Source organism: Micromonospora sp. GCM10011542 (genome assembly GCF_042650685.1).
In the GTDB taxonomy this organism is placed as follows: Bacteria; Actinomycetota; Actinomycetes; order Mycobacteriales; family Micromonosporaceae; genus Micromonospora.
Genome location: NZ_JBHSBO010000049.1, coordinates 1 through 55,662 on the forward strand (window position 1 = coordinate 1; position 55,662 = coordinate 55,662).

52 protein-coding genes and 1 pseudogene (1 of these 53 only partly in view) are annotated in these 55,662 nt (G+C 73.0%); 34 read left to right on the forward strand and 19 right to left on the reverse strand.

The features are described from left to right. Positions 1 to 218: 218 nt before the first annotated feature. Entirely contained in the window at positions 219 to 902 is a 684-nt protein-coding gene (locus ACFOW4_RS18040) for a hypothetical protein (RefSeq protein ID WP_377529160.1), read from the reverse strand. Between the two features lie 70 nt (positions 903 to 972). Here ACFOW4_RS18040 and ACFOW4_RS18045 point away from each other — a divergent pair, with 70 nt between their 5' ends. The 3 genes from ACFOW4_RS18045 to ACFOW4_RS18055 all read left to right on the forward strand — a co-directional run bounded on the left by ACFOW4_RS18045 (position 973) and on the right by ACFOW4_RS18055 (position 5,479). Next, entirely contained in the window at positions 973 to 3,591 is a 2,619-nt protein-coding gene (locus tag ACFOW4_RS18045; RefSeq protein ID WP_377529161.1) for a valine--tRNA ligase, read from the forward strand. Then, complete coding sequence (locus ACFOW4_RS18050) at positions 3,588 to 4,922, forward strand: bifunctional folylpolyglutamate synthase/dihydrofolate synthase (RefSeq protein ID WP_377529163.1); 1,335 nt, start codon at positions 3,588 to 3,590, stop codon at positions 4,920 to 4,922. Before ACFOW4_RS18045 ends, ACFOW4_RS18050 begins: the two co-directional genes overlap by 4 nt. A 95-nt stretch (positions 4,923 to 5,017) precedes the next feature. After that, the gene (locus ACFOW4_RS18055) at positions 5,018 to 5,479 is read left to right on the forward strand and encodes a DUF4233 domain-containing protein (RefSeq protein WP_377529262.1); all 462 of its coding nucleotides are present in this window, start codon (positions 5,018 to 5,020) and stop codon (positions 5,477 to 5,479) included. Positions 5,480 to 5,510: 31 nt separating this feature from the next. Here the strand turns inward: ACFOW4_RS18055 and ACFOW4_RS18060 are convergent, their stop codons facing one another. After that, a complete protein-coding gene (locus ACFOW4_RS18060) occupies positions 5,511 to 6,893 on the reverse strand; it encodes a VOC family protein (RefSeq protein WP_377529164.1) in 1,383 nt (460 codons plus the stop codon). Positions 6,894 to 7,034: 141 nt separating this feature from the next. Between ACFOW4_RS18060 and ndk the strand changes: the two genes are divergently transcribed. Further along, positions 7,035 to 7,460 (forward strand): nucleoside-diphosphate kinase, encoded by a 426-nt coding sequence (gene ndk / locus ACFOW4_RS18065; protein WP_377529167.1) that lies wholly within the window; start codon positions 7,035 to 7,037, stop codon positions 7,458 to 7,460. Positions 7,461 to 7,476: 16 nt separating this feature from the next. Here ndk and sigJ read toward each other — a convergent pair whose 3' ends face one another. From sigJ to ACFOW4_RS18095, 6 genes are all read right to left on the reverse strand, one after another. Further along, positions 7,477 to 8,352 (reverse strand): RNA polymerase sigma factor SigJ, encoded by an 876-nt coding sequence (gene sigJ, locus ACFOW4_RS18070; protein ID WP_377529168.1) that lies wholly within the window; start codon positions 8,350 to 8,352, stop codon positions 7,477 to 7,479. Continuing rightward, positions 8,349 to 8,792, reverse strand: a complete 444-nt coding sequence (locus ACFOW4_RS18075) for a carboxymuconolactone decarboxylase family protein (RefSeq protein ID WP_377529170.1) — start codon at positions 8,790 to 8,792, stop codon at positions 8,349 to 8,351. The genes sigJ and ACFOW4_RS18075 overlap by 4 nt, the downstream gene beginning before the upstream one ends. A 101-nt stretch (positions 8,793 to 8,893) precedes the next feature. Further along, on the reverse strand, positions 8,894 to 9,682 hold the full coding sequence (locus tag ACFOW4_RS18080; protein ID WP_377529171.1) for an ABC transporter permease: 789 nt from the start codon (positions 9,680 to 9,682) through the stop codon (positions 8,894 to 8,896). 10 nt (positions 9,683 to 9,692) lie between these two features. Beyond that, a complete protein-coding gene (locus tag ACFOW4_RS18085; RefSeq protein ID WP_377529173.1) occupies positions 9,693 to 10,463 on the reverse strand; it encodes an ABC transporter permease in 771 nt (256 codons plus the stop codon). After that, on the reverse strand, positions 10,460 to 11,470 hold the full coding sequence (locus ACFOW4_RS18090) for an ATP-binding cassette domain-containing protein (RefSeq protein WP_377529175.1): 1,011 nt from the start codon (positions 11,468 to 11,470) through the stop codon (positions 10,460 to 10,462). The genes ACFOW4_RS18085 and ACFOW4_RS18090 overlap by 4 nt, the downstream gene beginning before the upstream one ends. 59 nt (positions 11,471 to 11,529) lie before the next feature. Continuing rightward, positions 11,530 to 12,552, reverse strand: a complete 1,023-nt coding sequence (locus ACFOW4_RS18095; RefSeq protein ID WP_377529176.1) for an ArsR/SmtB family transcription factor — start codon at positions 12,550 to 12,552, stop codon at positions 11,530 to 11,532. A 379-nt stretch (positions 12,553 to 12,931) separates the two neighbouring features. On the opposite strand from ACFOW4_RS18095, the gene ileS reads away from it, so the two are divergent. After that, entirely contained in the window at positions 12,932 to 16,078 is a 3,147-nt protein-coding gene (gene ileS / locus ACFOW4_RS18100; RefSeq protein WP_377529179.1) for an isoleucine--tRNA ligase, read from the forward strand. A 159-nt stretch (positions 16,079 to 16,237) separates the two neighbouring features. Beyond that, positions 16,238 to 16,927: a lysophospholipid acyltransferase family protein gene (locus ACFOW4_RS18105; RefSeq protein WP_377529181.1), complete on the forward strand. Its 690-nt coding sequence runs from the start codon at positions 16,238 to 16,240 to the stop codon at positions 16,925 to 16,927. Positions 16,928 to 17,116: 189 nt separating this feature from the next. Here the strand turns inward: ACFOW4_RS18105 and ACFOW4_RS18110 are convergent, their stop codons facing one another. Continuing rightward, positions 17,117 to 18,385, reverse strand: a complete 1,269-nt coding sequence (locus ACFOW4_RS18110) for a hypothetical protein (protein WP_377529183.1) — start codon at positions 18,383 to 18,385, stop codon at positions 17,117 to 17,119. 114 nt (positions 18,386 to 18,499) lie between these two features. Between ACFOW4_RS18110 and ACFOW4_RS18115 the strand changes: the two genes are divergently transcribed. The 11 genes from ACFOW4_RS18115 to ACFOW4_RS18165 all read left to right on the forward strand — a co-directional run bounded on the left by ACFOW4_RS18115 (position 18,500) and on the right by ACFOW4_RS18165 (position 31,711). Beyond that, complete coding sequence (locus ACFOW4_RS18115) at positions 18,500 to 20,494, forward strand: TIGR03960 family B12-binding radical SAM protein (RefSeq protein WP_377529185.1); 1,995 nt, start codon at positions 18,500 to 18,502, stop codon at positions 20,492 to 20,494. Between the two features lie 188 nt (positions 20,495 to 20,682). After that, the gene (locus ACFOW4_RS18120) at positions 20,683 to 21,123 is read left to right on the forward strand and encodes a hypothetical protein (RefSeq protein ID WP_377529187.1); all 441 of its coding nucleotides are present in this window, start codon (positions 20,683 to 20,685) and stop codon (positions 21,121 to 21,123) included. Between the two features lie 10 nt (positions 21,124 to 21,133). Then, entirely contained in the window at positions 21,134 to 22,645 is a 1,512-nt protein-coding gene (locus ACFOW4_RS18125) for a hypothetical protein (RefSeq protein WP_377529190.1), read from the forward strand. Between the two features lie 10 nt (positions 22,646 to 22,655). Next, positions 22,656 to 24,002: a type VII secretion-associated serine protease mycosin gene (gene mycP, locus ACFOW4_RS18130; RefSeq protein ID WP_377529193.1), complete on the forward strand. Its 1,347-nt coding sequence runs from the start codon at positions 22,656 to 22,658 to the stop codon at positions 24,000 to 24,002. Positions 24,003 to 24,245: 243 nt separating this feature from the next. Continuing rightward, positions 24,246 to 24,965, forward strand: coding sequence for a TIGR03936 family radical SAM-associated protein (locus ACFOW4_RS18135; protein ID WP_377529264.1), 720 nt, complete (start codon positions 24,246 to 24,248; stop codon positions 24,963 to 24,965). A 131-nt stretch (positions 24,966 to 25,096) separates the two neighbouring features. After that, on the forward strand, positions 25,097 to 28,267 hold the full coding sequence (locus tag ACFOW4_RS18140) for an Rne/Rng family ribonuclease (protein ID WP_377529196.1): 3,171 nt from the start codon (positions 25,097 to 25,099) through the stop codon (positions 28,265 to 28,267). A 114-nt stretch (positions 28,268 to 28,381) separates the two neighbouring features. Continuing rightward, positions 28,382 to 28,873 (forward strand): hypothetical protein, encoded by a 492-nt coding sequence (locus ACFOW4_RS18145; RefSeq protein ID WP_377529198.1) that lies wholly within the window; start codon positions 28,382 to 28,384, stop codon positions 28,871 to 28,873. Positions 28,874 to 29,038: 165 nt separating this feature from the next. Then, entirely contained in the window at positions 29,039 to 29,353 is a 315-nt protein-coding gene (gene rplU, locus ACFOW4_RS18150; RefSeq protein ID WP_377529200.1) for a 50S ribosomal protein L21, read from the forward strand. An 11-nt stretch (positions 29,354 to 29,364) separates the two neighbouring features. After that, the gene (gene rpmA, locus ACFOW4_RS18155) at positions 29,365 to 29,619 is read left to right on the forward strand and encodes a 50S ribosomal protein L27 (RefSeq protein WP_074313740.1); all 255 of its coding nucleotides are present in this window, start codon (positions 29,365 to 29,367) and stop codon (positions 29,617 to 29,619) included. A gap of 92 nt (positions 29,620 to 29,711) precedes the next feature. Next, the gene (gene obgE / locus ACFOW4_RS18160; RefSeq protein WP_377529203.1) at positions 29,712 to 31,190 is read left to right on the forward strand and encodes a GTPase ObgE; all 1,479 of its coding nucleotides are present in this window, start codon (positions 29,712 to 29,714) and stop codon (positions 31,188 to 31,190) included. A 71-nt stretch (positions 31,191 to 31,261) separates the two neighbouring features. After that, positions 31,262 to 31,711 (forward strand): GNAT family N-acetyltransferase, encoded by a 450-nt coding sequence (locus ACFOW4_RS18165; protein ID WP_377529204.1) that lies wholly within the window; start codon positions 31,262 to 31,264, stop codon positions 31,709 to 31,711. Between the two features lie 24 nt (positions 31,712 to 31,735). Here ACFOW4_RS18165 and ACFOW4_RS18170 read toward each other — a convergent pair whose 3' ends face one another. Next, positions 31,736 to 32,395, reverse strand: coding sequence for a DUF6766 family protein (locus ACFOW4_RS18170; RefSeq protein WP_377529207.1), 660 nt, complete (start codon positions 32,393 to 32,395; stop codon positions 31,736 to 31,738). 70 nt (positions 32,396 to 32,465) lie between these two features. Continuing rightward, positions 32,466 to 32,957: a DUF4383 domain-containing protein gene (locus ACFOW4_RS18175; RefSeq protein ID WP_377529209.1), complete on the reverse strand. Its 492-nt coding sequence runs from the start codon at positions 32,955 to 32,957 to the stop codon at positions 32,466 to 32,468. A gap of 231 nt (positions 32,958 to 33,188) precedes the next feature. On the opposite strand from ACFOW4_RS18175, the gene ACFOW4_RS18180 reads away from it, so the two are divergent. Genes ACFOW4_RS18180 through ACFOW4_RS18190 form a run of 3 tightly spaced genes read left to right on the forward strand, consistent with a single transcriptional unit; the run spans position 33,189 to position 35,114 of the window. Then, on the forward strand, positions 33,189 to 33,968 hold the full coding sequence (locus ACFOW4_RS18180; protein WP_377529211.1) for a hypothetical protein: 780 nt from the start codon (positions 33,189 to 33,191) through the stop codon (positions 33,966 to 33,968). Positions 33,969 to 33,999: 31 nt separating this feature from the next. Next, complete coding sequence (locus tag ACFOW4_RS18185) at positions 34,000 to 34,467, forward strand: phage holin family protein (RefSeq protein ID WP_377529213.1); 468 nt, start codon at positions 34,000 to 34,002, stop codon at positions 34,465 to 34,467. Continuing rightward, positions 34,464 to 35,114: a DUF3618 domain-containing protein gene (locus ACFOW4_RS18190; RefSeq protein ID WP_377529216.1), complete on the forward strand. Its 651-nt coding sequence runs from the start codon at positions 34,464 to 34,466 to the stop codon at positions 35,112 to 35,114. Before ACFOW4_RS18185 ends, ACFOW4_RS18190 begins: the two co-directional genes overlap by 4 nt. A gap of 116 nt (positions 35,115 to 35,230) precedes the next feature. Here ACFOW4_RS18190 and ACFOW4_RS18195 read toward each other — a convergent pair whose 3' ends face one another. Further along, a complete protein-coding gene (locus ACFOW4_RS18195) occupies positions 35,231 to 36,355 on the reverse strand; it encodes a glycosyltransferase (protein ID WP_377529218.1) in 1,125 nt (374 codons plus the stop codon). Further along, complete coding sequence (locus tag ACFOW4_RS18200; RefSeq protein WP_377529220.1) at positions 36,352 to 37,092, reverse strand: class I SAM-dependent DNA methyltransferase; 741 nt, start codon at positions 37,090 to 37,092, stop codon at positions 36,352 to 36,354. The genes ACFOW4_RS18195 and ACFOW4_RS18200 overlap by 4 nt, the downstream gene beginning before the upstream one ends. A gap of 190 nt (positions 37,093 to 37,282) precedes the next feature. Here ACFOW4_RS18200 and ACFOW4_RS18205 point away from each other — a divergent pair, with 190 nt between their 5' ends. Then, positions 37,283 to 37,921 (forward strand): cyclase, encoded by a 639-nt coding sequence (locus ACFOW4_RS18205; protein ID WP_377529222.1) that lies wholly within the window; start codon positions 37,283 to 37,285, stop codon positions 37,919 to 37,921. Further along, positions 37,918 to 39,087: a zinc-dependent alcohol dehydrogenase gene (locus ACFOW4_RS18210; protein WP_377529223.1), complete on the forward strand. Its 1,170-nt coding sequence runs from the start codon at positions 37,918 to 37,920 to the stop codon at positions 39,085 to 39,087. Before ACFOW4_RS18205 ends, ACFOW4_RS18210 begins: the two co-directional genes overlap by 4 nt. A gap of 61 nt (positions 39,088 to 39,148) precedes the next feature. On the opposite strand, the gene ACFOW4_RS18215 is transcribed toward ACFOW4_RS18210, so the two are convergent. Continuing rightward, positions 39,149 to 40,399 (reverse strand): cytochrome P450, encoded by a 1,251-nt coding sequence (locus tag ACFOW4_RS18215; RefSeq protein WP_377529226.1) that lies wholly within the window; start codon positions 40,397 to 40,399, stop codon positions 39,149 to 39,151. Between the two features lie 293 nt (positions 40,400 to 40,692). On the opposite strand from ACFOW4_RS18215, the gene ACFOW4_RS18220 reads away from it, so the two are divergent. Next, positions 40,693 to 41,088, forward strand: a complete 396-nt coding sequence (locus ACFOW4_RS18220; protein ID WP_377529229.1) for a hypothetical protein — start codon at positions 40,693 to 40,695, stop codon at positions 41,086 to 41,088. Between the two features lie 124 nt (positions 41,089 to 41,212). Here ACFOW4_RS18220 and ACFOW4_RS18225 read toward each other — a convergent pair whose 3' ends face one another. After that, complete coding sequence (locus ACFOW4_RS18225) at positions 41,213 to 41,431, reverse strand: DUF397 domain-containing protein (RefSeq protein ID WP_030336536.1); 219 nt, start codon at positions 41,429 to 41,431, stop codon at positions 41,213 to 41,215. A 67-nt stretch (positions 41,432 to 41,498) separates the two neighbouring features. Between ACFOW4_RS18225 and pepN the strand changes: the two genes are divergently transcribed. Continuing rightward, positions 41,499 to 44,015 (forward strand): aminopeptidase N, encoded by a 2,517-nt coding sequence (pepN, locus tag ACFOW4_RS18230; protein ID WP_377529232.1) that lies wholly within the window; start codon positions 41,499 to 41,501, stop codon positions 44,013 to 44,015. 48 nt (positions 44,016 to 44,063) lie between these two features. Here pepN and ACFOW4_RS18235 read toward each other — a convergent pair whose 3' ends face one another. Both ACFOW4_RS18235 and ACFOW4_RS18240 read right to left on the reverse strand, forming a co-directional pair. Then, positions 44,064 to 45,269, reverse strand: a complete 1,206-nt coding sequence (locus ACFOW4_RS18235) for an FAD-dependent monooxygenase (protein WP_377529234.1) — start codon at positions 45,267 to 45,269, stop codon at positions 44,064 to 44,066. Positions 45,270 to 45,433: 164 nt separating this feature from the next. Continuing rightward, positions 45,434 to 46,081: a PadR family transcriptional regulator gene (locus ACFOW4_RS18240; RefSeq protein ID WP_377529236.1), complete on the reverse strand. Its 648-nt coding sequence runs from the start codon at positions 46,079 to 46,081 to the stop codon at positions 45,434 to 45,436. A gap of 147 nt (positions 46,082 to 46,228) precedes the next feature. On the opposite strand from ACFOW4_RS18240, the gene nadD reads away from it, so the two are divergent. The 5 genes from nadD (at position 46,229) to ACFOW4_RS18265 (ending at position 49,708) form a co-directional block, all read left to right on the forward strand. After that, positions 46,229 to 46,825, forward strand: coding sequence for a nicotinate-nucleotide adenylyltransferase (gene nadD / locus ACFOW4_RS18245; RefSeq protein WP_377529238.1), 597 nt, complete (start codon positions 46,229 to 46,231; stop codon positions 46,823 to 46,825). 110 nt (positions 46,826 to 46,935) lie between these two features. Continuing rightward, positions 46,936 to 47,346 carry a ribosome silencing factor gene (gene rsfS, locus ACFOW4_RS18250; protein WP_377529240.1) on the forward strand — a complete coding sequence of 137 codons (411 nt, stop codon included), beginning with the start codon at positions 46,936 to 46,938 and terminating at the stop codon, positions 47,344 to 47,346. Continuing rightward, positions 47,343 to 47,972: a histidine phosphatase family protein gene (locus ACFOW4_RS18255; RefSeq protein WP_377529242.1), complete on the forward strand. Its 630-nt coding sequence runs from the start codon at positions 47,343 to 47,345 to the stop codon at positions 47,970 to 47,972. Before rsfS ends, ACFOW4_RS18255 begins: the two co-directional genes overlap by 4 nt. A gap of 111 nt (positions 47,973 to 48,083) precedes the next feature. Further along, positions 48,084 to 48,938, forward strand: a complete 855-nt coding sequence (locus tag ACFOW4_RS18260; protein WP_377529243.1) for a DegV family protein — start codon at positions 48,084 to 48,086, stop codon at positions 48,936 to 48,938. Between the two features lie 2 nt (positions 48,939 to 48,940). Continuing rightward, complete coding sequence (locus ACFOW4_RS18265; protein WP_377529245.1) at positions 48,941 to 49,708, forward strand: SDR family NAD(P)-dependent oxidoreductase; 768 nt, start codon at positions 48,941 to 48,943, stop codon at positions 49,706 to 49,708. Positions 49,709 to 49,718: 10 nt separating this feature from the next. Here the strand turns inward: ACFOW4_RS18265 and ACFOW4_RS18270 are convergent, their stop codons facing one another. Continuing rightward, complete coding sequence (locus tag ACFOW4_RS18270; RefSeq protein ID WP_377529268.1) at positions 49,719 to 50,018, reverse strand: hypothetical protein; 300 nt, start codon at positions 50,016 to 50,018, stop codon at positions 49,719 to 49,721. Between ACFOW4_RS18270 and ACFOW4_RS18275 the strand changes: the two genes are divergently transcribed. The 3 genes and pseudogenes from ACFOW4_RS18275 (at position 49,974) to ACFOW4_RS18285 (ending at position 53,814) form a co-directional block, all read left to right on the forward strand. Continuing rightward, positions 49,974 to 50,432: a hypothetical protein gene (locus ACFOW4_RS18275; protein ID WP_377529265.1), complete on the forward strand. Its 459-nt coding sequence runs from the start codon at positions 49,974 to 49,976 to the stop codon at positions 50,430 to 50,432. The genes ACFOW4_RS18270 and ACFOW4_RS18275 overlap by 45 nt on opposite strands. A gap of 1,135 nt (positions 50,433 to 51,567) precedes the next feature. Beyond that, positions 51,568 to 52,699 (forward strand): annotated as a pseudogene (locus tag ACFOW4_RS18280) (ComEC/Rec2 family competence protein); the annotation flags it as partial. A 182-nt stretch (positions 52,700 to 52,881) separates the two neighbouring features. Further along, positions 52,882 to 53,814 (forward strand): NAD-dependent epimerase/dehydratase family protein, encoded by a 933-nt coding sequence (locus ACFOW4_RS18285; protein ID WP_377529246.1) that lies wholly within the window; start codon positions 52,882 to 52,884, stop codon positions 53,812 to 53,814. 3 nt (positions 53,815 to 53,817) lie between these two features. Here ACFOW4_RS18285 and ACFOW4_RS18290 read toward each other — a convergent pair whose 3' ends face one another. Then, positions 53,818 to 54,210, reverse strand: a complete 393-nt coding sequence (locus ACFOW4_RS18290; RefSeq protein ID WP_377529248.1) for a hypothetical protein — start codon at positions 54,208 to 54,210, stop codon at positions 53,818 to 53,820. 189 nt (positions 54,211 to 54,399) lie between these two features. Between ACFOW4_RS18290 and holA the strand changes: the two genes are divergently transcribed. Both holA and ACFOW4_RS18300 read left to right on the forward strand, forming a co-directional pair. Further along, positions 54,400 to 55,380 (forward strand): DNA polymerase III subunit delta, encoded by a 981-nt coding sequence (gene holA / locus ACFOW4_RS18295; RefSeq protein ID WP_377529267.1) that lies wholly within the window; start codon positions 54,400 to 54,402, stop codon positions 55,378 to 55,380. Then, positions 55,377 to 55,662: the 5' portion of a hypothetical protein gene (locus ACFOW4_RS18300; protein ID WP_377529250.1), read on the forward strand. It continues 137 nt past the right edge of the window; 286 of the gene's 423 nt are visible here — the first part of the coding sequence; its start codon is at positions 55,377 to 55,379; the stop codon falls past the right edge of the window. Before holA ends, ACFOW4_RS18300 begins: the two co-directional genes overlap by 4 nt.

Here is a 55,662-nt window from a genome sequence, read left to right on the forward strand (position 1 = left end):
CCCTGGCACGACCCCTCATCTCATGAGAGCCCACCCCGTTGCAACAACCACTTGAGGCCAAGGGGCTCGGATACCCCGATATCACTGATGTCGAGTCGATCAAGCCCGATCCGGGCCGGAGTGCGCCCGGCAGAGCCGCCCCGGCGGTGGCCGGTGGCGCAGCCGGCGGGAGACCTGCGAGCCATGGGTCTGCACGGTCGGCGCGGAGCTGGTGGATGTCAGTCGCGGGTCTGCATGTCGGCGCGGAGACCGCGCAGCAGGTCGCCGGCCGCGGTGATCGAGCGGCCCGGGAACATGGCCATCACCACGCTGCCGTGGTCGGCCCAGCCGCACACCGCGAAGTCGCCGCCCTCGCCGCTGGTGCTGCCGCACTTCATCACGCCGCCCAGGTCGCCCGCGGGCACCTCACGCAGGCCGGTCACCGCGCCGGTCTCGTCGGACATCAGGCCGAAGAGGGTGTCCAGGTCCCGCTCCGGCTGCCAGAGCAGGGTGGTGCCGCCGAAGATCAGCACTGAACGCTTGTCGTCGGCGGGATCCCGGTAGACGGTGCCGAAGCTGCGGTCCAATTCGATGTCGGCGGCCAGGCCGCTGCGCAGGTAGTCGGCGGTGCTTTTGGCCCGCTCGCTGTCGTCGCGGGTCAATCCGGCGGCCTGGGCGGGCGCGGTCACCCGGGTGTCCTTCTGCTGCGCCACCCGCCACCCGACGACGCCCAACACACCCGCCCCGACGAGGCCGACCACCAGCGCCGTGGTCCAGGCGATCCGACTGCGCCGGGACCGGGGCGCCCGCCCCTCGGAGTCGCTCTCGGGGTCCCGGTTGCTCAACTGGATCGGCTCGTCGGTCAGTTCGACCGGCTCGCGACCGCCGTCGAGCGATCGCTCGGTGAGATGTGCGTCGGACATAGCCGACACCGTACGCGAATGGCAGGTGGCGCACGTCGGGTCCGGTGAAGCCCTCCGTAGACTTTCTCGGGTGACCGACAGACTCGACGCCCGACGCCCCGACGCCCCCACCCTGGCCGGCCAGTACCAGCCCGGCGAGGTAGAGCAGCGACGGTACGAGCAGTGGGTAGCCGCCGGGCACTTCCGGGCCTCCGCCGAGAGCGACAAGCCCCCGTTCACCATCGTCATCCCGCCGCCGAACGTCACCGGTTCCCTGCACATGGGCCACGCGTTCGAGCACACGCTCATGGACGCGTTGACCCGCCGCAAGCGGATGCAGGGCTTCGAGGCGCTCTGGCTGCCCGGCATGGACCACGCCGGCATCGCCACCCAGAACCTGGTCGAGCGCCAGCTCGCCAGCCAGGGGCTGTCCCGGCACGATCTGGGCCGCGAGAAGTTCGTCGAGCGGGTCTGGCAGTGGAAGGCCGAGTCCGGTGGCGCCATCCTCGGCCAGATGCGGCGCCTCGGCGACTCGGTCGACTGGGACCGTGAGCGCTTCACCATGGACGAGGGCCTGTCCCGCGCGGTGCAGACCATCTTCAAGAAGCTCTTCGACGACGGCCTCATCTACCGCGCCAACCGGATCATCAACTGGTGCCCGCGCTGCCTGACCGCGCTCTCCGACATCGAGGTCGAGCACACCGACGACGACGGTGAGCTGATCTCCATCCGGTACAGCGACGAGGTCGTGGTGGCCACCACCCGGGCCGAGACGATGCTCGGTGACACCGCGGTCGCGGTGCACCCGGACGACGAGCGGTACCAGCACCTGATCGGCACCGAGGTGGAGCTGCCGCTGACCGGCCGCCGTATCCCGATCGTCGCGGACGCGCACGTCGACCCGTCCTTCGGCACCGGCATGGTCAAGGTGACGCCGGCCCACGACCCGAACGACTTTGAGATCGGCCAGCGGCACGGCCTGCCCGCGCTGACCGTGATGGACGAGCGCGGCGTGATCACCGTGCCCGGCCCGTTCGAGGGGCTGGACCGGTTCGAGGCACGGCCGGCGATCGTGGCGGCGCTGCGGGAGCAGGGCCGGATCGTCGCCGAGAAGCGGCCGTACGTGCACGCGGTCGGGCACTGCTCGCGGTGCAAGACGACCGTGGAGCCGCGGCTGTCGCTGCAGTGGTTCGTCAATACCGCCCCGCTCGCGCAGGCCGCCGGCGACGCCGTGCGTGACGGCCGGGTGCGCATCGAGCCGGCCGAGCTGGCCAAGCGCTACTTCGCGTGGGTCGACAACATGCACGACTGGTGCATCTCCCGGCAGCTGTGGTGGGGTCACCGGATCCCGGTCTGGTACGGCCCGCAGGGCGAGATCGTCTGCGTCGGCCCGGACGAGCAGCCGCCGACCGGGGACGGCTGGCACCAGGACGAGGACGTGCTCGACACCTGGTTCTCCAGCGGCCTGTGGCCGTTCTCCACGCTGGGCTGGCCGGAGCAGACCCCGGAACTGGCGAAGTTCTACCCGACCAGCGTGCTCGTCACCGGGTACGACATCCTGTTCTTCTGGGTCGCCCGGATGATGATGTTCGGCCTGTACGCGATGGACGGCGAGCCACCGTTCGACGTGGTGGCCCTGCACGGCATGGTCCGCGACGAGCACGGCAAGAAGATGTCGAAGTCGTTCGGCAACGTGGTCGACCCGCTGGACTGGATCGACCGGTTCGGCGCCGACGCCACCCGGTTCACCCTGGCTCGCGGCGCCAACCCGGGGCAGGACGTGCCGGTCAGCGAGGAGTGGTGCCAGGGCTCGCGCAACTTCTGCAACAAGCTCTGGAACGCCACCCGGTTCGCCCTGCTGAACGGGGCGCACACCAACGGCGACCTGCCCGCCGCCGAGCAGCTCTCGACCGTCGACCGGTGGATCCTGTCCCGGCTGGCGCACGTCACCGCAGAGGTGGACGAGCAGTTCGAGGCGTACGAGTTCGCCAAGGTGTGTGACCTGCTCTACCACTTCGCCTGGGACGACGTCTGCGACTGGTACGTCGAGCTGAGCAAGCCGGTGCTCGCCGAGGGCGGCGAGCGGGCCGAGGCCACCCGGCGGGTGCTCGGGCACGTGCTGGACCAGCTGCTGCGGCTGCTGCACCCGGTCATCCCGTTCGTCACCGAGGAGCTGTGGCTGGCGCTGACCGGCGGCGAGACGGTGATGACCGCGGCCTGGCCGGTGGCCGACCGGGCGCTGGTCGACGACGCCGCCGAGGCCGAGTTGGCCACCGTGCAGCGGGTCGTCACCGAGATCCGCCGCTTCCGCTCCGACCAGGGGCTGCGCCCGACGCAGCGGGTGGCCGCCCGCCTCGACGGGCTGAGCGGCGCCGGCATCGCGGCCCACGAGCCGCTGATCCGTTCGCTGGTCCGGCTGGACCCGGCCGCGGGCGACTTCCAGGCCAGCGCCACGCTGGCCATGCCCGGTGCGGTGGGTGTCGCGTTGGACACCCGGGGGTCGATCGACGTGGCCGCCGAGCGGGCCCGGCTGACCAAGGACCGCGCCGCCGCCGAGAAGGAGGTCGTGCAGGCCCGCGCCAAGCTGGACAACCCAGCCTTCGTCGGTAAGGCCCCGGAGCCGGTGGTTGCCAAGATCCGCGACCGGCTGGCCGTGGCCGAGGCCGACCTGGTTCGCATCGACGCCGCTCTGGAGGCGCTGCCCTCGTGACCGACCGCACCGATTTCGCCGCCGTCGAGGCGGAGCTCGCCGCCCGCGGCTTCACCCGCATGGCCTTCGAGCTGGACCGCATCGAGTCCCTGCTCGACCTGCTCGGCAGCCCGCAGCGGGCCTATCCGTCGATCCACCTGACCGGCACCAACGGCAAGACCTCCACGGCGCGGATGATCGACTCGCTGCTGCGGGCCTTCGGGCTGCACACCGGCCGGTACACGAGCCCGCACCTGGAGACCGTCCGGGAGCGGATCAGCCTGGATGGCGAGCCGGTCAGCGAGGAGCGGTTCGCCGCGGTGTACCGGGAGGTCAAACCGCTGGCCGAGCTGGTCGACGCGCGGTCCGACGAGCCGCTGACGTACTTCGACATGACCACCGCGCTGGCGTTCGCCACGTTCGCCGACGCACCGGTCGACATCGCCGTGGTGGAGGTGGGCCTCGGCGGCGCCGAGGACGCCACCAACGTCATCCAGGCCGGGGTCTGCGTGATCACCCCGATCGGTCTGGACCACACCGAGTGGCTCGGCGACACGATCCAGGACATCGCGCTGGCCAAGGCCGGCATCATCCATCCGGGCGCCACCGTGATCTCGGCCGCGCAGGAGGAGGAGGCGGCCCGTCCGCTGCTGGAACGCTGCGCCGAGGTGGGCGCGACCATCGCCCGCGAGGGCGCCGAGTTCGGCGTCCTGAGTCGGGCCATCGCGGTCGGCGGCCAGGTGCTCACCCTGCAGGGGCTGGGCGGCGTCTACGACGAGGTGTTCATCCCGCTGCACGGCGCGCACCAGGCGCAGAACGCGGCCGTGGCGCTCGCCGCCGTCGAGGCGTTCCTCGGTGCCGGGACGCACCGGCAGCTCGACATCGAGGCGGTGCGGGAGGGCTTCGCGGCGACCAGTTCCCCGGGCCGGTTGGAGCGGGTACGCAACGCCCCGACCGTGCTGCTCGACGGCGCGCACAACCCGCACGGCATGGCCGCGACCGTCACCGCGCTTCAGGAGGAGTTCGCGTTCAGCAAGCTGGTGGCGGTGCTGGGCGTGCTCGCCGACAAGGACGCGGCCAGCCTGCTGGAGCTGCTGGAGCCGGTGGTCGACCAGGTGGTCGTGACCACCAACTCGTCGCCGCGGGCGATGCCTGCGACGGAACTCGCCGCGCTGGCCGCCGAGGTCTTCGGGGAGGACCGCGTCGAGGTGGCCGAGGAGATGCCGGACGCGATCGAGCTGGCGGTGGCGCTGGCCGAGGAGGACGTCCCGGGTGAGCTGAGCGGGGTCGGGGTGTTGATCACTGGTTCGGTGGTGACGGTGGCCGACGCGCGTCGGTTGCTGAAGCGATGACCGACCCGGAGCGCGACCCCCGAACCACCGACATCCCGACCGGTCCGGCGGTCGGCGAACCGGCAGCCGGGTCACCGGTAGGGCAACCGGCGGCCGTGTCGCCGGCGGACGGTAGCGGGTCACCGGCCGACCAGCCGGGTGGCGGGTCGCCGGCCGAGCAGCCCGGTGGCGGGTCGCCGGCCGAGCAGCCCGGTGGCGGGTCGCCGGTGGGGCAGCGGCGACGGTCCGGGCTGCGCGACCCCGAGCGGGCGGTACGCGGCCTGGGCGCGGGGACGCTCAGCCTGGAGGCGCTGGTGCTGCTGCTGGCGATCCAGCCGATCCGGGTGGTCGGGGGCGATCTGAGCGGCGCCGCGATCGGGGCGGTGGTGGCACTCGCCGTGGCCGCCGTGGTGGTGGCCGGAATGATGCGCCGGTCCTGGGCCTGGCACGTCGGCACGGTGCTGCAGGGCCTGCTGATGCTGGCCGGGCTGCTGCACTGGTCACTGCTCGCGCTGGGGATCATCTTTGCCCTGGTTTGGGCGTACGCGCTGCACGTCCGCCGGGTCATCCTCGGCTGACGCGCGGGCACGTCGGGGAGGGCGGGGACGGTCAGGCGTCAGCGCGTTCGCGCCACTGGGTGAGGGCGATGCCGTGCCCGTCCGGGTCGCGGAATGCCGCGGCCCACCCCTCCAGCCGGGTGCCCCGGTTGACGACCCGGGGGGCGTAGGTGAACCGCACCCCCGACCCGCGCAGCCGCTCGTACGCCGCCTCGATGTCGGCGACCTCCAGGTTGACGTGCACCAGCCGGCGGCTGATCGGCGCGGCCTCGGTCACCTCGCGCAGCACGAGCCGGGTCGTGCCGGAGGCGAGCACGGCGTTGCCCCTGCCCCGGTCGACCTCGGTGAAGCCCAGCATGTCCCGGTAGAAGTGCAGCGACCGGGACAGGTCGGTGACCAGCACGGTGAGACCGATGCCGCTGATCGGCGCCGCCGGATCGGGTGCGGCCTCCGGGTCGTACCCGAAGAACGCCTGGTCCAGTTCCTCGGCGCTGACCGCCTCCCGCTCCGCCCGGGCCGGGGACGGGTCGTCCAGCGGCAGGTCGAGTGGGTCCAGCGGATCCATCACCGGCCGGTCGAACGGGTCGCCGGGCCGGTCGAAGCGCTCCCCGAAGGGCGGCTCGAAGCGCTCGGCGGCGGGGGCGTCGAAGTACTCCTCGGCGGGTGGCCGGGGCGCCGGGGTGGCCCGCTGCGGCAGTTGGCCACCGTCGACCGGCTGCTCGACGACGACGCCCTCCAGCACCATCCGGCCGCTCGCGCTCTGGTGCATCACGATCGGCTCGCGCTCCTCGACCGGGGCGCCCGGGTCGTCGCGCAGCGGGTCGGGACGCAACGGATCGGAGCGCAGCGGGTCGGAGCGCAGTGGGTCGGTGTCGAGCGGGTCGCGGAAGTCGTCGTCGGGCGCGCGGTCGGCCCACGGCGGGGCGTCCTGCTGGATCAGCACCTCGTCCAGCGGCTCGGCGCCGGCGTACTCGGGGGGGAGGTCGGCCACCGCGGCGGCGGTCTCGGCGTGGGTGGGCACCTCGTCCCAGAGCACCTTGACGTGCCGCTGGTCGTCGATCGCGACCCGGATCGGCAGGGTCTGCCCCAGCGACGGCCACTTGGACACCGGCACCCGGGGCTCGATGATCTTCTTCGACCGGGGCGGAAGCCCCGGCGCGTCGATCACCAGTTGCAGCTCGCAGCGGCCGAAGGCGTACTGCGTCGGTGGTTCGGAGGCGCTGTGCACGTGGCCCACGCCGACGACCCAGGTGCGCCCGCCGCCGCGCACGGTGGCCAGCGCGATCGCCAGCACCAGCAGGGCCACCCCCAGCGCCACGATGGCCCAGCTGGTCATGCCCAGCCCGAAGAGGACGACGAAGGTGGCCACGGTGCCCAGCACCGCGCCGATCAGCTTGCGTACCGGCGCGATGGGCCGGTTCCCGCCATTCGCCACTGTGGACCTCCCGGGGTCAGGGCCAGGCTAGGCCGGATGGGCCACCGGGGGAAAGACCGGCCGCCGCGCCGGCGCCGGGACCGGGTCGCTACGCTGACGGTACCGAGCCCGACCGCTTCCCGCGCACAGGAGGAACCCAGCGTGTCCAGCAACAGCCCGGATGAGCGCACCCTCGTCCTGATCAAGCCCGACGCGGTCCGCCGCGGCCTGGTCGGCGAGGTCCTCTCCCGCTTCGAGCGCAAGGGGCTGCGGATCGACGCGATGGTGTGCCGGACGATGGACGCGGCGCTCGCCGACGAGCACTACGCCGAGCACGTGGACAAGGCGTTCTACCCGCCGCTGAAGGACTTCATGACCGGCGGCCCGCTGGTCGCCCTGGTGCTCTCCGGCGACCAGGTCATCGACGTGGTCCGTGGGCTGGTCGGCGCGACCGACGGGCGCAGGGCCGCCGCCGGCACCATCCGCGGCGACCTCTCGCTGTCCAACCGGGAGAACCTGGTGCACGCCTCCGACTCACCGGACAGCGCCAAGCGCGAGATCGCGCTCTGGTTCCCCGAGCTGGGCTGAGCCGCACCGCCGACGCTCACCCGGTCGGCGGCATCTTCTCCGGGTTGCCGACGACGTAGATTCCGGTGATCCGACCGTCGGCCACCGCGAGGGTCAGCGTGTACCGGTCGCCGTCCGCGCGGGTGAGCAAAGCTGCGGGTTCCGCGTTCAACTCCACCCGGCGCACCGTCCACTGGCGGTCCGGGCCGTAGATACCGGCGAAGAACCGGGCGACGCGGTCCGCGCCCGTGACCGGGTTGCGGGCGGCCCGTACCCGCCCACCGCCGTCGTTCCAGGCGGTGACGTCCGTGGCCACCAGGCGCTTCAAGGTCGCCAGGTCCCCGTCGCGGGCGGCGGCCAGGAAGGCGTCCAGCAGGCGCTCCTGCTCCGGCCGGCTGGCGGTGAACCGGCGCTGGTCCTGGTGCACCCGGGCCGCGGCCCGGTGGTGCAACTGGCGGCAGTCCTCCGGGGTCCGGTCGAGGATCTCGGCGATCTCGGAGTACGGCAGGTCGAACGCGGTGTGCAGGACGTACACCGCGCGCTCCGGCGGGGTGAGTCGCTCCAGCACGTGCAGCAGCGCGGTGGACAGCGAGTCGCGCAGCTCCGCGCGGTCCAACGGCCCGAACGGCGATGGCGCGGTCTGCACCGGCTCCGGCAGCCACGTCCCCACGTACGTCTCGCGGGCCGCCTGCCGGGCCCGCAGCCGGTCCAGGGCCAGGCGGGTGACCACCCGGGACAGGTACTTCCGCGGCTCCTGCACCGTCGACCGGTCCACGCCGAGCCAGCGCAGGTAGGCCTCCTGGAGCACGTCCTCCGCGTCGTGTCGGCTGCCGAGCAGGCGGTACGCGAGCCCGAGCAGCATCGGCCGGTGCGCCTCGAGCGCACCGGCCGCCTCTGCCGCCTCGGTCGTCACACCTGTGCCGGGGGCTCCGTGTGCGTCGTCACGGCGATTCGGTTCCACACGTTGATTGTGGCGATCGCGATGACCAGATCGGCCAGTTCCTTCTCCGACCAGACCTTCGCGGCGGCGTCCCACACCTCGTCCGGCACTCCGTGCTCGCCGAGCCGGGTCACCGCGTCGGTGAGCGCCAGCGCGGTCCGCTCCCGCTCGTCGAAGAACGACGGCGCCTCCCGCCAGGCGGCCACCGCGAACAGCCGCCGGCTCGACTCGCCGGCCGCGAGGGCGTCCCGGCTGTGCATGTCCACGCAGAACGCGCAGCCGTTGATCATCGACGCCCGCAGCTTGATCAGCTCCAGGACGGTCTGGTCCACGTTCGCCTGGACGTACTTCTCCAGACCCAGCACGGCCTTGTACCCCTGCGGCGCCACCTCGGCCGCGTTCATGCGCTGCATGACTACCTCCTTGATTGGTCCGACACCGACACGACGAACCGACCGGGGTGCGGCGTGACAACGGCGGCTGTGACTCCGGTCATGCCGACCCGCGGGACCGGTCAGAGGGTGTCCAGGGACGCTCGGCGGCGGGATTCGGCCTCGAAGACCCTGAGCAGGAGGGCCGCCAGGACCGCGTAGGCCGCGCCGATGGCGAGTTCGGCGGCGAGTTGCGGGGCGACGGCGCGGAAGCCGTCGCCCGCGGCGAGCCGGCGGGCGGCCTCGGCGGCGTGGGTGATCGGTAGCAGCTCCCCGGTGACCCGCATCCAGGCCGGCAGCTCGGCGGGGGGCACGTTGACCCCGGTGAGCAGGAGCAGCAGCGCCACCGAGACGTTGGAGACCACCCAGACGTCGCGGAACCGCAGCCCGAGCGCGCCCAGGGTGAGACCGAAGAAGCCGCAGGCCAGCGACGCCACCGCCAGGGTCAGCAGGAGTGCGGGCAGGTCCTCGACGGGCACCCGCAGGCCGAGCAGGAGCGAGCCGACGGTGAGCGTGCTCACCGCGATGAGCAGGCCGTTGCCGGCGTACGGGAGGGCGCGGCCGAGGAACACCGCGGTCCGGCTGCGCGGCGACATCAGCACGTGGCCGAGGGTGCCGTAGCGCCGTTCGTTGGCGACTGCCATGGTGCCGCCGAAGACGCAGGAGAGCGAGGCGGCGAGCACCGCGTTGCCGACGATGTAGAACCGGTCGTCGGCTACGCCGAGCTGCCGGCCCAGGTAGGCGAAGAAGAGCAGTTGGAAGATCGGGCCGACCAGCAGCGAACCGACGAACATCGCCGGGGTGGTCCAGTTGAACAGGGCCCGGTAGGCGATCACGCCGCCCACGCCGATCAGCCGGAAGAGTGCCGTCATCGTCGTCTCCTCAGGCCAGGGCGAGGGTCGCCGCGGCGCGGGCCCGTCGCTCGACGTGGGTCATCATCAACGCGCCCGCGGCCAGGCAGCCGAGGCTGATCGCCAGGCAGATGCCGAGCGAGGGCCAGACCGGCCCGCCGGTGGCCGCCTCGCGGACCGCGCGGGCGCCCCAGGTGGTGGGCAGGACGGCGGCGATCGGGCCGGTCCAGCCGGGCAGCGCGGTGATCGGCACGAGCATCCCGGAGACCAGCCAGATCGGGTACTCCAGCGTGTTGGTCAGCGCGTTGGCGTTGCGCAGCAGCACGAAGGTGGAGGCGAGCAGCAGACCGAACATGCCCAGGCCGATGACGCAGCCGGGCACGGCCACCAGGAAGAGCAGCGGGTGGGCGAAGTGCAGCGGGATGCCGTACAGCACCCGCCCCCAGAGCAGCGTGGTGAGCATGGCGTACGTGCCGGTGAGCGCGGTGGCCAGCGTGATCGGCAGGACCACCAGGGCCGGCGGCCGGGGCGCCAACATGATCATCTCCAGGGTGCCCTGCCAGCGCTGGTTCTGGATGGCGCCGCCGGAGCCGAAGAGCACCGACGTCCAGACCCCCATCAGGCCGGCACCCACCGCGGCCTCCAGCAGCCGGCCCGGCTCGCCGCCGGCCCGGAACAGGTAGACCGCCAGGGTCGCCTGCACCACCGGAACGACCAGCGCGGTGGCGATCTCGAACGGCGACCGGCTGAGCTGCTTGGCGTGCAGCAGCGCGCCGAGCGCGATCATTCGCAGCGTCCTCACCCGGCCACCGCCTCGACCGGGCGGGCCTGCGCGTCGACCCGGTTCACGATCGCCACGTACGCGTCCTCCAGGGTGGGCTGGCGGGCGGTGACCCGACCCAGCCGGACCCCGTCCAGCGCCCGCAGCACGTCCGCCTGCACGTCCACCCCCGCGTCGGACTGCACGGTCAGCACCTGCGCCGCCCCGATGACGGTCACGCTCGCCTCCCGTACGCCGGGCAGGGCGTGGATCACGGCGAGCTGGGCGTCACCCACCCCGTACGCCTCCACCTCCAGCACCTGCCGGCCGTCGGCGTGGTGCCGCAGCTCGGCGGGGGTGCCGAGGGCCTGGATCGTGCCGTTCGCGATGACCGCGATCCGGCCACACAGCTCGTCCGCCTCGGCCATGTAGTGCGTGGTGAGCAGCACGGTGGTGCCGGTGGCGGCCAGCTCGGCGACGGTCTGCCGCAGCTCCCGGGCGGCCACCGGGTCCACCCCGATCGAGGGTTCGTCGAGGAAGAGCACCTGCGGGCGGTGCAGCAAGCCGCGGGCGATGTGCAGCCGCTGCCGCATACCCCGGGAGTAGCCCTCCACCCGCTCGTTCTCCCGGCCGGTCAGCCGGACCAGCTCCAGCAGCTCGGCGATCCGCGCCTTCTGCTCCCGCCCCGGCACCCCGTACAGCTCGGCGAAGTAGCGCAGGTTGTCCCGGGCGGAGAGCCGGTCGTACAGGCCGCGGTCACCGCCGAAGACGTACCCGATCCGCCGGCGTACCTCCCGGGTCTGCCGGACCACGTCGAAGCCGCAGATCCGGGCCTCGCCGGCGGTCGGGATGAGCAGCGTGTTCAGCATCTTGATGGTCGTCGTCTTGCCAGCGCCGTTCGGTCCGAGCAGGCCGAACAGCTCCCCGTTGCCGACCGTCAGGTCGACGCCGCGGACCGCTTCCACCTCCCGGCGCTGGGGTCGTAACCAACCCGTACGGCTGCGGTAGGCGCGGCGCAGCCCCGCCGCCTCGATCGCGTACTCGCTCATGGCGGGGAGGCTAGGAGCAGCGGGGCGGGGAGGAAACGAATTCGGATCGGGCCGAATGCTCAGGCCGAGGCGGTCACCGGCTCGTCTCCGACGAGCTGGACCAGGGCGACACCGGCGGGTTCCAGGCCGTAGAGCACCCGCCGGCCGATCCGGCGGCGGTGCACCACCCCGGCCGTGAGCAGCGCGGCGAGCTGCTCGGAGACGGTGCTCGGGGCCAGCCCGAGGGTGGCGGCGAGGCCGGCGGTGGTCGCCGGGCGGGTCAGCGCCCGCAGGACCGCTGCCCGTCCGCGCCCGACCAGGACCGCCAGGCGGTCGGTCGCCGGGTTTGCCGGCGGGGCACCGGCGGCCGGCCGATCCGCCAGCAGGACCGCGCCCCGGGCCTGGTACGAGACCGCGATGACCTCGGGATGGTCGGTGGAGTAGGTCAGCGCGCCCCGGGAGAAGATCAGCGGGATCAGCAGCAGCCGCTGGTCGACCACGGCGAAGCGGTCGTCGAAGGGCTTGACCAGGGTCAGCACCGGCTTCTCCCAGCGCACCCGCTCGTGCAGGTCGGCCAGCAGCGCGTCCGGGCCGTCGGCGGCGAGCGCTCGGGCCCGGTGCAGCACCTCCTCGTCCAACGCCGCGCGCATCGCCGGCCACCACGGGGCGATCGCCGCGTCCCAGTACGCCTGCAGGCCGTCGGCGAGCCGGTCCAGGGCGGCCTGCCGGTCGGTGAGGAATGGGCGCAGCCACGCGGGCACGTCGTCGGGCCGGTGGTAGCGGGGGATCTGCTCGGCGATCACCTCGGCGGGCGTCGCGCGGAGCACGGCCAGTTCCTCGGCGATGGTCGGACTCGCCGTGGGCGGCACCGGGCCGAGGAAGTCGGGGTACCAGGGGCCGGTCTGGGCGTAGAGCCGCGCCGGAGCCGCCTCGGGCAACTCGGCGAGCACCCTACGGGCGTGCCGGGCCCAGCTCGTGTACGGCCAGGGTGCCTCGTCCGGGTACCGGTCGAGCAGATAGAGGCTGCACTTGGTCTCCCAGAGCGGGCTGGTCGCGATCCGGGTGCGGGCCAGCGTCGGCTCGTCCAACTCGATCCGGATCACCCGGTGAGCCTAGTCCGGTGGCGGGGCGCCCCCGAATGTTAGGAAGGGACCCTTGTACAACGCGAGGCGTTAAGAAGGGGCCCTTCCTTGCGCGCCCGTTACTCGGCGGCGGGCCGCTGGGCGGATCGAGTATCGTTGAGCACCGTAAGGCGATGACCCGGCCATCACCGGTGAGCCTCCGGAAGAACAGCCGGGCAACCGGCCCAGTAGAACCGGACGGGTCCGGCCCGTCACAGCCGGCCAATGAGCGGGCGGTCGCACCTTGACCGCCAAGCGGGGTGGTACCGCGGGCCTGACCCGGAACGCCGGACGGCGTACCGGAAAGGGTTCGTCCTCGCAGACCACAGATGAGTGAGCTGCGCGAGGAGAGCGACCCCCGATGGCCTATCCGTTGCACGACCCGACCGCCGCCGGTGTCCCGGCGAGCCCGGACCTGCCCGCGGTCGAGCGCCGGGTGCTGGAGCACTGGACGGCCGACAAGACCTTCGAGGCGTCGGTGGAGGCCCGTCCGGCCGGCGACGACGGCAAGAACGAGTACGTCTTCTACGACGGCCCGCCCTTCGCCAACGGCCTGCCGCACTACGGGCACCTCTTCACCGGGTACGTCAAGGACGTGGTGCCGCGCTACCAGACGATGCGCGGGCGGCACGTCGAGCGGCGCTTCGGCTGGGACTGCCACGGCCTGCCCGCCGAGGTGGTGGCCGAGAAGCAGCTCGGCATCACCAGCAAGGCGGAGATCATCGACCTGGGCGTGGCCCGGTTCAACGAGGCGTGCCGCACCTCGGTGCTGGAGTTCACCCAGGACTGGGAGCGGTACATCAACCGGCAGGCCCGGTGGGTCGACTTCGCCAACGACTACAAGACCCTCGACCTGGACTACATGGAAAGCGTCATGTGGGCCTTCAAGACCCTGCACGACAAGGGTCTGATCTACGAGGGCTTCCGGGTGCTGGCGTACTGCTGGCGCTGCGAGACGCCGCTGTCGAACACCGAGACCCGGATGGACGACGTCTACCGGGACCGGCACGACCCGACGCTGTCGGTGTGGTTCGGCCTGACCGCCGACGAGTCCGCCCCGGAGCTGGTGCGCGGCGAGGTGAAGCTCGGCGTCTGGACCACCACGCCGTGGACCCTGCCGTCGAACCTGGCGCTCGCCGTCGGCCCCGACATCGAGTACGCCGTGCTGGAACGCGACGGCGAGCGGTACGTGGTGGGCGCGGCGCGGCTGGCCGCGTACGCCAAGGAGCTGGAGGGCTACGAGCAGGTCGGCACGGTGTACGGCCGCGACCTGGTCGGACGCCGCTACACCCCGCTGTTCGACTTCCTCGTCGAGCAGGCCGGCGAGAACGCGTACCAGGTGCTCGGCGCGGAGTTCGTCACCACCGAGGACGGCACCGGGATCGTGCACCTCGCCCCGGCCTTCGGCGAGGACGACCAGAACGTCTGCAACGCCGCCGGCATCCCCACCATCGTCACGGTGGACGACCACACCCGGTTCACCGCGTTGGTCCCGCCGTACCAGGGCGAGCAGGTCTTCGACGTCAACAAGCCGGTGATCCGGGAGCTCAAGGAGCGGGGGGTGGTGCTCCGGCAGGACACCTACACCCACTCGTACCCGCACTGCTGGCGCTGCGACACCCCGCTGGTCTACAAGGCGGTGTCGTCGTGGTTCGTCGCCGTGACGCAGTTCCGGGACCGGATGGTCGAGCTGAACCAGCAGATCAACTGGACCCCGGGGCACATCAAGGACGGCTCGTTCGGCAAGTGGCTGGCCAACGCCCGGGACTGGTCGATCAGCCGCAACCGGTTCTGGGGCTCGCCGATCCCGGTGTGGAAGTCCGACGACCCGAACTACCCGCGTCTGGACGTGTACGGCTCACTGGCCGACATCGAGCGGGACTTCGGCGTACGCCTGACCGACCTGCACCGGCCGGCGGTGGACGACCTGGTCCGACCCAACCCGGACGACCCGACCGGTCAGTCGATGATGCGCCGGGTGCCGGAGGTGCTGGACTGCTGGTTCGAGTCCGGGTCGATGCCGTTCGCCCAGGTGCACTACCCGTTCGAGAACGCCGACTGGTTCGAGCACCACTACCCGGGCGACTTCATCGTCGAGTACATCGGGCAGACCCGCGGCTGGTTCTACACCATGCACGTGCTGGCCACCGCGCTGTTCGACCGGCCGGCGTTCCGCAACTGCCTGAGCCACGGCATCCTGCTCGGCTCGGACGGGCGCAAGATGTCCAAGAGCCTGCGCAACTACCCGGACGTCTACCACGTCTTCGACGCGTACGGCTCGGACGCCATGCGCTGGATGCTGATGTCCTCGCCGGTGCTGCGCGGCGGCGACATGGCGGTCACCGAGACGCTCATCCGCGATGCCGTCCGGCAGGTGCTGCTGCCACTGTGGAACGTCTGGTACTTCTTCTCGCTCTACGCCAACGCCGACGGGTACTCCGCGCGACGCCGCGCGGACTCCACGCACCTGCTGGACCGGTACGTGCTGGCCAAGACGAACGAGCTGGTGTCGACCGTCGGCGCGCAGATGGAGACGTACGACATCTCCGGCGCCTGCGCCACCGTCCGGTCCTACCTGGACGCGCTGACCAACTGGTACGTGCGCCGCTCCCGGGACCGGTTCTGGTCGGGTGACCAGGACGCGTTCGACACGCTGTGGACGGTGCTGGAGACGCTCTGCCGGGTGGTGGCGCCGCTGGCGCCGCTGACGGCGGAGGAGATCTGGCGCGGGCTCACCGGTGAGCGGTCGGTGCACCTGACCGACTGGCCGTCGGCGGAGGAGTTCCCGGCCGACCACGAGCTGGTGGCGGCGATGGACAACGTGCGGGCGGTCGCCTCGGCGGCGCTGTCGCTGCGCAAGGCCAAGGGGCTGCGGGTACGACTGCCGCTGTCCAAGCTGACCGTCGCCTCACCGGTGGCCGAGCAGCTGCGCCCGTTCGCCGACCTGGTCGCCGACGAGGTCAACGTGAAAACGGTGGAGTTCAGCGCGGAGCTGTCCGAGTACTGCCAGCAGGTGCTGACCGTGGTGCCCCGCGCGCTGGGCCCGCGCGTCGGCAAGCAGGTGCAGCAGGTGATCAAGGCGGTCAAGGCGGGGGAGTGGGAGCTGGTCGACGGCGCCCCGGTCGCCGCCGGCGTCACCCTGGCCGAGGGCGAGTACGAGCTGCGCCTGGTCGCCGCCGACGCCGAGCACTCCGCGCCGCTGCCCGGCGGCGAGGGCGTCGTCGTGCTGGACACCGAGGTCACCCCGGAGCTGGCCGCCGAGGGGCTGGCCCGCGACGTGGTCCGGGTGGTGCAGCAGGCCCGCCGCGACGCCGACCTGGACGTCTCGGACCGGATCGTGGTGTCGGTGTCGGCCTCCGAGGAGGTGCGGGCGGCGGTGTCGGCGTTCACCGACTTCGTGGCCCGCGAGGTGCTGGCCGACTCCGTCGACTTCGCCGAGGGTGTGGACGGCTTCGTCGGCGAGGTCGGCGAGGGCGACCGGGTGACGGTCGTCGTCCGCCGGGTATGAGGTGAGTGCCGGGGACGGGCGGGCGTTGGCCCGTCCGTCCCCGGGACGTCCACCCCTCGGCCGATCGGCTGCCCGGGACGCCCGGCCACCCGGTCCGGGCCCCGGGCGGGCGTCGGCTAACGTGACACCGCCTGTTCACGTACGACCGCCGGAGGACCAGTGCCCCTGCTCTACACCATCGGCAAGCTCACCGTGGCGCCCACGCTGCGGTTGGCGTTCCGCCCGACCGTGGAGGGGCTGGAGCACGTGCCGGAGACCGGTGGCGCTATCTTCGCCGGCAACCATCTGTCGGTGGCCGATGAGCTGTTCCTCGGCACCGTGGTGCCCCGGCACCTGGCGTTCTGGGCGAAGTCCGAGTACTTCAACGGCACCGGCGTGAAGGGCGCGATCTCCAAGTTCGTCCTCACCGGTCTGGGTGCCATCCCGGTGGAGCGGGCCGGCGGGCGGGCGGCGCTGTCCGCGTTCGACGCCGCCATCCCGGCGCTCAAGGGCGGCGACCTGGTGGTCGTCTACCCGGAGGGCACCCGCTCCCCGGACGGCCGGCTCTACCGAGGACGGACCGGCGCGGCCCGGCTGGCGCTGGCCGCCGGCGTGCCGATCATTCCGGTCGGCATGATCGGCACCGAGAAGGTGCAGCCGATCGGCGCCCGGGTGCCGCGCCCCGGCGCCGGCAAGATCACCGTCCGGTTCGGCAAACCGCTGGACTTCACCGGCCGGCCGGACGACCGCACCTCGCTGCGGCAGATGACCGACGAGATGATGAGCGAGATCCAGAAGCTCACCGGCCAGGAGTACGTGCCCCGCTACGCCCCGCCGCGCGCGCACCCCGACCCGACCCGCGACGCCTGACAGCGCCGCCGCCGGGACATCTCGCCGGGGCCACCGGTTGCCCAACTCGATATGACGCAGAGGCATAGATATGACTCGGTGTCATATCGCTGTTCTCCGCACGCGCCCCCGCGCGGCCGGCCTGGCCGCCCTCGGCGGGCCGGGCGTGCCGACCGCCGGCGCCGGCACCTGACGGACCGCCGGTGCGGGTCAGCTGCGCTCGGGCTGGACGATCTGACCGCGCAGGGTTGCCAGCAGGGCGGCGCTGTCGGCGACGGAGAGTCGGGTGAACACGCCGGTGGCGATGCTGCCGTGGTCGACCGACGTGCAGACCACCACGTCCGTACCGCTCGTCCCGCCCACCGCGCAGCGCTCGTGCCGCCCCCGTACGCCGGTGTCCACCGTCTCGGACGCGTCCAGCCCGTAGCGCTCGGTGAGCCGGGTGATCTCCGCCTCCGCGTCCGCCTCCGGGTTGAGCCGGAAACCGGTGCCGCCGAACACCGTCACCGGCTTGCCGTCCGAGGTGGTGTAGACGCCGGCGAAGGTGTCCTCGGCCAGCCAGTGCGCCTGGCGTACCTCGTTCTCCAGCTCCCGGGCGGCCTCGGTGCTTCCGCCGTCCTGGCGTAGCCGCAGATCCTGCACCTGCTCGGGCAGCGCCGCGCGGGCCGGGTACTGCGCCGAGATCGGCATCCCGTAGTAGGCGGGGCAGCCGCAGCAGCAGGCCAGGGTGAGCAGCAGCAGCCACGGCCAGCGGCGCCGCCGGCGTACCGGGACCGGGACGTACCCCCGGGGGGCCTCCCAGCCCGGCGGCGGCGCCACCGGTGATGGTGCGGCGGACCGCCGGCCCCGGCGCTGCTTGGGCGGCTTGGGTGGCTTGGGCGGTGCCGTCGGCCGCACCTGTGTGGTGGGCCGGGCGGCTGGCGCGGTGGACCGCGCCGCCGGCGGCGGTGACACCGGGTACGGCCCGACCGGCGGCGCGGGCTGCGCGCCGACCGCGGGCGGCCCGGACCAGGGCCGGGTCTGCGGCGGCGCCGGGTAGGGCAGCGTGGGAGGAAGCGGAGGCAGCTCCGCGCTCGGCAGGTCCCAGCCGCCGGTGTCCGCCCCGGCCCACGGGTCGACCGGGGTACGGTGCTCCGGAGGCTCCTCCGGTCGGGGCGGCGGCAGCGGGGTCGGCTCGGCCGACTCGCCCCAGCCCCGCTTGCGCGGCGGCGGAGGCGGTACCGGCGCCGAACCACTCCACCGGGGTGCGGGAACCGGCCCGGTCGCGTCCACCGGTTGCGGCTCGTCGGCTCCCGGGCCGTCCACGGCGGGAACGGGTTCGACGGCTGTCGGCTCGACGGTCCGCGCCGGTCGGGTGTCGGCGTCCGGGGGTACGGGCGGGGGGATCGACTCGTCGGCGACCGCCGGATCCCGGTCCGGTTCCGTGCCCGGGGTGCTTCCGTCGGCCGGCCGGTCAGTGCCCGGCTGCGGCTCCGGCATCGCGGCAATCTCCTCTCGCGCCGGTCCGAGGTTAGTACCGCGTCGCCAGCGCCGCCGATCCGGTGTTGCGGCGTGCGCGCGGTCACCGCCGGGCGGCGCGTACCCTTGGGCATCATGAGCGTCCCGTCCACGACGCCGCGCGCTGCCGCGGCCAACTCCGTGTGGCCCCTGCTGGAGCCGCTGCTGCCCCAGGTGACCAAGCCCATCCAGTACGTCGGTGGCGAGCTGGGCGCGGTGGTCAAGGACTGGGACGCGGCCACCGTGCGCTGGGCACTGATGTACCCGGACGCGTACGAGGTGGGCCTGCCCAACCAGGGCGTCCAGATCCTCTACGAGGTGCTCAACGAGCTCCCGGACACCCTCGCCGAGCGGACGTACGCGGTCTGGCCGGACCTGGAGAGCCTAATGCGCACGCACGGCGTGCCGCAGTTCACCGTCGACGCCCACCGGCCGGTGCGCGACTTCGACGTGTTCGGCATCTCGTTCTCCACCGAGCTGGGCTACACCAACCTGCTCACCGCGATCGACCTGGCCGGCATCCCGATGCTCGCGGCCGACCGCACCGACGCCGACCCGGTGATCGTGGCCGGCGGGCACGCCGCGTTCAACCCGGAGCCGATCGCCGACTTCATCGACGCCGCCGTGCTCGGCGACGGTGAGGAGGCCGTCCTGGAGATCACCGCGATCGTCCGGGAGTGGAAGGCCGAGGGCTCCCCGGGTGGCCGCGACGAGCTGCTGCTGCGGCTGGCCCGCACCGAGAGCGTCTACGTGCCGCGCTTCTACGACGTGGACTACCTGCCCGACGGCCGGATCCAGCGGGTCGTGCCGAACCGCGCGGACGTGCCGTTCCGGGTGCACAAGCGCACGACGATGGACCTGGACGCCTGGCCGTACCCGAAGAAGCCCCTCGTCCCGCTGGCCGAGACGGTGCACGAGCGGTACGCGGTGGAGATCTTCCGGGGCTGCACCCGGGGCTGCCGGTTCTGCCAGGCTGGCATGATCACCCGCCCGGTGCGGGAGCGGTCGATCACCACCGTCGGGCAGATGGTGCGCGAGGGGCTGGAGTTCTCCGGCTTCCACGAGGTCGGTCTGCTCTCGCTCTCCTCGGCCGACCACTCCGAGATCGGTGACATGTGCTCGGGCCTGGCCCAGCAGTACGAGGGCACCAACGTCTCGCTGTCGCTCCCGTCGACCCGGGTGGACGCCTTCAACATCGACCTCGCGCAGGAGCTGTCCCGCAACGGGCGGCGTACCGGTCTGACCTTCGCCCCCGAGGGCGGGTCGGAGCGGATCCGCAAGGTCATCAACAAGATGGTGTCGAAGGAAGACCTCATCCGCACGGTCGTCACCGCGTACACCAACGGCTGGCGGCAGGTGAAGCTCTACTTCATGTGCGGCCTGCCCACCGAGACCGACGACGACGTCCTCGAGATCGCCGACATGGCGCACGAGGTGATCAAGGCCGGTCGGGCCGCCACCGGCTCCAAGGACATCCGCTGCACCGTCTCCATCGGCGGGTTCGTGCCCAAGCCGCACACCCCGTTCCAGTGGGCTCCGATGGAGCGCCCGGAGGTCATCGACCACCGCCTCAAGATCCTCAAGCAGGCGATCAACTCGGATCGCTCGCTGGGCCGGGCGATCGGCTACCGCTACCACGACGGCGAGCCGTCGCTGATCGAGGGCCTGCTCAGCCGCGGTGACCGCCGGGTCGGCGCCGTCATCCGCCGGGTCTGGGAGAACGGCGGGCGGTTCGACGGCTGGAGCGAGCACTTCTCCTACCAGCGCTGGGTGCAGGCGGCGGCGGAGACGCTGCCCGCGTTCGGGGTGGACCTCGACTGGTACACCACCCGGCAGCGCGACGAGCTGGAGGTCCTGCCCTGGGACCACCTGGACTCGGGCCTGGACAAGGACTGGCTCTGGCAGGACTGGCAGGACTCGCTGTCCGAGTACGAGCAGGACGACTGCCGCTGGACCCCGTGCTTCGACTGCGGCGTCTGCCCGTCGATGGACACCGAGATCCAGATCGGCCCCACCGGCAAGAAGCTGCTTCCCCTCACCCCGCTGGGCGGCAACGGCATGAAGGTGCCGGCGCACGGCCACCCCGCCTGACCGCCCCTCGCGGGGCAGCGCCGGGCGGCGGTGAACCGCGATCCTCCACATCCGACACGTCACCCACCGGTCCACGACCGGTGGGTGACGTCTGTCGGTGCCGGTCGGGGCTGCCCCGAGTCGGCCGCACTCGATACGCTGCGTCTGACATGGACCGACCCGGCGGGTCGGCAACGGGGAGGAAGCGCATGGGTAGCATCCCGCCGCCGAACACCGGCGATCTGCACGTCAGCGTTGAGGATCTGGACGCGGCGGCGGCCTACGTCGAGCGTCTGAAGCAGTACGTCGACGACACCATCAGCTACGAGATGGAGCGCATCAAGGAACGCATGAAGGGCGACAGCAACAACGCCCAGACCGTTCCGAACGGCACCCCCTTCGGCGCGTACGAGGACGCCCGCATGCAGTGGCAGGCGCTGACCGAGTCGACGGCCAACATGGAGATGCACCTCAAGTCGCTCTCGGCGAAGCTCGCCGCGTTTAAGCAGGGCACCGAGGACATCGCCAAGGCGTTCCGCGACACGGAGGAGCGCAACGCGGCGAACGGCAAGGAGATCGAGCGGCTGCTGGAGTCCGCCGCTCCGCCTCCCACCGCTGGCGGCACGCCCACCTACCCGTACACGGCCTGAGGGGGACGGCATGGCTGGAGGAACCTGGGAGCGGTGCGTCCGCGAGGTGACGCTCTCCGCGGACCCGGAGACGGTCGGCTCGGTCGGTGTGGGATGGGGCAACCTCTCGGCCGGCCTGGGCTACCTGCGCGACGCGCTCGTCGGCCGCTCGTTCGTCGGCCCGGTCGCGACGGGTCAGGAGCGCCCGCACGTCGGCGGCCTGCCCGGCCTGCTCGCCGGCTGGAAGGGCAGCGGTGGTGACGCCTACCGCGAGCACCTGAGCGGCATCGGCAGGCAGATCGAGCAGCTCATCACCGACGCGAGCAACGTCAGCGGCGCCTTGTCGCGGATCGAGGGTGACATCCGCAAGGCGGTCGCCACGATCCCCATCCCGCTGATGGACGACTTCGGCTTCAACGAGTGGAGCCTGCCCAACGGCACCGAGCTCGACGACGCCCGCGACGGTGAGAGCAGCTCGGGCTTCCTCGCCGCCCTGCGCCAGGACTACCAGAACAATCCCGGGTCGTACGCCGACGGCGCGTTCCGCGACAAGGCCGACGACCTGGAGGCGACCATGAAGGTCGACGGCCAGGCGGGTGACCAGAAGCGGGGCGGCTTCTGGGACACCAAGTCCCACCTGGACAACTGGTACCGGGACAACCAGCAGGCGGCCAACTCGGCGATGTCGCCGCTGCCCCAGGCGGTGTACACCGAGCGTCCCAAGCTGAAGGTGATCCCACCGGGAACCGAGCAGGACAGCTACCGGCCCGACGACCGGACTCTGCCGAAGGGGCGGCCCGACGTCGGCGACCTCGGTGGCGGTGGCGGCGGTGGTGGCGGCGGCGGTGGCAACATCGGCAACCCCCCGCTGATCGGCAGCAGGCCGCCCGGCGTCGGCGACGTGGGCGGCGGCCCGACGACCAGCGCCGGCCCGTTCTCTCCGCCCACCTCCGGCGGGCTCGGCGACGGCTCCTCGACCGGCGGCTCGGGTTCGTACACGCCGCCCACCGGCTCCGGTTATCCCGGTGCCGACGATGGCTACGGCAGCGGTCTGGCCGGTGCCACGCCGAGCGGCGTCGGCGGCGGGTACGGCGGCCTGGGTGGCGGCCTCGGCGGCACCGGGGTCGGCAGCGCCGGTCTGGGCGGTGCCGGCGGTGGTTTCGGCGGCGGTGCTCTGGGTGCCGCCGGCGGGATCGGATCCGGCGGTGGCGTGGGCGCGGCCGGCGGCATCGGTGTGGGCGGTATCCCCGGCATGGTGGGCGGCGGCAACGGCAAGACGCCGCCGCTGACCAGCGCGGCGAACGCGCTGCGCAGCGCCGCCTCCGCGCGGGGCGCCGGGATGGCCGGTGGCGCCGGGATGGCCGGCGGCGCGCGGGGCGGCGCCGGCATGGGGGGCGCCGGCATGATGGGCGGCGCCATGATGGGCGGCGCGGGCGGCGCCGGGCACGGCGGTGGCACCGGCTCGGAGCACTCGTCGTGGTTGACTGAGGACGACGATCCGTGGGGCTCCGACGACGGGGCGTCCCCGGGTGTCCTTCGATGAGGACGGACGGATGAGGGTGAACGTCGCTGCGCGCCGGCCGGTCACGGCCTGCCTGCTGGCGGTGCTCCTGGTGCTCGGGGTCGCCCAGCCGGCGACCGCCGCGCCTCGGCGGACCGAGCAGTGGTATCTCGACGAGCTGCGGATCGACCGGGCGCACAAGCTCTCCACCGGGCGGGACGTGGTCGTGGCCGTGATCGACACCGGCGTCGACGCGACCCACCCGGACCTGCGGGGTCAGGTGCTACCCGGTGGCCGCAGCTACGGCGCCTCCGGGGACGGCCGGGCCGACGAGCAGGGCCACGGCACACACATGGCGGGCATCATCGCGGCGAACGCCAGCCGCGACGGCGTGGCGGGCATCGCGCCCGGCGCGAAGATCCTGCCCATCAAGCTGCGCGCGGGCAGGGAGAGTTCCTGGGACGAGGTGGCGGTGAGCCGCGGCATCCGGATGGCCGTCGACGGCGGAGCCAAGGTGATCAACCTGTCCCAGGGCAAGCCGTCGGCCGTCACCCCCGAGGAGGAGAGCGCCATCCGGTACGCGCTGGACCGCGACGTCGTCGTGGTGGTCAGCGCCGGCAACACCGCCCAGGGCGCCGTGAAGGTTCTCGCGCCGGCCAACGTTCCCGGCGTGCTCGCGGTGACCGGAACGACCCGGGGTGGCGCCTTCTGGTCCGGCTCCGCCCAGGGGCCGGAAGCGGTGGTCGCCGCACCGGGGGACGGCATCTACAACATCGGTCCCGACGGGGGCTACGGCTGGGGTGACGGCACCTCGGACTCGGCCGCGATCGTCTCCGGTCTCGCCGCGTTGATCCGGGCGAAGTACCCCGACCTCGACGCCGCGAACGTGATCAACCGGATCGTCCGGACCGCTCGTGACGCCGGACCGTCCGGGCGGGATCCGCAGTACGGCTTCGGCCTGATCGACCCGGTGACCGCGCTGACCGCGAACGTGCCGCGGGTCGCCGCCAACCCGCTGCTCGACCGGGCCGCCGCACCCGCACCGGAGCCGGTCCGCACGGCGGACGCGGCCGAGGAGTTCGACGTCACCCAGCACGGTGACCGTGGTGGCCCCACCGACCAGCAGGTGATGGTTATCGTCATCGGCATCGCCGTGGTGCTGGCGTTGCTGCTGGGGCTGGCGGTCTTCCTGATCTGGAACCGGCGTCGGTACCGCCGCGAGGCGACCCTGCCGGCCGGCGTACCGGACGGGCTGCTCGACCAGGCTTCCCCCGGCGGCTGGGCCCCGCCCGACGCGTACGGAACCTCCGTCCCGCCGTCGGGTTACGCCCCGCCGTCGGGTTACGCCCCGCCTCCGGGTGCGCCGCCCGCCCCGCCGGGGAGCGGCAACCGGTCCTGATCGTCCGTGGCCGGCCGGGTGACCCTGTGCGTCTCCGGCCGGCCGTCGGGGTTCTGCGGCGGGTCGGCACGGCCGCGCTGACCGTTTCCCACCGGCTCGGCGCCGCCACCCGACCGCCCCGGTTGCGTACCGTCACGGGCCCTGCGCCAGGATGGGCGGACACGCAGGTAACCCGAGGAGCCCACGATCGCCAGAAAGCCTCAACCCGAGGGCGGCCAGGCGCCGGTCGTCCAGCGCGTCCGCATCCGGTACGCCAAGCGGGGGCCGCTGCGCTTCACCTCGCACCGTGACTTCGCCCGGGCCTTCGAGCGGGCCTTGCGCCGGGCCGGCGTGCCGATCGCCTTCTCCCAGGGCTTCACCCCGCACCCGAAGATCTCCTACGCCAGCGCAGCGCCCACCGGCGTGGCCAGCGAGGCGGAGTACCTGGAGATCGGCCTCCAGGCGGAGGTCGACCCGGCCGCGCTGCGGGCCGCGCTGGACGCCGCGCTCTCGCCCGGGCTGGACGTGCTGGACGCCGTGGTCGCTGTCGGGGGCAGCCTGGCCGACCGGATCGAGGCGTCGCACTGGTACATCGAGCTGCCCCAGGTCGAGCCGGCCGTGCTGCGCGCCGCCGTGGACGCCTTCACCGCCGCCGACGAGGTGCTGGTAGAGCGGATGACCAAGCAGGGCAGGCGCACCTTCGACGCCCGTGCCGCCGTCATCTCCATCGATGTCCCTGCGCCGACCGAGACGCCTTCCGGGGCGCCGGCCGTACCGTGTGCGATACTCGAACTGGTCGTGCGGCAGGTCACCCCGTCCGTACGGCCCGATGACGTCCTTTCCGGCCTCCGCGTGGTGGCCGACCTGGAGCCGCCGGTCTCGCCGAGGGTGACCCGGCTGGCTCAGGGCACGCTGACCGCGCAGGGTGCGATCGCGGATCCGTTGGATGCGGACCGCGACGGGGCAGCCATCGTTGGGCACTGACCGACGGTCAGTGCTCTGGCAGGCAGACTTCGGCGGTCGCGCACCACGCGCGCCCGGCGGAAACACTTTTGCGGCGACCCTGCGTGGCAGCGCTCACCCGCGCCCGGGGCAGCCAGAACTGGAGAACGTCCATGCTCGAGAACGAGCCCGAGGGCGGCGAACGGACCGGTTCACAGCCGGCCGACGACACCGCTGACCAGAGCACCACCGTCGACGGCGCCGCCGTCACGGACCCCACCGGCGCCCCCGACCCGGCCGACGCCGAGTTGGCTGACACCGAGTTGGCTGACACCGAGAGCGCGCAGGGCGCCACCGCGGTCCCCAGCGCGGCAAGCGGCGACGAGCCGGCCGCTACCGAGCCGGCCGCCAGCGAGCCGGCCGGTGCGGGCGCCGCCGAACTCGCCCCGCCGGCACGCCGGACCCGGGCGACCCGCCGCCGGGCCACCCCTCTGAACCAGCCTGAGCAGACCGACGCGCCGATCGAGGCACCGACCGGCGGTGCCGGCAGTGCCGAGGCGCCGCAGGCCGAGGTCTTCGCGCCGGTCTCCGGCGACCTGGACGCCGCTCCGAAGACGCCGCGGCGGCGCCGCAAGGCCACCCCCGCGGCGGCCACCGAGGAGCCGCTGGCCGCAGCCGCCGTCGAGGAGGCCTCCGCGGAGGTCGTCCCGCCGGTCAAGGTCACCCGTACCCGCCGGAAGAAGGCCGCGCCGGCCGCCGCCGAGACGCCGCCGGCGACCACCGAGCCGGGTGCCGAGGCACCGTCGGCGATCACCCAGCCGGGCGCTGAGGCACCGTCGGCCGCCGAGGAGCCGCGGAAGGCCGAGGCGCCGGAGACCGTTCCGGCGGAACCTGCCGCCGAGCCCCGGACCAGTGGCGCCGAGGACCGCTCGGGCGAGGTGCCGATGGGCGTCTCCGTTCCCGGCGGCACGAACGAGCCGATCGAGCCGGCCGCCGAGGCCGAGCCGGAGCAGCCGCGGACCCGCCGCCGGCGGGCGGCGCTCTCCGCGCCGACCGTGTTGTTCATGGCGCCGCAGCCGGACGCCGTGCCGGTCACCCGGGCCGCGGAGCCCACTCCGGTGGCCGAGGAGCCGGCCGCCGAGGAGGCGGTCGAGCCGTCCCGCAGGCGCCGGCGCGGTCGTCGCGACATCGAGCCGGTGGAGCCGGTCGAGGCCGTCGAGGCCGAGGAGGAGCCGATCGAGGAGGCCGAGGAGGCCGCCGAGTCGGACGAGGAAGACGAGGACAGCGCCGCTGCCCGTCGCCGCCGGCGGCGCGGTCGCCGGGGCCGGGGCCGCGGCAAGGGCGGCGCCGACGAGGCCGAGGACGAGGAGTCCGAGGAGGCGGCGCAGGCCGAGGAGGAGACCGCCGAGGTCGAGGCCGAGGGCGATGAGGACGAGGAGACCGAGGGCGGGGACGGGCTGACCCGTCGTCGCCGGCGGCGTCGTCGCCGGGGCGCCGGGGACACGGAGGGTGCCGCCGACGACGGCGTACCGACCGTGGTCAAGATCCGCGAGCCGCGCCGGACCGTCGACGAGGTGCAGGGCGTCTCCGGCTCGACCCGGTTGGAGGCCAAGCGCCAGCGCCGCCGGGACGGTCGCGAGCAGCGCCGTACCCGTCCGCCGATCCTGAGCGAGTCGGAGTTCCTGGCCCGCCGGGAGGCGGTCGACCGGGTGATGGCGGTCCGCCAGCGCGGTGACCGTACCCAGATCGCGGTGCTGGAGGACGGGGTGCTGGTGGAGCACTACGTCACCCGCAACTCCTCCGGCACCATGGCCGGCAACGTCTACCTGGGCAAGGTGCAGAACGTGCTGCCCAGCATGGAGGCGGCGTTCGTCGACGTCGGCCGGGGCCGCAACGCGGTGCTCTACGCCGGCGAGGTCAACTGGGACACCTCCGGCCTGGAGGGGCGGGCCCGCTCGATCGAGCACGCGCTGCGCTCCGGTGACTCGGTGCTGGTGCAGGTCACCAAGGACCCGATCGGGCACAAGGGCGCCCGGCTGACCAGCCACATCGCGCTCTCCGGCCGGCACCTGGTCTACGTGCCCAACGGCAACGCGTCCGGGATCAGCCGGAAGCTGCCGGACACCGAGCGCAAGCGGCTGCGGGACGTGCTCAAGAAGCTCGTGCCCGACGGTGCGGGCGTGATCGTCCGGACCGCCGCCGAGGGCGCCAGCGAGGACGAGCTGGCCCGCGACGTCAAGCGGTTGCAGGCGCAGTGGGAGGACATCCAGGCCAAGGCCGCCGAGGGTGGCGCCCCCGTGCTGCTCTACGAGGAGCCGGACCTGGTCATCCGGGTCGTCCGGGACCTCTTCAACGAGGACTTCCGCGAGCTGATCATCGAGGGCGAGCAGTCGTACGACATGGTCGAGTCGTACCTGTCGCACGTCTCGCCGGACCTGGTCGACCGGGTACGCCGGCACGTCGGCACCAGCGACGTGTTCGCCGAGTACCGGATCGACGAGCAGATCATCAAGGGGCTGGACCGCAAGGTCTTCCTCCCCTCCGGCGGCTCACTGGTGATCGACCGTACCGAGGCCATGACGGTCATCGACGTCAACACCGGCAAGTACACCGGCTCCGGGGGCAACCTGGAGGAGACGGTCACCCGTAACAACCTGGAGGCGGCGGAGGAGATCGTCCGCCAGCTCCGGCTGCGTGACATCGGCGGCATCGTGGTGATCGACTTCATCGACATGGTGCTGGAGTCCAACCGCGAGCTGGTGCTGCGCCGGCTGACCGAGTGCCTCGGGCGGGACCGCACCAAGCACCAGGTCACCGAGATCACCTCGCTCGGCCTGGTGCAGATGACCCGTAAGCGGATCGGCGCGGGCCTGCTGGAGGCGTTCAGCGAGACCTGCGAGTGCTGCAAGGGCCGGGGCGTCATCATCCACACCGAGCCGGTGCCGGAGAAGCCGCGTGCCGCCGGTGCGGGGGAGAAGGTCAAGGCGGTGGCCTCGTCGGTCGCCGCCCCGGCCGCCGAGGCGAGCGGCGGCTCCTCGCGCCGCCGGGCACGCAAGAGCGCCCCGGCCGAGCGCGCGGTGGTCGAGGTCGTCGAGACCGACAGCGGTACCGACGTCGAGGCCGACTACCAGGACACGATGGGCTACGACCTGTCCCGCTACGAGTCGGAGACCGCCGCAGCGCCGGCGGTCGCCGACAGCCAGCAGGGCGAGTCGGCCCGGTTGGCGGCGGCGGACGACCCGGACGCGGTGACCGACGGCGACGCCGACGAGGAGGGCACCGAGGGCGGTACGGGTCGACGCCGGTCCCGCCGCGGCGGTGCCCGTCGGCGGACCCGTCCGTGACCGCCTGACCGGCCCGGTGTTTGACGGCGTCCCTTCCCCGGAAAGTGCAGGGGGAGGGACGCTGTCCGTGCGGCCGCCTCCGGCCCGATCGGCCGTCCCGGTCAGGAGGAGGACATGCGTCGTCTGCTCGCCGTCACCGTGCTGACCGCCGCCCTCTGGGGCGGGGCCGGCTGTGCCAGCGACCGGCCGGCCGGTGAGGGGCGGGCCACCACCGGCGCGAGCGGCGCCACGGCGTCGGGCCCGGCGGTCTCGACCGGCACGCCCACGGCGCCGGGCGGCGACACCGCGCGGGTGTGCGCCGCGGCACAGCGGGCCGGCAGCACCGCGCTGCGCACGTACGTGGCGGAACTGGGCCAGATGGTGGCGGCGGTCGGCGCGGGCGATCGGGCCGCGGCCGAGGCCGGCCGGCAGCGGGCCGAGGCGGCGCTGGCCGGCTGGCGGGTCGCGCTGCGCCAGCAGTCCGCCCAGGCCACCGACCCGCAGCTGAAGACGTTGCTCACCGACATCGGCACCGAGGTCGCCGCGCTCGGCGCGGACGTCGGCTCGATCGACGAGACCGAGCTGGACCGGCTCCAGCAGCGCCTGGACCAGCTCTGCACCCGCTGACCAGGCCGGGCCGGTTTGGGATCCGGCCCGGCGATGGCGTACGCTAACCTGCGGCGCACCTTGGTGTGCCGAGTTCCCGTGTGCCCGCGCCGCCGTGCACTGCTACCCGGCGAGCCGCCGCGGGGACGACCGCCAGCAGCCTCAACGACAGGGAGTCCGCCTCCGATGTACGCGATCGTCAAGACCGGCGGCAAGCAGTACAAGGTCGCCGAGGGCGACGTGATCGAGGTCGAGAAGCTCGCCGGTGCCCCCGGCGACGCGGTGAAGCTCACCGCGGTGCTCCTCGTCGACGGTGACGACCTGGTGACCGACGCGGCGAAGCTTGCCTCGGTCGCGGTGTCCGGCGAGATCGCCGCGCACACCAAGGGCCCGAAGATCAAGATCCACAAGTTCAAGAACAAGACCGGCTACCACAAGCGCCAGGGTCACCGCCAGCCGTTGACCCAGGTCAAGGTGACCGGCATCTCCAGCGGGAAGTAGGTCGTCCTCCAATGGCTCACAAAAAGGGTGCGTCCAGCTCGCGTAACGGTCGCGATTCCGCGGCCCAGCGACTCGGCGTGAAGCGCTTCGGTGGTCAGGTCGTCAGCGCGGGTGAGATCCTCATCCGTCAGCGTGGCACCAAGTTCCACCCCGGTGACCTGGTCGGCCGTGGCGGCGACGACACGCTGTTCGCGCTGTCGGCCGGTGCGGTCCTGTTCGGCACCAAGCGCGGTCGCAAGACCGTCAGCATCGTTCCGCAGCAGTAGTTTTCTGGCTGAGCGGGCCGCGGACCTCCGGGTCCCGGCCCGCTCAGTTTTTTTCACGCGCGGGGTCGGACCTCGCTGGAAGGATTGACACCGTGGCTACGTTCGTTGACCGGGTCGTGCTGCATCTGCAGGCCGGCGATGGCGGGCACGGTTGTGCCTCCATCCTCCGGGAGAAGTTCAAGCCGTTCGGTGGTCCGGACGGCGGCAACGGCGGGCACGGCGGCAGCGTGTCCCTGGTCGTCGACCCGCAGGTGACCACCCTGCTCGACTTCCACTTCCGCCCGCACGTGAAGGCGGACAACGGCAGGGGCGGCGCGGGGTCGAACCGGGACGGGGCCAACGGCCACGACCTGGTGCTCAAGGTCCCCAACGGCACCGTCGTGCAGACCCTGGACGGCACGGTCCTGGCCGACATGGTCGGCGCCGGCACCACCTTCGAGGTGGCCCGTGGTGGTCGCGGTGGCCGGGGCAACGCGTCGCTGGCCAACGCCAAGCGCAAGGCCCCCGGCTTCGCCGAGCTGGGCGAGCCCGGCGACCACCTCGACGTGGTGCTGGAGCTCAAGAGCGTCGCCGACGTCGGCCTGGTGGGCTTCCCCTCGGCCGGCAAGTCGTCGCTGATCTCGGTCATCTCCGCCGCGAAGCCGAAGATCGCCGACTACCCGTTCACCACCCTCGTGCCCAACCTCGGCGTGGTCCGGGTGGACGACCACACCTTCACCGTGGCCGACGTGCCGGGTCTCATCCCGGGCGCGGCCACCGGCAAGGGCCTGGGTCTGGAGTTCCTGCGGCACATCGAGCGCTGCTCGGTGCTGGTGCACGTGATCGACACGGCGACCCTGGAGCCCGGCCGGGACCCGGTCGCCGACATCGACACCATCGAGGCCGAGCTGAACCAGTACGGTGGACTGGCCGACCGGCCGCGGTTGGTCGCGCTGAACAAGATCGACGTGCCGGACGGCCGGGATCTCGCCGAGATCGTCCGTCCGGATCTGGAGGAGCGGGGCTTCCGGGTGTTCGAGGTCTCCGCGGCCACCCGCGAGGGGCTCAAGGAGCTCACCTACGCGATGGCCGAGCTGGTCGACGCCGGCCGTAAGGCCGCCCCGCCGGCCGAGCCGACCCGGATCGTCATCCGGCCGGCGGCCGTGGACGACGCCGGGTTCACCATCGAGGCCCGGGCGGACGGCTCGTTCACCGTCCGCGGCGTCCGGCCCGAGCGCTGGGTCAAGCAGACCAACTTCGACAACGACGAGGCCATCGGCTACCTGGCGGACCGGCTGGCCCGCCTCGGGGTGGAGGAGAAGCTGGCCAAGGCCGGCGCCCAGCCCGGTGACCTGGTCCGGATCGGCGAGCGCGAGTTCGACTGGCAGCCGACCCTCTACGCGGGGGTGGACTTCGTGCCGGGTAACCGGGGCACCGACATCCGCCTCGAGGAGAAGACGAACCGGGCGTCGGCGGCCGAGCGGCTGGCCGCGCGCAAGGCACGCCGGGTGCGTTCGGCGGACGGCCTGGACGCGGACACGACGGACGACGTCGACGCCGACATCGACGACGACGAGGACGACGCCGAATAGCCCGTTGCGCTCCGTGATCGGGTTGACTGCCGGAAACCTCCGCGAAATGCCGACCGCCTAGCGTGGGCTGGATGCTGATCGAGTCGCGTCCGGTCACGAATCCGGAGATCGCCGCCCTGGTCACCGCCCAGCAGCGGGAGCTGCGCCAGGCCGATGGCGGGCTGGACGGGCAGGTCACCCGGACCCACGACGACATCCGCTACCTCGCGGTGGTGGTGGACGGGCGGGCGGTCGCCTGCGGCGGACTCCAGTCGGTCGACGCCGCCACCGGCGAGGTGAAGCGGATGTACGTCCGGCCGGCGTACCGGGGCCGGGGCATCGCCCGGCAGTTGCTGGCGGCCCTGGAGGAGTTGGCCTTCCGGGAGGGGCACTCGGTGGTCTGCCTGGAGACCGGCACCTACCTGCCGGCGGCGATCGGGCTCTACACGTCGGCCGGGTACGACCGGATCCCGGTCTACGGGGAGTACGTCGACAACCCGTACAGCGTCTGTTTCGCCAAGCGGCTGCCGGTCGCGGCCTGACCGCCGGGGCCGCGACCGCGCGGCTCAGTCGCCGGTCTTGGCGTGCGCGACGGTGACCGGCTTCGACTCCGGCGACGCGTGCTGGCGCAGGAAGATGCTCAGCACGATCAGGGCGCCCACCGCGAGGAACTCGCTCTGCCAGTTCTGCATCGACTGGAACCAGAAGTCGCTGGTGCCGAGGAATTCCCACACCCCGATCGGCTGCGCCCCGCTCTGCAACGCCTGCTGCTCGTTGTACTGTGCCGTGCCGCCCAGCAGGTGACCGACGAACGAGCCGACGAAGATCAGCAGCAGGGCGATGGAGAGGCTGTTGCGGTACACGACCAGCGGCAGGCCGCCGACACGCACCGGCCAGGGAGATTCCGGGGTGGCCCGACGCTCGTCGTCGGCCGGCCGGTCGGTCTGGTCCTCCGGCTTCGACTCGGCCGATCCCTTCTGCACCAGGTACGCGGTCAGCAGCACGTACCCGCCCATCTGGAGGAACTCCGACTCCCAGTTCTCGAAGACCGCTTCGATGAAGTGCCCGGTGGTCAGGTAGGCCGGCCAGCTCAGTGGGGCGGCGCCGAACTCGGTCAGCTCCTCGTTGTGGGTCTGCCAGCCGAAGACGCTCTGCAGCACCAGGAAGACCAGGAACGCGCCCAGCATGGCGACGGTCAGTGCGTTGTTGCGGAGCCAGCGTGGCATTCCGACCTCCCTCGCGGATCGCCCTCGCATACCCGGGTCGACATGGCCGCGAAACCGGCGCGCGGCCCGGTCAGGGCCGGTCGAATGGGGTGTCCAGCCGCCCGCCGGTGCCCACCTGGTTGGAGAGCAGCAGCCCCAGCGCGATCATGCCGAAGCCGAGCGCGAGGTGCAGCCAGTTGTCGGCGTTGTTGATCGGCAGGAGGTTCACCACACTGTCCTCGTCGACCGCCTCCACCGCCAGGCCGTACAGCCAGAGGCCGAGGTAGAGCGCGCCGCCGCCGGCCAGGTAGAGCCGGGACCCGGCGAGGCTGCGCGCCATCACCAGCCCCGCCAGTCCGAAGAGCAGGTGCAGCGCGTTGTGCAGGATCGACACCTGGAACAGACCGAGCAGGTCGGCCTCGGAGTGGTGCCCGGCGAAGGACAGCTGGTCGTAGTCGGTGGTGATGCCGGGGATGAAGCCGAGGATGCCGATCAGGAGGAAGACCCCGGCCACGGCCAGCGTGGCCAGCTGCACCCGGGGCTTAGGCCCGGCCGACCGGCCACCCCGCGCGTTCCGTGCCATCGCTGCCACCCCTCCGTGGATCTGTCGGCCCCGGGAATCCCACTGTCCGCGGCGGCGACGTGACGCAGCCCGGCGATCCTCCATTTTGTAGTCGTTCCGCCCGGTCGCGCAGAGATATCCGCGAAGAGGTATGGAAGCCGAAACGGAGGGTAGGTGAATTGTCAGCGGCCGCGGCAGCGCTGCCGCACCCCCCAGCACAACCGCGACGACTTTCCGAGCGGAAGGGAAATCATGACTTACGATCTGTCACCCACGTCTTCCACGTACGGGCAGGAGTCGACCAACGGCGGCGGCGTCCGCGACCAGGCCCGCCAGGTGGGATCCGAGGCCGCGAACGCCGGCGGCGCGGTCGCCCAGACCGCCAAGGAGCAGGGCGCCGAGGTCGGCCGCGAGGCCGCCCGCCAGGCCCGCAACCTCTACGGCGAGGCCCGCAGCCACATCACCAACCAGACCGGTGAGCAGCAGCGCCGGGCCGCCGGCGGGCTCCGTTCGCTGGCCGACGAGATGCGCTCGATGGCCGAGCAGGGTGGCCAGGCCGGCCCGGTGAGTGAGCTGGCCCGCCAGGCCGCCGACCGGGTGCACGGCGTGGCCGGCTGGCTCGAGGAGCGCGAGCCCGGCGACCTCATCGCCGAGGTGCGCGACTACGCGCGGCGCAGCCCGGGCACCTTCCTGGTCGGCGCGGCCGTGCTGGGCGTGCTCGCCGGTCGGTTGACCCGCGGCATTTCCTCCGCGGGCGACTCCGACACCGGCTCGACCGCCTACCGGGGCTCCGGCGCGTACGACCCGGAGCGCACCGCGGTCATCCCGACCCCTCCCGTGCAGCGCACGGAGCCGGTCGGCGGCTACCTCGACCCGACCCCGGGCACCTACGCCGACCCGACCCCTGGCACCTACGCCGACCCGACCCCCGGCGGGTACGTCGAGCCGACCGGCACCGGCCAGCCCCTGCCGCCGGTGAGCCAGACCGACCCGCTGCCCGGCGTTCCGTCCAGCGGCACCACCCGCCCGTGATCCACCGCATGATTCGAAGGGAGGCGACGGCATGAGCATGCCGACGCAGGGGTCCGGGCTGGACTCCGGTTACGCCTCCGACGCGGGTGCCCCGCACTCCGCGGCGGAGGTGAAGGGCAGTTCTCTCGGTGACCTGATGCGCCAGGTCACGACCGACCTGTCGACGCTGATGCGCCAGGAGGTCGAGCTGGCCAAGGCCGAGATCCGGCAGGAGGGCAAGAAGGCGGGCAAGGCCGCCGGGCTCTTCGGTGGCGCCGGGTTCGGCGGTTACATGGTGGCGCTCTTCGTCTCCATCGCCGTGTGGCAGTTCCTGGATAACGTCATGGACTCCGGCCTGGCCGCGCTGATCGTGGCCGTGCTCTGGGCCGTGGTCGCCGCCGTCCTCTACTCCATGGCCAAGAAGAACGCGGAGCGGATCCGCGGCCTCCAGCAGACCAACGACAGCGTGCAGCGGATCCCCGACGCGCTCAAGCCCCACCCGGAGGGAGTCACCCGATGAGCACCGACCCCGACCAGATCCGCCGGGAGATCGAAGCCACCCGCAACAGCCTGAGCTCCGATGTGGACGCGCTGGCGTACAAGGTCAGCCCCAGCCGCATCGTCGACGACCGTAAGCAGCGGGCGCGTTCCGCGCTGCAGAATGTGAGGGACAAGGTCATGGGAACCGCGTCTGACCTCGGCCACGGCACCGGCCACGCCGCCTCCTCGGTGGGTGACCGCGCCTCGTCGGCGGCCTCCAGCGTCAGCGACGCCGCGCACTCGGCGGCCTCGACGGTGAGCGACGCGGCGCACCGCGCGCCGCACGTGATCCGGCAGAGGTCCGAGGGCAACCCGCTGGCCGCCGGGCTCATCGCGTTCGGCGTCGGCTGGCTGGTCTCCTCGCTGATCCCGGCCTCCCGCCGGGAGCAGGAGGCCGCTCTCCAGGTCAAGGAGAAGGTCAGCGAGCACAGCGGGGCGGTCAAGGAGAAGCTGAGCGAGGCGGCCAGCGACCTCAAGGAGGAGCTGCGCGAGCCGGCCCAGCATGCCGCCGAGTCGGTGAAGTCCACCGCCCAGGACGCCGTGCAGACGGTCAAGGACGACAGCAAATCCGCCGCGCAGGACGTCAAGGACCAGGCCCAGCAGTCCCGCCAGCAGGTGAACTACTGACCCGGCCCGACCGCACCGCGACAGCTCGCGGCCACCCCTCGGGGTGCCCGCGAGCTGTCGCGTTTCCGGGCCTTCCCGCGTCGCTTCATCGGCGAGCAGGTGGAGACGCAGGTGGGTCAGCGGGAGTGGAGGCGCCGGCGCAGGGTGCGTTCGGAGTGGGCGGCGCGGCGGACCCGGCCGCCGGCGTAGCGGACGCCGCCGAACAGCACCCGCCTCCCGAGCGCCAGCCAGCCACACACGCCGCGCTCCAGCAGCCAGAGGGGCGCGGCCAGCGCGGTGCTCGGCGGGAAGACCGCCGTGCCGCCGGCCCGCCGTCGACCCAGCTCGGCCAGGCCGATCGTGGTGGCCACCGCGCCGAGCAGCAGCCCGTGCCGGCGGGACGCGAGGGCCGCCGCCAGCGCCGGCACGACCGCGAGCGAGGTCAGCAGGCGGGCCGGCTGGGCCAGATCGTCGTACGCCTGGCGTACCCGCTGGCCGCGGAAGTGCGCGGCGTCCGGTGGCAGCCGGCGGACGTACAGCCCGGCCGGCGTCGCCTCGGTGCCCCCGTACGCGCGCACGGTGCGGATCAGCTCCAGGTTCTCGAAGAGCACGTCCGGGTCGTAGCCGCCCATGGCGAGGAAGGTGCTCCGGCGCACCGCCAGGGTGCCCGGGTAGTCCGCGCCGAGCGCCCGGTTGAGCAGCGTCCGGCCGGTGTCCCACCAGGCGTGCCAGGGCAGCGGGTCGAAGTAGTTCTGCGGGCGGACCAGGTCGGCCCGGCTCAGCAGCCGGTGCACCTCGCGCAGTGCGGCCTCGTCGTACCGGACGTCGTCGTCGGCGATCACCACGTGCTCGTGACGGGCGGCGCGGAGCCCGGTGCGTACCCCGGTCACCTTGCCGTTCACCCCGTGCAGGGCCGGGTCCGGCGGGAGGTGGCGGACCAGCCCCCGCCAGGCGGCGGCGTGCCGGGCGAACAGTTCGGGTGGCGAGCCGTCGACCACGGTCACCTCCGCCAGGCCGCGCAGCCAGCGCAGGTAGCCGGTCAGCTCGGCCAGGTCGGCGTCGTCGGACCAGCGCAGCGGCAGGACGTACGCCAGCGGCAGCCGGCGCGACCGGACGCCGGGCCGGCGGCGCCCGGCGGACCGGTCACCCGGCGTGGGCGGCGCGCCCGCGGCCCCGACGGGCGCCCGGCCGGAACGGGCAGGGCGGCGGCGGGAGTCGTCGGGGCCTCCGGGCGGCCCTCCCGGGCGGGTCGGGGCGCTCATGGCGACACCGGCCGGCGGTAGACCGACACGTGGTCGCGACTGTCGTCTCCGAAGGGCCGGCCGGTCCAGTCGGCCCACCGGTGCTCCCGGGCGAGCCCGGCCAGTTGCGCCATCAGGTCCAGCTCGGCGGGCCAGGCGTAGCGGTGGTTCGCGGGCAGCAGGTCCACCCCGGTGCCGGTGAGCCTGATCTTGGTGGTGGTCATCCGCTGCTCGGCGGGGTGCAGCAGCGCCGCCTCCAGCAACACCTCCTCCTGCGCCACCCGCACCGGCCGCAGCGCCGCGCCGGCCCGGAACGCGCCCGGATCGGGCACCCACGCCTCGATGACGAAGCGGCCGCCGGGACGCAGGTGGGCGGCGGCGTTGCGGAAGCACGCCACCTGCGCGGCCTGGTCGGGCAGCGCGAAGATCGTGTTGAACGCCAGCAGCACCAGGTTGAACTCACCCGGCACCCGGGTCGTGGTGAAGTCGCCGATGGCCACCTCGATCCGATCGCCGTCCGTCTTCTTCCGCAGCCGGCCGGCCATCTCCGACGACCCCTCGATGCCGGCCACGGTCAGCCCGCGTTCCTGCAGCGGCAGCGCCAGCCGGCCGGTGCCGATCCCGAACTCGCAGACCGGTCCGCCCTCGGCGAGCGCCACCAGCCGCTCGACCGCGTCGGTCGGGTCGAGATGCGCGAACGCCTCGTCGTAGACGTCGGCCGGTATGTGCCGGCCGTACTCGCTGGCATCGAAGGGCAATGTGCCTCCCGGACGGCGGTGGGGCGGCCCGCCGGTGGGCGGGCGGTCGGGGCCCGCGGACGGGCGGGCGCCCGCAGCAGGTGCCCGCATTCCGGCAGATCAAACCGACATGTCGTTTCGGTCGGCCCACCCCGGGTAGCGCTGCCGGTACGGGCGGTCCATCCCCGGACCCCCGGGTGGAGGAGACGGAATGGCCAGCAACGGAACGAGGTGGGCGCTGCTCGGCGTCACCGCGGTGACCGCGGTCGGCGTCGGGCGGACGGTGGCGCGGCGGCGGCACCGCCGCCAGCCCGAGCGACAGGACGGCTGGTACGTGGTGCGCCGTGGGGTGACCGTGGACCGGCCGAGGGATGCGGTGATCGGCTTCTGGACCGACCGGGAACGGCTGGACCGGGCGTTGGCCGAGTGGGCCACGCTGGAGCAGCTGGACGAGCAGCGGTGGTGGTGCGTTTCCCGCGACCCGTCCGGCGGCGACACCCAGTGGCAGGCAGAACTCACCGTCGACGGGCCGGGCACCCTGAGCTGGCGGGTCGAGAAGGGCCCGGTGGCGCAGATGGGGCGGATCGCGCTGGTGGACGCGCCGCAGGGTCGGGGCACCGAGATCCGCGCGGAGCTGCGGTACCGCTCCGGCCCGCTGCGCCGGCTGATCGGCCTGGCCAGCAGCCAGGAGCCGGACCTGGCGCTGCGCGACACCCTGCGCCGGGTGAAGTCGCTGATCGAGTGCGGCCAGGTGGTCGACACCCGCCGCGACCCGTCCGGCCGCAGCCCGGCACAGGAGAAGGCGACCGACAAGGCCCGGGAGAAGTTGACGACGGGAGGACGGGCGTGAAGGCGCTCTGCTGGGAAGGCGTCGGCAAGCTGGCGGTACGCGACGTGCCGGAGCCTCGGATCCGCGCCGAGGGGGACATCATCGTCCGGGTCCGGGCCAGCAGCGTCTGCGGCTCCGACCTGCACCTGATCAACGGGTACCTGCCGGCGATGCGCGAGGGTGACATCCTCGGCCACGAGTTCATGGGCGAGGTGGTGGAGACCGGTCCCGGCGTCCGGCGGCACTCGGTCGGCGACCGGGTGGTGGTCGGGTCGGTGGTGGCCTGCGGTGGGTGCTGGTACTGCCGGACCGAGCAGTACTCGCTCTGCGACAACTCCAACCCGCAGCCGGTCTTCACCGAGAAGCTGTGGGGGCACTCGCCCGCCGGCATCCTCGGCTACTCGCACGCGGCGGGCGGCTACGCCGGCTCACACGCCGAGTACATCCGCGTGCCGTTCGGCGACGTCGGCGCGTTCGGCGTACCGGACGGGGTGCCCGACGACTCGGTGGTGTTCGCCTCGGACGCGATGCCCACCGGCTGGATGGCCGCCGACTTCTGCGGGCTCACCGGCGGCGAGGTCGTCGCGGTGTGGGGCGCCGGCGGGGTCGGGCAGATGGCGGCCCGGTCGGCGCAACTCCTCGGCGCCGAGCGGGTCATCGTCATCGACCGGTTCCCGGACCGGCTGGCCACGGCGGCCGACCGGGTCGGCGTCGAGACGATCAACTACGCCGAGACCGACGTGCTGGAGGCGCTGCGCGAGATGACCGCCGGGCGCGGGCCGGACGCCTGCATCGAGGCGGTCGGCATGGAGTCGCACGACGTCGGGCCGACCTACGCGTACGACAAGGCGAAGCAGACGGCCCGGTTGCAGACCGACCGGCCCACGTCGGTCCGGCAAGCGATCATGGCCTGCCGCAAGGGCGGCACGGTGAGCATCGTCGGGGTCTACGCCGGCCTGGTCGACAAGTTCCCGCTCGGAGCGGCCATGAACAAGGCCCTGGTGCTGCGGATGGGCCAGATGCACGCCCAGCGCTACATCCCGATGCTGCTGGACCGGATCGCCGCCGGCGAGATGGATCCGGGCTACCTGGCCACCCACCCGCTGCCCCTGGCCGAGGGCGCCCGCGGCTACGAGCTGTTCGAGAAGAAGCAGGACGGCTGCCTGCGCAGCGTCCTGCACCCCTGAACCTCCCGCCGGCCCCGCATCCGCTGCTCCCGCCGGGCGGCGGGTGCGGGATCGGCGGGGGTCAGGCGGTGCGGCGGACGTTGGCGATCCGGAAGCCGCTGGGCGGAAGCGCCGGCATCCGGTGCAGGGTCAGCGCCAGGTCCTGCGGCGGTACCTCGTAGCGCATGGTGGCGGTCAGGTTGGTCACCGCCCGCTTCATCAGGTCGATGGTGATCCACTCGCCGGCGCAGCGGTGCCCGGTGGCGTGGTTCCCGCCGCCCTGCGGGATCAGGGCGAACGGATCACCCGGCCAGTCGGCGAAGCGTTCCGGCCGGAACAGCTCGGGCTGCGGCCAGAGCGTCGGGTGGTGGTTGGTGCCGTACAGGTCGAGCAGGACCCGCCGGCCGCGCGGGAAGTGGTGGCCCTGCCAGTCGAAGGCGCGCCGGACCCTGGCCGCGGCCGCCGGGAAGAACGGGTAGTACCGGCGCACCTCCTGGACGAACTGCTCGGTGGCCGCGTCGTCGTCGCGGACCCGCCACCGCCACGCGGGGTGGTCGTGCAGGGCGAGCGCGGCGAAGACGATGTACCGGTCCACGGCGACGGCCGGCCGCAGCACGTTGAGCAGTTCCACCGCGGCGATCCGGCGGGGCAGCAGCCGGTCGTTCGCGTCCCGGTGTTCGGCGATCACCTTGAGCGCGCTGCCGGCGAGGGCCGGGTGGGTGCCGATCCGGGTCCGCTCGATGACGTCGGCGATCCAGCGTTCCCCACGGCGGCGGGCCAGCAGCCCGCGCCAGTGCCGGGGGCCGACCACCGCCGGGCCCTCGATCATGGCGTGCAGGTCCACGGTGCGGCGGTCGACCTGCGACAGGGCCAGCGGAACTCCGGCCCACGCGCAGACCACCCGGGTGAGCATCCGACCCAGCTCGTCGTAGAGCACCACCCCCGGCGGCGAGCCCTCCCAGGCGGGGATCCGGGCCCGCCACTCGGCGTCGAAGAGCTGCCCGAGCTGCCGGATGGCGGTCGGCGTCATGATCGACATGAGCATCGCCTTGCGGTCGTGGTGCTCCGCTCCGTCCAGGCTCTGGACGCCGCGTCGGCCGGTGAGCGTCCGCTGCACCCGCAGCGGCATCGCACCCTGCCGTTGGAAGCGTTCCGTGTCGTAGAAGAGCGCCGCGGCCGGCCGTCCGCGTAGGCAGATGGTCGGCGTGAGCAGGATCCGGGTCTGGAAGATGTCGCTGCCGTACCGGTCGCAGCGTTCACCGATGAACCGGTAGCCGGCGCGGAGGTACGCGAGGGTGCTGTCCGGGCTGCGGTCGGCCGGCATGCTCGCCATCGGATCTCCTCACGCGGGGTGACGGCCGGCGCCGGCCGCCCGGTCGTGCGGGCCGGTTGCGGTTACCCCGGTCAGCGCCCCTGAATCCCGCCGCCGGCCGCTGGGGACGGGCGCCGGTCGGCGGTGCCGGCGGCACGTCCGTTCGCGGCGGCCACCGGATCGGGCGTCTGCTGGCCCCTCCCACCGGTGCGGGAACCTGGTTGGCTCTGGTGAGGGGCCGGCACCGACGGGCGGTCGGGCGGGTGTGGCGGTGGCGTGGCCGGGGCCGCGACCACGGATCACGGGGAGGACGGATGCGGGACAACAGGTCGCCGCACTGGCGGCAGCGTCGGGCGTTCGGGGCGCTCGGTTCCGGGCGGGGCGGGGACGACGGGGCGCTGATCGGGCCGCCGGGGCGACGACCCACCCGGCGACTCCGATACTTCACGATGCACCTCGGCTTCACCGCGGCCAGCGCGGCCGACGCCCGCGAGTTGGCGGTCGGCTACGCCGAGGCGCTGAGCCTGCTCCGCCCCGAGGTGGCGCTCGGCGCGAGCGCCCTGTCGCCGGCCGACGCCTGGCACCGGGCCGAGCGGCTGTTCTGCGGCGCGGTCGGCCCGGACGGCGAGCGCTGCGTCGACGTGGCCGACCATCCCGGCTTCCACCACGCCCCGGGCCCGGGCGACCTCGGCTGGGGCGACGGCGACTGATGACCAGAGCTTGGTGGTGGCAACTGCGTCGAGGTGGCCGCTCGCCCCTGACCGGGTTCTCCACGGCCGTCTCGCTCAGGTCGCGTTGTCCCCGGTGGGCACACCGCGACATCGGCGACGGCGGTCAGTCCAGGTCGAACTCGCCGTCCTGGGCGCCGGCCACGAAGGCGTCCCACTCGGCCTGGGTGAAGACCAGCACCGGTCCGTCCGGCTCGGCGGAGTTGCGCATGCCGATGAGGTCGTCGACGAAGGCGACCTCGACGGCACTGTCGGAGGTGTCCCCCTCGGCTCGCTGCCAGACCGCCCGAGAGAGGTCGAAGTCGCCCTTGGGGTGCTGCGCCATGGTTCTTTCCTCCAGTGCCGGGGGTCGTGGGGACCGCCTGCGGATCCCCATCGGGCAGGATAAGCGGATGCCGAGCCTGACCCGTGTAGAGGCGACCGCGCGTGGCGCAGCCATTACCGTCGAGTCCTATCAGGTGGACCTCGACCTGACCGGCGGCGGCGAGCGGTTCCGCTCGCAGGTCACGATCCGGTTCCGGGCGACCCCCGGCACCGAGACGTTCGCCGAGGTCAAGCCCGCCAAGCTGCTGGCGGTACGCCTCAACGACCGTGACGTCGACCCGGACGCGCTCACCGACAACCGGCTGCCGCTGACCGACCTGCGCGCGGAGAACACCCTCACCGTCTCGGCGGAGATGGCGTACTCCAACAGCGGGGAGGGGATGCACCGTTTCGTCGACCCGGCCGACGGCGAGACCTACCTGTACGCGGTCACCTTCCTGGACAACGTGCAGCGCATCTTCACCGCCTTCGATCAGCCCGACCTCAAGGCGTCGTTCACCCTCGCGGTCACCGCGCCACCGGAGTGGACGGTGACCAGCAACGCCGCGGTCGCCGCCAACCCCGAGCCCGGGCGCTGGGAGTTCGCGCCGACCGCGCCGCTGGCCACCTACTTCTTCTCGCTGATCGCGGGCCCGTACCACGTCCGTGAGGCGGAGCACGACGGCGTGCCGCTGGCCCTCTACTGCCGGCGGTCGCTGGCCGAGCACCTGGACGCCGACGCCGAGGAGATCTTCACCATCACCCGGCAGTGCCTGGACCGGTTCCACCAGCTCTTCACCGAGCGCTACCCGTTCGGCAAGTACGACCAGGCGTTCGTGCCCGAGTTCAACGCCGGCGCGATGGAGAACCCGGGCATCGTTACGTTTCGCGACGACTACGTGTTCCGCTCGGCGGTCACCGACAGCCAGCGCGAGTTACGGGGCACCACCATCGCCCACGAGATGGCGCACATGTGGTTCGGCGACCTGGTCACCATGCGGTGGTGGGACGACCTGTGGCTGAACGAGTCCTTCGCGGAATACCTGGGCACCCGGGTCACCGCCGAGGCGACCCGGTTCGGGCAGGCGTGGACGACGTTCGCGATGCGCCGCAAGGCGTGGGGGTACGCCGCCGACCAACGCCCCTCCACCCATCCGGTGGCCCCCGAGAGGGTGGCCGACGCCGACGAGGGGCTGCTCAACTTCGACGGCATCTCGTACGCCAAGGGCGCCAGCGTGCTGCGGCAGTTGGTCGCCTGGCTCGGGGACGAGGCGTTCCTCGCCGGCCTGAACGCGCACTTCGCCGCACATCGCTTCGGCAACGCCACCCTCGCCGACCTGCTGGCCAGCCTCTCCGCCGCGAGCGGCCGGGACCTCTCCGGCTGGGCCGAGCGCTGGCTGCGCCGGGCCCAAGTGAACACCCTGCGGGCCGAGGTCACCGTCGACGCCGACGGTCGCTACACCGAGGTGGCCGTGGTGCAGACGGCGCCGGAGTCGCACCCGGTGCTGCGTCCGCACCGGATCGGTGTGGGCCGCTACTCGATGGACGGCACGGTGGAGCGGACCGAGGTGGACCTCGACCCGGACACCGACGGTGGGCGGACGGTGCTCGGCGAGCTGACCGGCGCGCCGGCGGCCCGGCTGCTGCTGCCCAACGACGGCGACCTGACGTTCGCCAAGGTACGCCTCGATCCGGCCTCGGCGGACGCCGTACCGCTGGTGCTGCCCGGGCTGGCCGACCCGCTGGCCCGGGCGCTGCTCTGGGCCGAGGTGCTGGACGCGGCGACCGACGGCGAGCGCCCGGTGGCCGGCGTGGTCGACCTGATCGCCGCGGCGCTGCCCGCCGAGACCGAGGTGATCATCGCGGAGGACGTGCTCACCCTGAGCCGGTCCCTGGTCGACCGCTACCTGGACCCGCTGGCCCGCTCGGCGGCCCTGGCCCGGGTGGCCGCCGCGTGCCGGCAGCTCCTCGACGGCGCTGCGGCGGGGGAGTCGTTGCAGCTCGCCGCGGCCCGGGGTTGGATCGCCGCCACCACCGACGCCGACCTGCTCACCGGCTGGCTCGCCGGTCGCGGCGTGCCGGCCGGGCTGGCGGTCGACGCCGAGCTGCGCTGGGCGGTGCTGCGCCGGCTGGTGGTGCTCGGCGCGGCCGGCGAGGCGGAGATCGCCGCCGAGTCGGCAGCCGACCCGAGCGCCGCCGGCGCGGAGCGGGCCGCCCGCTGCCGGGCCAGCCTGCCCGACCCGGCCGCAAAGCAGGCGGCGTGGGAGATCATCGTGCGCGACACCGAGCTGTCCAACCGGCTGCTGGAGGCGACCGCCGAGGGGTTCTGGCAGCCCGAGCAGGTCGAGCTCACCGCGCCGTACGTCGAGCGGTACTTCGCGGAGATGCCGGCCGCCGCACGTCGGCGTACCCCCTGGACGGCGGATCGGGTGGCCAGCCTGGCCTTCCCCCGCTACGCCGTGGCGCAGCCGACCCGGGAGGCGGCCGCGGCGCTGCTGGCCCGCGACGACCTGACCCCCGGCCTGCGCCGGGTGGTCACCGACGCCGACGACGACCTGCGTCGGGCGCTGGTGGCCCGCACGGCGGTGGCCGCCGCGGGGGCGTGACACCGGGCGGGGTGGCACAGGGCGATGGTGTGCCACCCCGCACCCGGGTCAGCGCAACGCCGGATCCGCAGTCACCGGGGCGTCGAAGTCGATGCGGTAGCGCTGCTCCACGGCGACCGTCTTCTCCGGGTCCATGACGGTGCGCGCCAGCAGCGGCAGCAGCAGCGGCAGCACGGCGCGGGCCACCGGCCCCGGGGCCTTGGCGTGGTTGATCCGGGCGGCGCGGGCCGCGACCTTCTCCACCCGGTCGCGGCGCAGTCGTTCGAAGGCGGCGAACGCCGTTGGCACGTCGGGCAGGTCCCGCAGGCAGCGGGCCAGTTGCAGCGCACTCTCGATGGCCAGTGAAGCCCCCTGACCGGAGCTGTTGGACGGCGCGTGGGCGGCGTCGCCGACCAGCACCATCCGGCCCCGGTGCCAGTGCGGCACCGGCGGCATGATCTGCAACGCCCCCACCACCTGCAGGCCGTCGGCGGTGCTGGTCCGCATCAGCTCGCCGCCCGGGTCGTCGTCGCCGTAGGTGTCGCGCAGCGTGCGCAGCCACTCCTGCGCCGGCACCGCGCGGGCCTCGACCAGGCTCATCGGCCGCTCCCGGGGCAGGTTGACGCCCCACCGGGTGCCGCCGCCGGGCTCCGGCCAGTAGAGGTAGTAGCCCCGCCGGCCGAAGGCGAAGGTCATGGTGCCCGGCTCGGCGTCCACCCGGTGCCGGGCCACCGCCTCGAAGCCGAGCAGCCCGGTGAACCGTGGCCCGGGTGCGGCCGGGTCGATGAGGGTCCGCACCGTCGAGCGGATGCCGTCGGCTCCGACGAGGATGTCCGCGCTGGCGGTGCTGCCGTCGGTGAAGTGGGCGGTGATGCCAGTACCCGTCTCGTGGACGTCGACCAGGCGTCTGCCGTACTCGAACGCGATGCCCTCGGCCACCGCCCGGTCGTGCAGGACGCGGTGCAGGTCGGCGCGGTGCACCACCCGCAGCGGCGGCGCGTCGGCCAGCGTCGGCAGGTCCATGCGGCGGCGGCCGACGGCCATCGCGGTGCGCCGGATCGGCGTGGCGGTCGCGGTCACGGCCTCGTCGGCGTCGACCGCGCCCAGGGCGGCCACCCCGTTGGGCGCGAGGGCGAGGGTGCCGCCGATGCCGTCGGCGGTGCCCGGGTACGCCTCGTGCACGGTGGCGGTGATGCCCGCGCGGCGCAGCGCGAGGGCCGTCACCGGGCCGGCGATGCCGCCGCCGATGACGAGCGCTGTTCGTACCGTGGTCATGCTTCTCTCCCTGGGGTCGTCGGTCCGTGCGCGTGCGGAACCGACCTGGGAGGGAGCCCGGTTATCCTCGTGGTTGCCGCTTCGGGCCGGGCACCTTCCCAGGTGTGGTTCCGAGGTCAGGGCCCCGGTGGGGTGTTGGCGCACCCCGCCGGGGCCGTTCTTCGTCAGTCGGGTGGGCTGGTCCTTTCTGCCAGTTCGGTCAGCTCGGCCGGCATCTCGCCGGTCTCGTGGAAGGCCCGCCAGGTGTCCAGCCCCGGGTAGGTGCCCGAGGTCAGCTCGTCGAGCAGGGCGCGCAGCCAGGCCGCCTCCGCCTCCCGCATGGCGAGGTCGTACTCCGTCTCGACGAGGAACAGCCGCGGGATGGCCCGCAGGTGCTCGTCGAGCGTGGCGCGGTCGGCCGTGATCGCGTCGACCAGCAGGCCGAGCCGCTGCCGCAGCAGGGCGGTGGCCTCGTCGGGGTGCAGCGCGGCGAGCACGGAGAGGCCGGCGCGGAAGCGCGGGTGCTCCGGCATCGGTGTGGAGACCAGCTCGCGGGCCCAGTCGACCAGCTCCGCCCGCCCCGCGTCGGTGATCCGGTAGACGGTGCGCTCGGGACGGCGGCCCTCGCGCACGCTCTCCACCGCGGCGATCATCTCGTGCCTGTCGAGATTACGGATGACCGTGTAGAAGGACCCCCACTTGATCTCCATGTCCTGGTCCTTGCCCCAGGCCCGCAGCGCGGTGGCGATCTCGTACGGGTGCATCGGGCGCTGGACGAGGGCGGAGAGCACGGCCAGTGCCAGCAGATTGCCGACCTTGCGGCGCTTCGGCATGACCGGCCTCCATGCTCGCATCCGATTATTTGTCCACGAGTATATGGCCACGAGTGATGCCGCCGCGACCCCTGAGCCGCTGTCCCGCGAGGCGGGCGCGATGTGGGCCGGGAAAGTCGCAGCCGACCCCCGGCCTACGATCGGGTGGTGGAGGAAGACATCCGGCGGATCGGCATCATGGGCGGCACCTTCGACCCGATCCACCACGGGCACCTCGTCGCGGCCAGCGAGGTCGCGGACCGGTTCGGGTTGGACGAGGTGGTCTTCGTACCCACTGGGCAGCCGTGGCAGAAGGCCGACGAGCCGGTCAGCCCCGCCGAGGACCGCTATCTGATGACGGTCATCGCGACCGCGTCCAACCCGCGGTTCCAGGTCAGCCGGGTCGACATCGACCGGGGTGGCCCCACCTACACGGTCGACACCCTGCGCGACCTGCAGGCCGAGTACGGCCCCAAGGTGCAGCTTTTCTTCATCACCGGCGCGGACGCGCTGGAGAAGATCCTGTCCTGGAAGGACCTGGACGAGATCTTCGAGCTGGCTCACTTCATCGGGGTGACCCGGCCCGGCTTCGAGTTGACCGACAAGCACCTGCCGGCCGACACGGTCAGCCTGGTGCAGGTGCCGGCGATGGCCATCTCGTCCACCAACTGCCGCGCGCGGGTCGCCCGCGGTGAGCCGGTCTGGTACCTAATGCCCGACGGTGTGGTGCAGTACATCGCCAAGCGACGCCTGTATCAGCGGTAATTACGCCCGCTTTGGGGGCCTTCCGCCGGGTAATCGACCAGAACTGACGAGTCGCCGCGCCACGGCATGTGAGACGCTTGGAGGATCGCACGGTTGATCGAAGGAGAACGGTGACAGTTTCCGAACGCGCTCACGAGCTGGCACAAGCCGCCGCGCAGGCCGCCGCCGACAAGAAGGCGCAGGACATCGTCATCATCGACGTCGGCGACCAGCTCGCCATCACCGACGCGTTCCTGCTCGCCGCCGCCCCGAACGAGCGTCAGGTGCTCGCCATCGTTGACGCCATCGAGGAGCGCCTGCTGGAGCTGCCGGAGAAGGCCAAGCCGGTGCGGCGCGAGGGTGAGCGCGGCGGTCGTTGGGTGCTGCTCGACTACGTCGACATCGTGGTGCACGTCCAGCACACCGAGGAGCGTGAGTTCTACGCCCTCGACCGGCTCTGGAAGGACTGCCCGACGATCCCGTTCGTCGACCGCGACCTGGTCGAGGCCGACGCCACCGGGTCCGGCGCCTCGGCCGAATGACTCGGCTGATCATCTGGCGGCACGGCAACACCGACTGGAACGCCGCCAACCGGGTCCAGGGGCAGACCGACGTACCCCTCAACGAGCTCGGCCGTGACCAGGCCCACGCCGCGGCGCCGCTGCTCGCGGCGCTGCGGCCGGACGCCATCGTGGCCAGCGACCTGAGCCGCGCGGCTGACACCGCCGCCGCGCTGGCCACGCTCACCGGGCTGCCGGTCCGCACCGACGCGCGGCTGCGGGAGCGGCACTTCGGCCAGTGGCAGGGGCTGCTGCTCACCGAGGTCGTCGAGCGCTTTCCCACCGAGTACGCGCGCTGGCGGGCCGGTGACCCCGACCCTGGCGCCGACCTGGAGCCCCTGCACGACCTGGGCATCCGGGTCGCCGCCGCACTCCAGGAGGCGGCCGACGCGGCGCCCGGCGGCACCGTGGTGATCGCCACCCACGGCGGCGGCTCCCGGCAGGGCGTCGGGCACCTGCTCGGCTGGGATCCCGGCGTGCTGCGCACCATCGGCTCCCTGGCCAACTGCCACTGGACCGAGCTGCGCCACGACGACGTCCGGGGCTGGCAGCTGCGGGCGCACAACGTCGGCCTGGTCACCGCCCCGGCCGTCGCCGACGCGGTCTGACCGGTAGGGCGTCTTGCAGCGGTCGGACCGCCCGGGCGACCGGTGCGGGTCCGGCCGTTCTGCGTCGCTGCGGCTCGGCGTTGGTCGCCGAGATCGGCTAGCGTGCCGGGCATGCCCGTCGCGGTCGTCACCGACTCCACCGCCTACCTCCCCTCCGAGCTGGTGCAGGCGCACCGGCTGACCGTGGTGCCACTGACCGTCGTCCTCAACGGCGCCGAGGGTCTGGAGGGGGTGGAGATCCATCCAGCCGACGCCACCCGGGCGTTGAGCGGCCGGCGGGTCACGGTCAGCACCTCCCGTCCCGCGCCGGAGCAGTTCTCCCTGACGTACCGCCGGCTGCTCGACGCCGGCGCCGACGGGGTGGTCTCGGTGCACCTGTCCGCCGAACTCTCCGGCACCGTCGAGGCGGCCCAACTGGCCGCCGCCGACCTGGGCGACCGGGTCGCCGTGGTGGACAGCCGGTCGGCCGGCATGGGCCTGGGCTTCCCGGCGATCGCCGCCGCCACCGCCGCCGCGGCCGGTGCCGACCTGCCCGGGGTACGCGACGCCGCGCTGGACACCGTCGCCCGCACCACCGTCTGGTTCTACGTCGACACGCTGGAGTTCCTGCGCCGAGGTGGCCGGATCAACGCCGCCTCGGCGCTGCTGGGCACCGCGCTGTCGGTCAAGCCGATCATGCACATGCCGGACGGAGCGATCGTGCTGCGGGAGAAGGTGCGTACCGCCAGCCGGGGAGTGGCACGGCTGGTCGACCTGGCCGTCGAGGCCGCCGGCGACGCCGAGGTGGACCTGGCGGTGCACCACCTCGCCGCGCCGCAGCGGGCCGAGGCGCTGCTCGCCGCGCTGACCGACCGGCTCGGCGACCGGCTGCGCGACGCGTACGTCTCCGAGGCCGGTGCGGTGGTCGCCGCGCACGCCGGCCCGGGCCTGGCCTGCGTGGTCGTACACCGCCGGGCGGCTGCCTGACGATGTCCTGTGTGGTGACCGGCGGGGGTCGCGGTGTGGGCCGTGCCGTGGTGGAACGCCTGGTGGCGACCGCCGCCACGGTGGTCGTCGTGGAGCGCGACGCCGACGCCGTGGACTGGCTGACCGGGCATCCGGCGGCCGACCGGCTGGTCGCGGTGGTCGGCGACGCCGGCGACGAGGAGGTCGCCGAGCGAGCCGCCGCCCTGGCGCAACGGGCGGCGCCGCTGACCGGCTGGGTGAACAACGCGGCGGTGTTCCGGGACGCCCACCTGCACTCCGCGCCGGCCGGGCTGGTGCTGGACCTGATCGGACGCAACCTGCGCCCGGCCGTGGTGGGCGCCGCGACGGCGGTGCGCCGGTTCCTGGCCGCCGGCACCGGGGGCGCGATCGTGAACGTGTCCTCGCGCCAGGCCCGCCGGCCGGTGCCGGGCGCGCTGCCGTACTCGACCTCCAAGGCGGCGGTGGAGGGGCTGACCCGGGCGCTGGCCGTCGAGTACGGGCGGCACGGCATCCGGGCCAACGCGGTCGCCCTCGGCTCCATCGCCACCGAACGGCACGCCAACTTCGTCGCCGCCCAGGATCCCGCCGACGCCGAGCGGATCGACGCCGAGCTGACCCGGCTGCATCCGGTGGGTCGGATCGGCCGGGTCGACGAGGTGGCCGAGGCGGTGGCGTACCTGCTGTCCCCGGCGGCGAGCTTCGTCAACGGGGTCACCCTGCCGGTGGACGGCGGACGGGCCGTACTCGGCCTGGATCCGAAGGCCCGCTGACCCCGGCGCCTTAGCAGCAGACCTGCGCCTGCCGGCCGGTGCCCGGCTCGCCGACGCGCCACAGGCGGCCGGCGGTGCGCTGCCCGGAGTCGAGGTGGCCCTGCTCAACCCCAACCCGCAAGGTCACCGACGGGGAGCTGATCGTGGTTGGCGGGACGCCACCGCCGGTCGCGGGCGGCGCGGCCGGTCCGCTCACGGGTGGGGTGCCCGCCGCCGGGGCCGGCCGCTGAACCTGAACACCGCGACGCTGGCGCAGCTCGACGCGTTGCCCGGCGTCCGGCCGGTGCTCGCCCAGCGGATCCGCACCCACCGCGACCAGCCCGGCGGGTCCGGCCGGTGGGTGACCTGCGCCAGGTCGAGGGCCTCGGCGACGCCCGCTACGAGCAGCTCAAGGACCTGGTGCCCGTGTGAGCGGGCAGCCCGTGGCCGGAGCGCGGCACCGGCGGACGTGCGGTTGGCCGGGCTGGCCGTGGGGACCTGGCTCACCGTGCTGGCCGGCCTGCACCTCGGCGCCCGCACGGTCCTGCTGCTGGCCGGTGCGGCGGCCGGCCTGTCGGCGGCTGGCGCACTGCACCTGCTCGGTCACCTCGGCCTTCCCCCGGCCACCGTCCGCCACTGCGCGTGGACCGCGGTCGCGGTCGGTCTCGGCGTGGTCTGCGGAGCGGCAGCCACCGGCGGCCCGCTTGGCCGTGCGGGACGCCGCCCGAGCCCGGACCGCCGCTGACTGTCGACGCGTTGGTCCCGGACACCCGCTAGCCGGTCCCCGTCACCGCCGCTGCGGTCCGGGACTCAGTGACCGCGGTCCCGCCGTCGCGGACCAGTCTCCGGCCGGTCCCGGACCGCCGGGACAACCAGGCGTCGGCCGACGAGTGCGGCCCGGAGGTCGTAGCGCTGGTCCCGGCCGCCGGGACCGCCGCCCGCATACTCACCGCCGAGGCGAACCCGCTGTCCCGCAAGGCCCTTGCCCGACAGTTGCGCGCTGACGGGCAGCAGCTGTCCAAAGCCACGGCCTTCCGCTCGTGCGCGTCCTACGAGCCGAGATCACCCCGCCCGCACCGGATCTGTCAGCGCGGGAGGCCGCATGACAGAGCCCCAACTCACGGCTTCGGTCAGACCGAGCCGCCGCTGTCAGACCAGCCTCCGCGTTTGTCAGCAGGCCCGCGAGCTGACAGACACTGACCAGACCTGTCAAGGCGCTCCCGCCGCCGCAGCGGCTGGTGCGCGCACCGTACGCCGACCCGTACCTCTGACGATGGAGCGACAACGATGATGACCAGCACAGCGACCACCCACCAGCGCCCCTACCGGCTCGACTCGTACAGACTCTCACCGCACCGGCACCCCAGCCTCGGTGTGGCCGGCCAGGTGGGTGTCAGTGCCGATCTCCGTTCTACCGTCCGTCTTGATCCTGACCCCCGAAACGACCCCCAGAAACGCTTGCAGCCCAGGTCACGGCCGCTCTCAGCGGTCGATACCGCTCCAGACAGACCCTCCAGTCTGGGGTCTCCCCCAGGGGCTGCCCATGCGTAAACCCACACAGACCTCGGATCCGCTGCTGCGGCTGCGAACCTGCATCACCGCCCGCGGCGACCGGCCGCTGCGGCGTGGATCGCCGCTCGATCGTTGCCACTGTCCCAGTGCGGCTTAGCCGCGCTCCACACCCAAGAGTGAAAGCCGTCCGCTGCGATCTGCGGGCCTGGATCGTCTGGCGTGAGGTTTGCCTCGATCTCCCCAGCCGGGCGATCAGCGGGATGGACTCGTGGATCTCCTCGCGCATCATGTTGACCTGCTGGACCAAGGATTGTCCGTGGTAGGGCCACTTCCAGCCCTCAAACAGTCTCCAGCGACAGCCTGACGATGGAGAGTTGTTGCTTCTCCTCGTCATCCGACATTGGGTACCGGTAGACGGTCTTGAGCGTGCCGTCGTCGATCACCTCTACCTTGCCGCGCTCACTAATCCCGTCGTGTCACCGGTCTGGCCGGCCGGCGCCGAGTTCGTCGCCTGGCTGGCGAGCTGGCCCGCCTGCCGGCCGGCGTCCTGCCCTGGCCCGGCGGGGTCCCGGGCGCGCTGCTGCTGGCCGCGTTGACCGTGGCGCTGCTGGTGGCGGTGCGCCGGCCGGTGGTGCGCCGGCTGGTCGCGGTGGTCGGCGCCGTCGCGCTGCTCGGGGCCCTTCCGGTCCGGCAGGTGGCCACCGGCTGGCCGCCGCCCGGCTGGGTAGTGGTCGCCTGCGCGGTTGGCCAGGGCGGCACCCTGGTGCTGCCGGTCGCACCGGGGCAGGCGGTGGTGGTGGACGCCGGTCCGGAGCCGGGGGTGGTGGACGGCTGCCTGCGCCGGCTCGGCGTGCGGGAGGTGCCGCTGCTGGTGGTCAGCCACTTCCACGCCGACTATGTCGGTGGGGTGGCCGACGTGTTCCGGGGGCGACGGGTGGCCGCCGTGCTGGTTCCCTCCGTAATGGAACCGGAGAGTGGCCGGGAGCTGGTCCGGGCGGCGGCGACCGTCGGGCGGGCGCCCCTGCTGGCGACCGCGGCCGGTGCGCGGTACCGGTGGGGCGGGGTCGAGCTGGTGGTGCTCGGCCCGCCGTACCCGCTGAACGGGACCAGGTCCGACCCGAACAACAATTTGCTGGTGGTACGTGCGACCGTGGCCGGGTACGGATCCTGCTGCCCGGGGACGCGGAGACCGAGGAGCAGCACGAGGTGCTGGCGCGCGCCGCGCCCGGGCAGTTGCGGGCGGAGGTGCTGAAGGTCGCCCACCACGGATCGGCCTATCAGGAGCCGGCGTTCCTCGACGCGGTCCGGCCGGCCGTGGCGCTGGTGCCGGTGGGTGCCGGCAACACCTACGGCCACCCGAATCCGGGGCTGCTCGCCCGGCTGGCCCGCGGTGGCGCGCGGGTGCTGCGTACCGACACCGACGGCGACGTGGCGGTGGTCCGGGCCGGGGCCGGCCTGGCGGTGGTCCGCCGCGGTCTTCCGCCGGGCCGCCGGTCGTGAGCCGGCGGCGAAGAGGGAATCCCGTTCGCTTGTCGGTTGGTCGGGTCACGCCACCGGGCGGGCGATCGGCGATACGGTCATTTCGACGACCGTCGGCGACGAACAGGCCGCGGCACGGTACGTGGCGGACCTGTCTCCCGCACCAGCCGGGAGCGCCGCCCCGTTCCAGTGAGGAGACGGCAGTGCGAATCTTCATCGCGGGCGGAACCGGAGTCCTGGGCCGGCCCCTCGTCGAGGTGCTGGTGGGCCAGGGCCACGAGGTCACGGCCAGCACCCACCGGAGCGGGAACCTCTCCGTCATAGAAGCAATCGGGGCGCGGCCGGCCCTGATGAACGGCCTGGATGAAGCCGCGGTGCGGCAGGCGGTTCTCGACGCCGGACCGGACGTGATCATCAACCAGATCACGGCGCTCTCCACGCCGGCTCGTGACTACGCCCAATGGCTGGAGATGACCAACCGGCTGCGCAGCGAGGGCACCCGGACGCTGATGGCGGCGGCTCATGAGGCCGGCACCCGCCGGGTCATCGCGCAGAGCGCCAGCTTCATGACCCAGCCGACCGGACCGGGGCCCACGGACGAGTCGACACCGCTGTACCTGGACGCTCCGGAGCCGATGCGAACCCACGTACGGGCGAACGTGGCGGCCGAGACACTCGTGTTGGAGACGCCAGGGATCGACGGCGTCGTCCTCCGATACGGCTTCCTCTACGGTCTGGGCACCGCGATCGGGCCGGGGGGCGAATGGGTGACAGCAATCGAGTCGGGCGACCTGCCGATCGTCGGCGAGGGCGCGGGCCAGTACCCCTTGGTCCATGTCCGCGACGCGGTGGCGGCCGCCGTGCAAGCGGTCGACCGGGGTAGCCCCGGCATCTACAACGTCGTGGGGGATGAGCCCGCCGCCCAGGCCGAGTGGCTGCCCTACCTGGCCGAGCTCCTGGGCGCCCCCGCGCCACGGCGCGTCTCCGAGGAGGAGGCCGAGGCGCAGATCGGCGTGCAGGCCGTCTACTACGGCAACCAGCTCCGGGCGGCGAGCAACGCCAGGGCGAAGGCCGAACTGGGGCTGAACCTCGAGTACCCGTCGTGGCGGGAGGGGTTCCGACAGCTGTTCAGCTGATCGTCAGATCCACCGGACTCCGTCGATGTCGTCGCCCATGATGCGCGCGAACTCGTCACGGGTGATCTCACCATCGCGGAGACGGCGGGAATTGGCCACGAACTTGGCCATGGCCCGCCCCTGCGTCGACGGCCGGCTCAGCCCCATGCTGCCGTAGCGCATGGCCGTGAACTCGTCGGTGATCTGCTGGGGGTCGTCGTGGTCGAGGGGTTCGGCGTGCAGGCGGCGCAGCTCGACCCGCAGCTCCTCGTCGGTGGCGCCCTCCACCGACTCCCGGCTGCGGACCAGCTCGACCGTCCTGCCGAGGGTGTCGTCGCCCACCTTCTCCTGCCGAAGGATGGTGCGCATCATGGCGCGGAACTCCAGCCGGACCGCCTCCGGGTCGTTCATCGTCATGCGCTGAGGCTAGAGGGAGGCACTGACATTCAGTGGGACGGCCGCCGGCCCAGGGCGCGGTCGGCGCCGCTTGGGTGGCTTATGGATTAAATAGGCAACTGGGATGAATGTCGGGATTTGCGCTGAGTGCGGGCTGCGCCGCCAGAGCGGCCGATGACCAGGCACGATCCCGCCGTGGCCCGTGCGAATATGGGCGACGTGACCCCCGCCAGCCTCGCCCCCATTCTGCTCGTCCTCGGTGACGAGGAACTGCTCGCCACGCGCGCGGTGGCCGATGCCGTCGCCCGGGCCCGCAGCGTCGACCCCGAGGTGGACGTGCGGGAGTACCAGGCCAGCGCCCTCACCGTGGGGGAGATCGCCGAAATGCTCAGCCCGTCGCTGTTCGGCGGGCGGCGGCAGCTCATCCTTCGGGCCGGTCAGGACGCCCGCAAGGACCTGGTCGCCGCGCTGCTGGCGTACGCGAAGAACCCGGACCCGGACGTCCAGCTGGTGGTGCTGCACCTGGGCGGCGCCAAGGGCAAGGCGTTCGCCGACGGGCTGCGGGCGGCGGGCGCGACGGTGGTGCCGGCGGCCAAGCTGAAGGGCCACCGCGACCGGGTGGCCTTCGTCCGCGACGAGATCCGTCGGGCCGGCGGGAAGTGCACCGACGACGCCGCCGAGGCGCTGATCGCCGCGGTCGGCAACGACATGCGGGAACTGGCCGCCGCCTGCTCCCAGCTGATCGCCGACACCGACGGACGGATCGGCGCGGACACGGTGGCCCGCTACTACCGCGGCCGGGTCGAGGTGACCGGCTTCACGGTCGCCGACGCGACCATGGTGGGGGACGTGCCCGCGGCGCTGGAGGCGCTGCGCTGGGCCCTGCACGTCGGCGTCGATCCGGTGCCGATCGCCGACGCGCTGGCCGACGGCGTGCGTACCGTGGCCCGGGTGGCCTCGGCCGGGCGGGGCAGCCCGTACCAGTTGGCGAGCAGCCTGGGGATGCCGGCCTGGAAGATCGAGCGGGCGCAGCGCCAGGGGCGCGGCTGGACGCCCGAGGGGCTGGTCCGGGCCATGCAGGTCGCCGCCGAGTGCAACGCGGCCGTCAAGGGCGGCTCGGACGACCGGGCGTACGCCCTGGAACGCGCCGTCTTCTCGGTCGCCGCCGCCCGGCAGGGCGCCGCCCGGTGACGAGGTCGACCCGGACGGCGTGGGCCACCATCCCGGCCGACGAGGAGCGCTACCGGCCGCTCTACGCCCGGGTCCTCGGTCTGCGGTTCGTCAACCCCGGCGGCGTGCTCTGCTTCCTCTTCTTCGAGGGCACCATCGCGCTGGCGGTGCTGCTCGCCCTCGCCGAGCTGGTCACCTGGTGGGCCGTGCTGGTGTTGCCCGCCGTGGTGGCGGCCATGGTCAAGCTCAACGACATGGTGGCCGCGATGGTGGTCCGCTCCGCCGCCCTCGTGCCCGAGCAGG

Coding starts and splice junctions, on each gene's coding strand:
- ACFOW4_RS18040 (WP_377529160.1), bottom strand. CDS start 902: ATGTCCGACGCACATCTCACCGAGCGATCGCTCGACGGCGGTCGCGAG.
- ACFOW4_RS18075 (WP_377529170.1), bottom strand. CDS start 8,792: ATGCAGCGCATGAACGCGGCCGAGGTGGCGCCGCAGGGGTACAAGGCC.
- ACFOW4_RS18080 (WP_377529171.1), bottom strand. CDS start 9,682: ATGACGGCACTCTTCCGGCTGATCGGCGTGGGCGGCGTGATCGCCTAC.
- ACFOW4_RS18090 (WP_377529175.1), bottom strand. CDS start 11,470: ATGAGCGAGTACGCGATCGAGGCGGCGGGGCTGCGCCGCGCCTACCGC.
- ileS (WP_377529179.1), top strand. CDS start 12,932: ATGGCCTATCCGTTGCACGACCCGACCGCCGCCGGTGTCCCGGCGAGC.
- ACFOW4_RS18110 (WP_377529183.1), bottom strand. CDS start 18,385: ATGCCGGAGCCGCAGCCGGGCACTGACCGGCCGGCCGACGGAAGCACC.
- ACFOW4_RS18115 (WP_377529185.1), top strand. CDS start 18,500: ATGAGCGTCCCGTCCACGACGCCGCGCGCTGCCGCGGCCAACTCCGTG.
- ACFOW4_RS18120 (WP_377529187.1), top strand. CDS start 20,683: ATGGGTAGCATCCCGCCGCCGAACACCGGCGATCTGCACGTCAGCGTT.
- ACFOW4_RS18125 (WP_377529190.1), top strand. CDS start 21,134: ATGGCTGGAGGAACCTGGGAGCGGTGCGTCCGCGAGGTGACGCTCTCC.
- mycP (WP_377529193.1), top strand. CDS start 22,656: ATGAGGGTGAACGTCGCTGCGCGCCGGCCGGTCACGGCCTGCCTGCTG.
- ACFOW4_RS18140 (WP_377529196.1), top strand. CDS start 25,097: ATGCTCGAGAACGAGCCCGAGGGCGGCGAACGGACCGGTTCACAGCCG.
- ACFOW4_RS18145 (WP_377529198.1), top strand. CDS start 28,382: ATGCGTCGTCTGCTCGCCGTCACCGTGCTGACCGCCGCCCTCTGGGGC.
- rplU (WP_377529200.1), top strand. CDS start 29,039: ATGTACGCGATCGTCAAGACCGGCGGCAAGCAGTACAAGGTCGCCGAG.
- rpmA (WP_074313740.1), top strand. CDS start 29,365: ATGGCTCACAAAAAGGGTGCGTCCAGCTCGCGTAACGGTCGCGATTCC.
- ACFOW4_RS18165 (WP_377529204.1), top strand. CDS start 31,262: ATGCTGATCGAGTCGCGTCCGGTCACGAATCCGGAGATCGCCGCCCTG.
- ACFOW4_RS18170 (WP_377529207.1), bottom strand. CDS start 32,395: ATGCCACGCTGGCTCCGCAACAACGCACTGACCGTCGCCATGCTGGGC.
- ACFOW4_RS18175 (WP_377529209.1), bottom strand. CDS start 32,957: ATGGCACGGAACGCGCGGGGTGGCCGGTCGGCCGGGCCTAAGCCCCGG.
- ACFOW4_RS18180 (WP_377529211.1), top strand. CDS start 33,189: ATGACTTACGATCTGTCACCCACGTCTTCCACGTACGGGCAGGAGTCG.
- ACFOW4_RS18185 (WP_377529213.1), top strand. CDS start 34,000: ATGAGCATGCCGACGCAGGGGTCCGGGCTGGACTCCGGTTACGCCTCC.
- ACFOW4_RS18190 (WP_377529216.1), top strand. CDS start 34,464: ATGAGCACCGACCCCGACCAGATCCGCCGGGAGATCGAAGCCACCCGC.
- ACFOW4_RS18195 (WP_377529218.1), bottom strand. CDS start 36,355: ATGAGCGCCCCGACCCGCCCGGGAGGGCCGCCCGGAGGCCCCGACGAC.
- ACFOW4_RS18205 (WP_377529222.1), top strand. CDS start 37,283: ATGGCCAGCAACGGAACGAGGTGGGCGCTGCTCGGCGTCACCGCGGTG.
- ACFOW4_RS18215 (WP_377529226.1), bottom strand. CDS start 40,399: ATGGCGAGCATGCCGGCCGACCGCAGCCCGGACAGCACCCTCGCGTAC.
- ACFOW4_RS18220 (WP_377529229.1), top strand. CDS start 40,693: ATGCGGGACAACAGGTCGCCGCACTGGCGGCAGCGTCGGGCGTTCGGG.
- ACFOW4_RS18225 (WP_030336536.1), bottom strand. CDS start 41,431: ATGGCGCAGCACCCCAAGGGCGACTTCGACCTCTCTCGGGCGGTCTGG.
- pepN (WP_377529232.1), top strand. CDS start 41,499: ATGCCGAGCCTGACCCGTGTAGAGGCGACCGCGCGTGGCGCAGCCATT.
- ACFOW4_RS18235 (WP_377529234.1), bottom strand. CDS start 45,269: ATGACCACGGTACGAACAGCGCTCGTCATCGGCGGCGGCATCGCCGGC.
- ACFOW4_RS18240 (WP_377529236.1), bottom strand. CDS start 46,081: ATGCCGAAGCGCCGCAAGGTCGGCAATCTGCTGGCACTGGCCGTGCTC.
- ACFOW4_RS18255 (WP_377529242.1), top strand. CDS start 47,343: ATGACTCGGCTGATCATCTGGCGGCACGGCAACACCGACTGGAACGCC.
- ACFOW4_RS18260 (WP_377529243.1), top strand. CDS start 48,084: ATGCCCGTCGCGGTCGTCACCGACTCCACCGCCTACCTCCCCTCCGAG.
- ACFOW4_RS18265 (WP_377529245.1), top strand. CDS start 48,941: ATGTCCTGTGTGGTGACCGGCGGGGGTCGCGGTGTGGGCCGTGCCGTG.
- ACFOW4_RS18290 (WP_377529248.1), bottom strand. CDS start 54,210: ATGACGATGAACGACCCGGAGGCGGTCCGGCTGGAGTTCCGCGCCATG.
- holA (WP_377529267.1), top strand. CDS start 54,400: ATGGGCGACGTGACCCCCGCCAGCCTCGCCCCCATTCTGCTCGTCCTC.